The sequence below is a fragment of the Pseudomonas fluorescens genome (assembly GCF_902498065.1).
GTDB classification, from domain to species: Bacteria; Pseudomonadota; Gammaproteobacteria; order Pseudomonadales; family Pseudomonadaceae; genus Aquipseudomonas; species Aquipseudomonas fluorescens_BJ.
The window spans coordinates 1-47901 of the sequence record NZ_CABVIR010000013.1 but is presented as its reverse complement, the minus strand read 5'-3'; the positions used below and the strand labels follow the sequence as shown (position 1 = coordinate 47901).

At 60.3% G+C, this 47901-nt stretch carries 45 protein-coding genes and 2 pseudogenes; 20 read left to right on the top strand and 27 right to left on the bottom strand.

Features of this window, described 5'->3' with window-relative positions; genetic code table 11:
* Positions 1-523: 523 nt before the first annotated feature.
* A pseudogene (locus tag F8N43_RS28930) lies at positions 524-786 on the bottom strand (CPBP family intramembrane glutamate endopeptidase); the annotation flags it as partial.
* A gap of 371 nt (positions 787-1157) precedes the next feature.
* Between F8N43_RS28930 and F8N43_RS29780 the strand changes: the two are divergent.
* The 3 genes from F8N43_RS29780 (at position 1158) to F8N43_RS29650 (ending at position 2566) form a co-directional block, all read left to right on the top strand.
* Positions 1158-1388 carry a DUF6555 family protein gene (locus F8N43_RS29780; RefSeq protein WP_150634800.1) on the top strand — a complete coding sequence of 77 codons (231 nt, stop codon included), beginning with the start codon at positions 1158-1160 and terminating at the stop codon, positions 1386-1388.
* A gap of 68 nt (positions 1389-1456) precedes the next feature.
* The gene (locus F8N43_RS28920) at positions 1457-2077 is read left to right on the top strand and encodes a hypothetical protein (protein ID WP_150634799.1); all 621 of its coding nucleotides are present in this window, start codon (positions 1457-1459) and stop codon (positions 2075-2077) included.
* A 6-nt stretch (positions 2078-2083) separates the two neighbouring features.
* A complete protein-coding gene (locus F8N43_RS29650; RefSeq protein ID WP_224787863.1) occupies positions 2084-2566 on the top strand; it encodes a hypothetical protein in 483 nt (160 codons plus the stop codon).
* Positions 2567-2640: 74 nt separating this feature from the next.
* Here F8N43_RS29650 and F8N43_RS28910 read toward each other — a convergent pair whose 3' ends face one another.
* Positions 2641-2838: a YbdD/YjiX family protein gene (locus tag F8N43_RS28910; protein ID WP_017339263.1), complete on the bottom strand. Its 198-nt coding sequence runs from the start codon at positions 2836-2838 to the stop codon at positions 2641-2643.
* A 14-nt stretch (positions 2839-2852) separates the two neighbouring features.
* Positions 2853-4910 (bottom strand): carbon starvation CstA family protein, encoded by a 2058-nt coding sequence (locus F8N43_RS28905; RefSeq protein ID WP_150637139.1) that lies wholly within the window; start codon positions 4908-4910, stop codon positions 2853-2855.
* A gap of 397 nt (positions 4911-5307) precedes the next feature.
* Here F8N43_RS28905 and F8N43_RS28900 point away from each other — a divergent pair, with 397 nt between their 5' ends.
* The 3 genes from F8N43_RS28900 (at position 5308) to F8N43_RS28890 (ending at position 7706) form a co-directional block, all read left to right on the top strand.
* The gene (locus F8N43_RS28900; RefSeq protein ID WP_150634760.1) at positions 5308-6669 is read left to right on the top strand and encodes a cache domain-containing protein; all 1362 of its coding nucleotides are present in this window, start codon (positions 5308-5310) and stop codon (positions 6667-6669) included.
* A gap of 26 nt (positions 6670-6695) precedes the next feature.
* On the top strand, positions 6696-7328 hold the full coding sequence (locus tag F8N43_RS28895) for a response regulator (protein WP_017339266.1): 633 nt from the start codon (positions 6696-6698) through the stop codon (positions 7326-7328).
* Between the two features lie 69 nt (positions 7329-7397).
* Complete coding sequence (locus tag F8N43_RS28890; RefSeq protein ID WP_150634761.1) at positions 7398-7706, top strand: hypothetical protein; 309 nt, start codon at positions 7398-7400, stop codon at positions 7704-7706.
* On the opposite strand, the gene F8N43_RS28885 is transcribed toward F8N43_RS28890, so the two are convergent.
* Complete coding sequence (locus tag F8N43_RS28885) at positions 7690-8964, bottom strand: glucarate dehydratase family protein (RefSeq protein WP_150634762.1); 1275 nt, start codon at positions 8962-8964, stop codon at positions 7690-7692. The genes F8N43_RS28890 and F8N43_RS28885 overlap by 17 nt on opposite strands.
* Positions 8961-10358 (bottom strand): MFS transporter, encoded by a 1398-nt coding sequence (locus F8N43_RS28880; protein ID WP_150637143.1) that lies wholly within the window; start codon positions 10356-10358, stop codon positions 8961-8963. Before F8N43_RS28880 ends, F8N43_RS28885 begins: the two co-directional genes overlap by 4 nt.
* Before the next feature lie 107 nt (positions 10359-10465).
* Between F8N43_RS28880 and F8N43_RS28875 the strand changes: the two genes are divergently transcribed.
* Complete coding sequence (locus F8N43_RS28875) at positions 10466-11368, top strand: LysR substrate-binding domain-containing protein (protein ID WP_150654703.1); 903 nt, start codon at positions 10466-10468, stop codon at positions 11366-11368.
* A gap of 184 nt (positions 11369-11552) precedes the next feature.
* Positions 11553-12413 carry a CAP domain-containing protein gene (locus tag F8N43_RS28870; RefSeq protein ID WP_150637147.1) on the top strand — a complete coding sequence of 287 codons (861 nt, stop codon included), beginning with the start codon at positions 11553-11555 and terminating at the stop codon, positions 12411-12413.
* A 30-nt stretch (positions 12414-12443) separates the two neighbouring features.
* Here F8N43_RS28870 and F8N43_RS28865 read toward each other — a convergent pair whose 3' ends face one another.
* The 9 genes from F8N43_RS28865 to F8N43_RS28825 all read right to left on the bottom strand — a co-directional run bounded on the left by F8N43_RS28865 (position 12444) and on the right by F8N43_RS28825 (position 21366).
* On the bottom strand, positions 12444-13076 hold the full coding sequence (locus tag F8N43_RS28865) for a glutaminyl-peptide cyclotransferase (protein ID WP_150637149.1): 633 nt from the start codon (positions 13074-13076) through the stop codon (positions 12444-12446).
* Positions 13077-13111: 35 nt separating this feature from the next.
* Positions 13112-14332, bottom strand: a complete 1221-nt coding sequence (locus F8N43_RS28860; RefSeq protein ID WP_150654702.1) for a helix-turn-helix domain-containing protein — start codon at positions 14330-14332, stop codon at positions 13112-13114.
* 114 nt (positions 14333-14446) lie between these two features.
* The gene (locus F8N43_RS28855; protein WP_150654701.1) at positions 14447-14929 is read right to left on the bottom strand and encodes a GNAT family N-acetyltransferase; all 483 of its coding nucleotides are present in this window, start codon (positions 14927-14929) and stop codon (positions 14447-14449) included.
* A gap of 157 nt (positions 14930-15086) precedes the next feature.
* Entirely contained in the window at positions 15087-15287 is a 201-nt protein-coding gene (locus tag F8N43_RS28850) for a YbdD/YjiX family protein (RefSeq protein WP_150637154.1), read from the bottom strand.
* Between the two features lie 124 nt (positions 15288-15411).
* Positions 15412-16656, bottom strand: a complete 1245-nt coding sequence (locus tag F8N43_RS28845) for a dihydrolipoyllysine-residue acetyltransferase (RefSeq protein ID WP_150654700.1) — start codon at positions 16654-16656, stop codon at positions 15412-15414.
* 40 nt (positions 16657-16696) lie between these two features.
* A complete protein-coding gene (gene mdeB / locus F8N43_RS28840) occupies positions 16697-19396 on the bottom strand; it encodes an alpha-ketoglutarate dehydrogenase (protein WP_150654699.1) in 2700 nt (899 codons plus the stop codon).
* Positions 19393-19680 (bottom strand): hypothetical protein, encoded by a 288-nt coding sequence (locus F8N43_RS28835; RefSeq protein WP_150634170.1) that lies wholly within the window; start codon positions 19678-19680, stop codon positions 19393-19395. Before F8N43_RS28835 ends, mdeB begins: the two co-directional genes overlap by 4 nt.
* A gap of 35 nt (positions 19681-19715) precedes the next feature.
* Positions 19716-20180, bottom strand: coding sequence for a transketolase (locus F8N43_RS28830; RefSeq protein WP_150634171.1), 465 nt, complete (start codon positions 20178-20180; stop codon positions 19716-19718).
* Between the two features lie 169 nt (positions 20181-20349).
* Positions 20350-21366 (bottom strand): 1-aminocyclopropane-1-carboxylate deaminase, encoded by a 1017-nt coding sequence (locus F8N43_RS28825; RefSeq protein ID WP_150637162.1) that lies wholly within the window; start codon positions 21364-21366, stop codon positions 20350-20352.
* A gap of 200 nt (positions 21367-21566) precedes the next feature.
* On the opposite strand from F8N43_RS28825, the gene F8N43_RS28820 reads away from it, so the two are divergent.
* Complete coding sequence (locus F8N43_RS28820; RefSeq protein ID WP_017339281.1) at positions 21567-22076, top strand: Lrp/AsnC family transcriptional regulator; 510 nt, start codon at positions 21567-21569, stop codon at positions 22074-22076.
* Positions 22077-22079: 3 nt separating this feature from the next.
* Here F8N43_RS28820 and F8N43_RS28815 read toward each other — a convergent pair whose 3' ends face one another.
* Positions 22080-23516 (bottom strand): HD domain-containing phosphohydrolase, encoded by a 1437-nt coding sequence (locus tag F8N43_RS28815; protein ID WP_150654698.1) that lies wholly within the window; start codon positions 23514-23516, stop codon positions 22080-22082.
* A 110-nt stretch (positions 23517-23626) separates the two neighbouring features.
* Here F8N43_RS28815 and F8N43_RS28810 point away from each other — a divergent pair, with 110 nt between their 5' ends.
* Positions 23627-24457 (top strand): alpha/beta hydrolase, encoded by an 831-nt coding sequence (locus F8N43_RS28810; RefSeq protein WP_150654697.1) that lies wholly within the window; start codon positions 23627-23629, stop codon positions 24455-24457.
* A 154-nt stretch (positions 24458-24611) separates the two neighbouring features.
* On the opposite strand, the gene F8N43_RS28805 is transcribed toward F8N43_RS28810, so the two are convergent.
* Both F8N43_RS28805 and F8N43_RS28800 read right to left on the bottom strand, forming a co-directional pair.
* The gene (locus F8N43_RS28805; RefSeq protein ID WP_150634176.1) at positions 24612-25532 is read right to left on the bottom strand and encodes a LysR family transcriptional regulator; all 921 of its coding nucleotides are present in this window, start codon (positions 25530-25532) and stop codon (positions 24612-24614) included.
* Positions 25533-25564: 32 nt separating this feature from the next.
* Entirely contained in the window at positions 25565-26548 is a 984-nt protein-coding gene (locus F8N43_RS28800) for an MBL fold metallo-hydrolase (protein ID WP_150654696.1), read from the bottom strand.
* Positions 26549-26758: 210 nt separating this feature from the next.
* Between F8N43_RS28800 and F8N43_RS28795 the strand changes: the two genes are divergently transcribed.
* A complete protein-coding gene (locus F8N43_RS28795; RefSeq protein ID WP_150634178.1) occupies positions 26759-27175 on the top strand; it encodes a helix-turn-helix domain-containing protein in 417 nt (138 codons plus the stop codon).
* Between the two features lie 170 nt (positions 27176-27345).
* Here the strand turns inward: F8N43_RS28795 and F8N43_RS28790 are convergent, their stop codons facing one another.
* The 3 genes from F8N43_RS28790 to F8N43_RS28780 all read right to left on the bottom strand — a co-directional run bounded on the left by F8N43_RS28790 (position 27346) and on the right by F8N43_RS28780 (position 30292).
* Positions 27346-28788 carry a catalase gene (locus F8N43_RS28790; RefSeq protein ID WP_318182900.1) on the bottom strand — a complete coding sequence of 481 codons (1443 nt, stop codon included), beginning with the start codon at positions 28786-28788 and terminating at the stop codon, positions 27346-27348.
* Between the two features lie 72 nt (positions 28789-28860).
* Entirely contained in the window at positions 28861-29685 is an 825-nt protein-coding gene (locus F8N43_RS28785) for an alpha/beta fold hydrolase (RefSeq protein ID WP_150634180.1), read from the bottom strand.
* Positions 29686-29716: 31 nt separating this feature from the next.
* Positions 29717-30292: a flavodoxin family protein gene (locus tag F8N43_RS28780; RefSeq protein WP_150634181.1), complete on the bottom strand. Its 576-nt coding sequence runs from the start codon at positions 30290-30292 to the stop codon at positions 29717-29719.
* Between the two features lie 311 nt (positions 30293-30603).
* On the opposite strand from F8N43_RS28780, the gene F8N43_RS28775 reads away from it, so the two are divergent.
* The gene (locus F8N43_RS28775) at positions 30604-33408 is read left to right on the top strand and encodes an ATP-binding protein (RefSeq protein ID WP_150654694.1); all 2805 of its coding nucleotides are present in this window, start codon (positions 30604-30606) and stop codon (positions 33406-33408) included.
* Here F8N43_RS28775 and F8N43_RS28770 read toward each other — a convergent pair.
* Both F8N43_RS28770 and F8N43_RS28765 read right to left on the bottom strand, forming a co-directional pair.
* Complete coding sequence (locus F8N43_RS28770; protein ID WP_150637173.1) at positions 33373-34857, bottom strand: ATP-binding protein; 1485 nt, start codon at positions 34855-34857, stop codon at positions 33373-33375. The genes F8N43_RS28775 and F8N43_RS28770 overlap by 36 nt on opposite strands.
* A gap of 178 nt (positions 34858-35035) precedes the next feature.
* Positions 35036-35986, bottom strand: a complete 951-nt coding sequence (locus F8N43_RS28765) for a GlxA family transcriptional regulator (RefSeq protein WP_150637175.1) — start codon at positions 35984-35986, stop codon at positions 35036-35038.
* A gap of 263 nt (positions 35987-36249) precedes the next feature.
* Between F8N43_RS28765 and F8N43_RS28760 the strand changes: the two genes are divergently transcribed.
* Complete coding sequence (locus tag F8N43_RS28760; RefSeq protein WP_150634185.1) at positions 36250-36972, top strand: pirin family protein; 723 nt, start codon at positions 36250-36252, stop codon at positions 36970-36972.
* Between the two features lie 106 nt (positions 36973-37078).
* On the opposite strand, the gene F8N43_RS28755 is transcribed toward F8N43_RS28760, so the two are convergent.
* Entirely contained in the window at positions 37079-37954 is an 876-nt protein-coding gene (locus F8N43_RS28755) for a LysR family transcriptional regulator (protein ID WP_150637177.1), read from the bottom strand.
* 112 nt (positions 37955-38066) lie between these two features.
* Between F8N43_RS28755 and F8N43_RS28750 the strand changes: the two genes are divergently transcribed.
* From F8N43_RS28750 to F8N43_RS28740, 3 genes are all read left to right on the top strand, one after another.
* Positions 38067-39278, top strand: coding sequence for a YbfB/YjiJ family MFS transporter (locus F8N43_RS28750; protein ID WP_150634187.1), 1212 nt, complete (start codon positions 38067-38069; stop codon positions 39276-39278).
* A gap of 57 nt (positions 39279-39335) precedes the next feature.
* Entirely contained in the window at positions 39336-40334 is a 999-nt protein-coding gene (locus F8N43_RS28745) for an NAD(P)H-quinone oxidoreductase (RefSeq protein ID WP_150637179.1), read from the top strand.
* 142 nt (positions 40335-40476) lie between these two features.
* Positions 40477-41433, top strand: coding sequence for an alpha/beta hydrolase (locus F8N43_RS28740; protein WP_150634189.1), 957 nt, complete (start codon positions 40477-40479; stop codon positions 41431-41433).
* Positions 41434-41436: 3 nt separating this feature from the next.
* Here F8N43_RS28740 and F8N43_RS28735 read toward each other — a convergent pair whose 3' ends face one another.
* The 3 genes from F8N43_RS28735 to F8N43_RS28725 all read right to left on the bottom strand — a co-directional run bounded on the left by F8N43_RS28735 (position 41437) and on the right by F8N43_RS28725 (position 45194).
* Positions 41437-43251: an ABC transporter ATP-binding protein gene (locus tag F8N43_RS28735; protein ID WP_150634190.1), complete on the bottom strand. Its 1815-nt coding sequence runs from the start codon at positions 43249-43251 to the stop codon at positions 41437-41439.
* A gap of 123 nt (positions 43252-43374) precedes the next feature.
* Positions 43375-44007 (bottom strand): DUF6338 family protein, encoded by a 633-nt coding sequence (locus F8N43_RS28730; RefSeq protein WP_150634191.1) that lies wholly within the window; start codon positions 44005-44007, stop codon positions 43375-43377.
* Between the two features lie 179 nt (positions 44008-44186).
* Positions 44187-45194: an AraC family transcriptional regulator gene (locus F8N43_RS28725; RefSeq protein WP_150654693.1), complete on the bottom strand. Its 1008-nt coding sequence runs from the start codon at positions 45192-45194 to the stop codon at positions 44187-44189.
* A 166-nt stretch (positions 45195-45360) separates the two neighbouring features.
* On the opposite strand from F8N43_RS28725, the gene F8N43_RS28720 reads away from it, so the two are divergent.
* The 4 genes and pseudogenes from F8N43_RS28720 to F8N43_RS28705 form a co-directional block, all read left to right on the top strand.
* Positions 45361-46212, top strand: coding sequence for a 3-hydroxybutyryl-CoA dehydrogenase (locus F8N43_RS28720; RefSeq protein WP_150634193.1), 852 nt, complete (start codon positions 45361-45363; stop codon positions 46210-46212).
* A complete protein-coding gene (locus F8N43_RS28715) occupies positions 46199-46801 on the top strand; it encodes a TetR/AcrR family transcriptional regulator (RefSeq protein ID WP_150634194.1) in 603 nt (200 codons plus the stop codon). Before F8N43_RS28720 ends, F8N43_RS28715 begins: the two co-directional genes overlap by 14 nt.
* 163 nt (positions 46802-46964) lie before the next feature.
* Positions 46965-47378: a VOC family protein gene (locus F8N43_RS28710; RefSeq protein ID WP_150634195.1), complete on the top strand. Its 414-nt coding sequence runs from the start codon at positions 46965-46967 to the stop codon at positions 47376-47378.
* Between the two features lie 56 nt (positions 47379-47434).
* Positions 47435-47581 (top strand): annotated as a pseudogene (locus F8N43_RS28705) (LysR family transcriptional regulator); the annotation flags it as partial.
* 8 nt (positions 47582-47589) lie between these two features.
* On the opposite strand, the gene F8N43_RS28700 reads toward F8N43_RS28705, so the two are convergent.
* Positions 47590-47805: a TOBE domain-containing protein gene (locus tag F8N43_RS28700; protein WP_008032823.1), complete on the bottom strand. Its 216-nt coding sequence runs from the start codon at positions 47803-47805 to the stop codon at positions 47590-47592.
* Positions 47806-47901: the final 96 nt, after the last annotated feature.

The following is a 47901-nucleotide window of genomic DNA, read 5'->3' as shown; positions in this document are numbered from 1 at the left end:
CTCTTCAGTTCAAACATCTTTGGGTTTTTAAGAAACCCTAAACTTGGCTCAGCAATCGTTGGTTACATCTTTGATTTCTCGCGGAGTAACTTGTGATGCTGATAATCTTGTTGACTATCAGTCTGACCCCACAAGCACCCACACGAATTGCTTGATTCAGTTGTTAAAGAGCGGTTGGTTAAGATCTTTCGTCTCAACCGAGGCGCGCATTCTACAGCGTCCTCTGTATCTGTCAAGCGGTTATTTTCAGAAGTTTTCAAAGTTTCCTTTGTAACTTCAACCACTTGCGCTTCCGATCTCTCGTTAGCGGGAGGCGAATTCTACAGCGTTACTCGCTGCTGTCAACACCTCTTTTTCTCCGCTTTCGATCGGTAGAGGCTACGTCACTCCCGGCAAGGAGATGCCTGGATTTTTGAATCTCGCCTGCGCGTGAGAACCAAAACGTTTACCGACGTTCAGAGCGCCCCTTAACCAGTGCACCGCAAGTCCATGGCGCGTGACTGGATACGTGTGGCTACCGGCAGATGATCGCCAGCGACAGCGCGCCCAGCACAGCCAGGACAAACGGGTTCGAAACGAAACCGATCTGCACATCGCCACTCAGGGACCATAAGCGCAGGGGGGGGTCATCACATCGCGCATCAGGACGAAGGTCAGCAGCAGGATCACAATCTGCAATCCGGGCTGTGTTTTCGGGGTCAGCCAGAACCAGAGGGCACGGAGGCTAAAACCGGGAAGCAGATAAATGCCGTAATCGATCAGTAGCGAAAGTCCCTCTTCAATCATGTGTCTATCCGTAGGCTTCGAAGCGAATGCCTGGTTATAGCATCCACTTCAGAAGAATGTGAGAGGCAATCCAGGGAGACGCTTGGGCCACGCCCAGCCCGAACACCAGGAAAGCGGACAGATAAAAAGCAAAAAACACAATCAACGCCCGCCTCGACATCACCCGCCTCCAGAAACACTGAAACGCTCAAACCGGCTTCATGGCTTGGACGCTCGGCAATTTGCACAGTTCAATGTTCCGCCAGGTCGGGTATTCAGACGCCGTTGCCCCTCAGGAAGACGCTAAACACCGGATATCTAAAAGAGACATCCGAAAAAAAGGAACTGGCACTACGCCATCAATGTCGTAGCGGCATGACCTGGAGAATCAGATGACCCGCGCTCGGCATTTCCAAATCAACTATTGCTTCAAAAAAAGACGGCAGGTGTTTATCCAGCCGGACTTGCACATGAGTGATGAAGATGCCTGGTACTACGCGTGCCTGCACTCTGGCGTCGGCCTTTTGTATGGCGAACACCATGATCAGCGAAATCACCTGCGGGTGCGCGCGCATGCTGAACAGTCCGGTTTGACCCACGTTACCTGGGAGGAACTGCCATAAAGCGGGCAGAGCGTGGAACCTGACGCTACGCTCCATACAGCGCATCCTCCTCTATAAAGGTAGTCATCATGCCTTTGTCTCTGAGGTTACCCACCGTCCCGGGCGGACTTCTGCTGCTTGTGCTTGCTGCCGGCAACGCTCAAGCGCAAGGCAAAACCTGCGAATGCGAGTTCAGTAGCCACGACTATCAGGCCTACGGCACGAGTGGTGCCTGTGGTGTGTTCATGTACGCGAAGGCCAGTGTCTGCGAGATCTCTTTCGCCGGTATCGGTGCCAATCCCGATGTGCTTGTTAACCCGATGCTGGGCACCAACACGCTGCAGGCCCAGCTAGACATCGCCCCGGACATTTTCAGTCGTTATCTCGAGTTCGTAAAAACGGGCAACATCACGCAACTCAGCGACCGCGCATTCATAGAGCGCAGTTTGCCTGCCATGGCCCGCGCCAGCCTGTTCCGCACAGCCGTGCAAATAGCCGAAGCACCGATCAAGCAACTGGATGCCTTGATTCAGGAGGTGGCACACCAATACAGCGGCGAACTGGAAGCGATTTTCCTTGGCAAAAAAGAACCGCACACGCTCAAGCGGGACGCCGAGAGCGACGTTGAACTGGGTCGCGGTTATGTCCAGATCAATTACAGAAAGGATATTCAACTGCGCATTCTTTACTTCTCGCCAGCACAGAGGTGAAGCCCCATGAACTTCACCTGCCTGGAAGAACTGTCGGACCTTGAGCGGGTGGCTTTGTTTGCGGCCATGGGCTTCGCGGCGATTCTGCTGGTCTTGGGCCTTGGCTTGTCCTTTCGATTGAAGCTCTGGCAAACACTGGCGGAAATCCTCTACGACAACATCCATTTAAAGTTGCCGCCTCCCCTCCTTTGCCTGGCGACTAGCTTTGCGCTGTTGGGCGGTATTTATTGGTACCTGGATCGCCAATACCCGGCCGACAGCCTTGTATTCAGTTCAAAGCCGTGGACCCTTGGGGAGATCAAGCAGCGATTGGAAACGGTGTCGGGGGTGGGTATTCAACTGAAGGGGGACGTGACGGGTTTTGCGATTGATCGGCGGATCAGCGGGGCTTGCGCGAGTGATGTATTGAAAACGATTTGTGACGATTACCGGGATCAATTGGTTTGTCGCAATGAGCCCGGGCGAACGCTTGTTGAACGTAAACCCTGAAGGGTGCCGTACAAAACAAATGTGGGCGCTAGCAGCTAGCGCCCACAGAGATTGCTGTTAACCCGACAACCGGGTCAACAGCACTTCGGCCCGGCCTTGCTTCCGTAACGCGCTTCCTGGCGTTCCCGAAAGAACACCTCGTAACTCATCACCGGTTTGTCCGGGTGTTTGCTCTGCATATGCTCGACGTAGTTGTCGTAGTCGGGCATGCCGACCATCAGGCGTGCAGCCTGCCCGAGGTATTTACCGAGGCGACTCAGGTCATTGAACATGCTGCACTCCTCGATCAAGCATCCGGCAGCGCCTGAAATGGCGCTTCTTTATCCGTGCGCTCTTTGGTTCCCCAGGCGGCGATGCCAACCTTGAGGGCAAAGAACAGGATGCTGAACACCACCAACAGGAACAGCGCGGTCAACGTCGCATTGGTGTAGGCGTTGTAGATCACGTGCTGCATCTGATCGATGCTCTTGGCCGGTGCGAGTACCTGACCATTGGCCAAGGCATCGCTGTACTTCTTGGCCAGCGCGAGGAAACCGATCGCCGGGTTGGCGTCGAACAACTTGATGAAACCGGCGGTGGTGGTGCAGATCAGCAGCCAGACTGCTGGCAGCATCGTGACCCAAACGTAGCGCTGGCGTTTCATTTTGATCAGCACAACCGTCGCCAGCATCAGCGCAATACCGGCCAGCATCTGGTTGGAAATACCGAACAGCGGCCACAAGGTGTTGATGCCACCCAGCGGATCGATCACGCCTTGATAGAGCAAGTAACCCCACATCGCCACACAACCGGCAGTGGCGATCAGGTTGGCGGTCCAGGAGTCAGTGCGTTTCAGCGCCGGCACGAAAGAGCCGAGCAAATCCTGAAGCATGAACCGACCGGCACGGGTACCGGCGTCAACCGCCGTCAGGATGAACAGCGCTTCGAACAGGATCGCAAAGTGGTACCAGAACGCCATGGTGTTTTCACCCGGCAGGACGTGGTGCAGGATCTGCGCGATACCGACCGCCAGGGTTGGCGCACCGCCGGCACGGGCCAGAATGGTGGTTTCACCGATGTCCTTGGCCACCGCTTGCAGGGCTTCAGGGGTAATTGCAAAGCCCCAGCTGCTGACGGTTTGTGCCACCGAAACAGCATCCGCGCCGACAATCGCCGCCGGACTGTTCATGGCGAAATACACACCCGGCTCGATCACCGAAGCGGCAACCATCGCCATGATGGCCACGAACGATTCCATCAGCATGCCGCCGTAACCGATGTAACGGGCATGACCTTCACTGGCCAGCAACTTCGGCGTAGTGCCGGACGCGATCAGCGCGTGGAAACCCGAGACCGCGCCACAAGCAATGGTGATGAACAGGAACGGGAACAGCCCCCCCTTCCACACCGGCCCGGTGCCGTCGATGAACTGGGTCAATGCCGGCATTTTCAAGTCGGGCATGGTGATCAGGATGCCGATCGCCAATGCCACGATGGTGCCGATTTTCAGGAACGTGGAGAGGTAGTCTCGCGGCGCCAGAATCAGCCACACCGGCAATACCGCAGCCACGAAACCGTAGCCGATCAGCATCCAGGTGATTTGAATGCCGGTGAAGGTGAAGGCCTTGGCCCAGACCGGGTCCGCGGCAATCAGCCCGCCGAGCCAGATCGAACCGAGCAGCAGCAACACGCCGACGATGGAGATCTCACCGATGCGGCCCGGGCGGATGTAGCGCATGTAGATGCCCATGAACATCGCGATCGGGATGGTCGCCATCACCGTGAAAATGCCCCACGGGCTCTCGGCCAGGGCTTTGACCACGATCAGCGCCAGCACCGCGAGGATGATGATCATGATCAGGAAGCAGCCGAACAGCGCGATGGTGCCGGGGATGCGGCCCATTTCTTCACGGACCATGTCGCCCAGGGAGCGACCGTTGCGGCGAGTTGACATGAACAGGACCATGAAGTCCTGAACCGCACCGGCCAGAACCACGCCGGCAATCAGCCACAGCGTGCCGGGCAAGTAGCCCATCTGCGCCGCCAACACCGGACCGACCAGCGGACCTGCGCCGGCAATCGCCGCGAAGTGGTGACCGAAGAGTACGTGCTTGTTGGTGGGTACGTAGTCCAGACCGTCGTTGTTAAGTACGGCGGGCGTGGCTCGATTGGGGTCAAGTTGCATCACCTTGTTGGCGATGAACAGGCTGTAGTAGCGGTATGCAACAAGGTAGATAGCGACGGCTGCGACTACGATCCAGAGGGCGTTGATCGCTTCGCCGCGGCGCAGGGCCACGACACTCAGCGCAAACGCTCCCAGAACAGCCACGGCAAACCAGGCGAGGTGTTTAGCCAGACGGGGCATAGCATGTCTCCTGCCGACAGCCTGTGACTGCGGCGGTAATTTTTATAATTGTGTCCGCTGTGCGGAGCTGGCCCAATATCCGCGCATGCCGTCCACAAATAAATCCGCGTTACTACGTACGCGATCTCTACGTAGTTCTACGTAGAAACCGCCGATCTCGCAGCTGAAATGCAACCCCCCTGTGGGAGCCAGCCTTCTGGCGATGACGGACTGACACTCACCATTGATGTTGACTGTGCCACCGCCATCGCCAGCAAGCTGGCTCCCACAAGGGTTTGTATTTCAACTGACTGACATCCCAACCACAGGTCATTCCGTCCAGCAGCGCTACTGGACGCACGTATCTTTGGCATATGATGCCCGCCTTCGCCTTCCCCCGGTCCGGACAGGAGCCCTGATGCAGCTCAAACACAAAATCGTCGCGCTCGGGATTCTGCCGCTGGTGTTGGCGATCGCTGTCATCTGTGGGCTGGTGATTTCCCTGAACCGCCAGGTGGGTGATCAACAGGCGCAACTGATCGAAGACAGCATCCTGGCGAGCAAGCGCGCCGAACTGAAAAACTACGTGGAAATGGCGCAAAGCCTGATCGCGCCGCTGTACGACGACGGCCACGGCGACGAACACGCCCAGCAAAAAGTGCTGGAAGAACTGCGCAAACTCAGCTTTGGCATCAATGGCTACTTCTTCGTCTACGACCGCGAAGGTCGCAGCCTGATGCACGCGCGGCAGTCGGAACTGGTCGGCCAATACCTGTGGGACATGAAGGATCCGCACGGCCTGCCGGTGATTCAGGCCTTGCTCGAAAGTGCACAATCGGGGGAAGGCTTTCAACGCTACGCCTGGAACAAGCCGTCTTCCGGCCAGGTCACCGACAAGCTGGCCTATGTCGTGATGCTGGATCGCTGGGGCTGGATGCTTGGCACCGGCATTTACCTTGAGGACGTCGAACGCGCGACCCAACAGGCGCGTGACGAAGTGGCGATGGGCATCCGCAAGACCATGCTGGCGATTGCCGCCGTGGCCCTCGTGGCGGTGCTGTTCGTGTTTGCCAGCGGCATGACACTGAACGTCAGCGAGCACCGTCTGGCCGACAAAAAACTTCAGCGCCTGACCCAGCGTATCGTCAGCTTGCAGGAAGAAGAACGCTCTCGGGTTTCCCGTGAACTACACGACGGCATCAGTCAGGTCCTGGTCTCGATCAAGTTCCAGTTCGAACTGGCCAGCCATGTGCTGGAGAATGGACAAGACAAGGGTTTGAGCATTTTAAGAGAGGCCACGGAGCGGCTGGGAGACGCCATTGGCGAGGTTCGCAGCCTCTCCCACGACCTGCGCTCATCCTTGCTCGACACCCTGGGGTTGTCGGCGGCCATCGGTCAACTTGCCGAGGAATTCGAGCAGCGCAGCGGCCTCACCGTGACCTACAACGACAATGAATTCGACTGCCATCTGGTCGATGGCGCGGCGGTTTCGTTGTTTCGCATTGTGCAGGAAGGCCTGACCAACATTGAACGCCACGCACAGGCGAAACACGTTTCCATCAACCTGCACGGCTCTGAAGATTCGATCCGGTTGACGGTGATCGATGACGGTATCGGCTTCAACGTCGCCCAGGTCGAACGTGGGCACGCCGGCATCGGCCTGCGTAATATCCGTGAGCGTGTCGAGCATTTTGGCGGCCGGTTCGAGCTGATATCGGTGCCGGGACGAAGTGAGCTGGACGTGCTGCTGCCCATGAAATTGCCCGGCGCAAAGCGCTGATCAGACAAAAAGAGTGAATGCCCGTGATAAACCTGCCCTCCCCGATCCGCGTCGCCCTGGTCGACGATCACTCCCTGGTTCGCGACGGGATCAAGGCGCTGCTGTCTGTCATGGCGCCGCTGGAAGTAGTCGGCGAAGCCGAGAATGGCGCAGACGCCATCGAGATGGTGGGTCGCTGTCAGCCGGATCTGTTGCTGGTCGATATCAGCCTCAAGGACATGAACGGTCTGGAGCTGACGCGATTGCTGCGCAGTCAGTACCCCTCGCTCAAAGTGCTGGTGCTGAGCATGTACGACAATTATGAATACGTGAGCGAATCCGTGCGTTCGGGTGCCAGTGGCTATGTGCTGAAGAACGCGCCGTCACGGGAAATCATCGCCGCCATTGAAGCCATCGCCAGCGGCGGGACGTTCTACAGCGCGGAAATCGCTCAGCGGCTCATCGCCGATAAAAGTACCGACAATGAGCTGACACCGCGTGAAAGTCAGGTCTTGTACAAAATGGCTCAAGGGATGAACAACAAGGAAATGGCCCGTGACCTCGACATCAGCGTGCGCACGGTTGAAACCCATCGACTGAGCATCCGCCGCAAACTCAACATCGACAAACCGGCGGCGCTGGTCAAATACGCCATCGACCACGGGATCATTTCCCCATAAGCCGGCTCCCACAAGGTTTATGTCATCCCGGACTCCTCACACATCCCGACATGCCCACCGGAGACACCTGTGCCAGCGCTGACCGCCCGCGAGATTTCCCAGCTATTGCGCGACGCCGCCCTGGAGGTTCGGCCTCTGCGTTTAGCGGGCGAACCGTCCGTATCCGGCCTGATGCAGGTCGACATCGAGGGTTGGCAGCTAACCCTTGATGTCGACGAAAAACACCTGCGTCACTGCCAACGCTGCCAGAGCCCGGACGGCCGCGAGGGCCTGTTCGACAGTTGGCAACGTTACGGCACTGACCCGGTGAGCCTGCTCAGCACCTGGGAGCTGGCGCAGATAGAACGCTTGCTGACCGAGCTCAAAACCGCGGTTTGACTGCCTTCCAGTCCGGTTTGTAACGTTGCATCTGCTTCACGTCATCGCGCTGACGAATGCCGCAGGTCAGGTATTGATCATGCAGCTTGCCCAGTTGATCGTGATCCAGTTCCAGACCGAGCCCGGGCGCGCGCGTGATTTTCACGCAGCCATCGATGATCGGCAGCTTGCCGCCCTTGATCACTTCTTCATCCGGTTCCTGCCACGGGTAATGCGTGTCGCAGGCGTAATCCAGATTGGGCACCGCAGCGGCGACATGCGCCATCGCCATCAGGCTGATGCCCAGGTGCGAGTTGGAATGCATCGACACGCCGAGACCGAAGGTGTCGCACATTTTCGCCAGCGCCTGCGTGTCGCGCAGCCCGCCCCAGTAATGGTGATCGGCGAGGACGATCTGCACGCTGTTCAACGCCACGCTACGCCGGAACTCGTCGAAATCGGTGACCACCATGTTGGTCGCCAGCGGCAGCCCGGTGCGTTTGTGCAGCTCGGCCATGCCGTCGAGGCCCGGCGTGGGGTCTTCGTAATATTGCAGGTCATCGCCCAGCAACTCAGCCATGCGAATCGAGGTGTCCAATGACCAATTGCCATTCGGGTCGATGCGCAACGGGTAACCGGGGAAGGCCTTTTTCAGCGCCTTGATGCACGACACTTCGTGCTCCGGCGGCAGCGTGCCGGCCTTGAGTTTGATGCTCTTGAAACCGTAGGCCTCGATCATCCGTCGCGCTTGGGCAACGATCTGCTCTTCATTCAGCGCCTCGCCCCAATTGTCCGGTTTGTACGGCGAATCGACATGCTGCGCGTACTTGAAAAACAGGTAGGCGCTGAACGGAATCTCGTCGCGGATCGCGCCGCCCAGCAAGTCCACCAACGGCACGTTCAACGAATGTGCCTGCAAATCCAGGAACGCCACTTCGAACGCCGAATACGCGTTGCTCACCGCTTTGCTGGCGTGCGAGCCCGGTGCCAGTTCCGCGCCGGCAATGCTCGCCGGTTTGTGCGCCGCCACGGTGGCCTGGACGATGCGCCGCAGTTGATTGAGGTTGAACGGATCGAGACCGATCAATTGCGCTTGAAGTTGCTGCTGGATCAACAGCGCTGGCGCATCGCCGTAACTTTCACCGAGACCGATGTAGCCATTGTCGCTCTCGATCTCGATGATCGAGCGCAGCGCGAACGGCTCGTGAATCCCGCTGGCATTGAGCAGCGGCGGATCACGGAACGCGATGGGGGTGACGGTGACTCGTTTGATTTTCAAGAGGCTGCTCCCTTTGGACCTGAGCTCAAGGCTTGATGACTGACTGATCTTTCTGGCGCGGCGACATCGGCAGGTTGGCCGGTCGACGCGCGAACGGGATCGCCACGCGGGGCCGTGCGGGCAAAAAAGATCACCACCGCCGCCACCAGCGAGGTGGCCGCCAACCCGTAGAGACCGCCTTCGATGGAGCCGGTTTTTTGTTCGAGGAAACCAAACGCTGTCGGGGCGACGAAGCCGCCGAGGTTGCCAATGGAGTTGATCAAAGCGATCACTGCCGCGGCGACTCGGGCATCCAGATAGCCTTGCGGAATGGGCCAGAACAACGCTGAGGCGGCCTTGAAACCAATCGCGGCAAAACAGATGGCGACGAAGGCGAAAATCGGCCCGCCAGTGGTGGACATGAACATGCCGAACGCGGCAATCACCAGGGTCAAGGCAACCCAGGCCTGCTGGTGTTTCCATTTGCTGGCCATGGCGGCGAAGCCATACATCGCGACGATGGAAATCAGCCATGGGATCGAGTTGAACAGGCCGACCTGAAAGTCGCCGAGGTTGCCCATTTTCTTGATCATGCTCGGCAGCCAGAACGTCGCGCCGTAGATGGTCAGGGCAATGGAAAAGTAGATGAAACAGAACAGTGCGATCTGCTTGTCGGCGAGCAATTTGAACATCGACGGCTTGACCGTCTGCGTGGCCTCGCGGGCCCGCTGTTCCAGGGCGATGGCGTCAACCAGCGCGTCCTTTTCTTCCGCGCTCAGCCAGTTCGCCTGACGCGGATGAGACTGCAACCAGAACCAGACAAACCCGCAGAGCACGATCGAGGCAAAGCCTTCGATCAGGAACATCCACTGCCAGCCGTGCAGGCTGAAACCGCTGACGTTCAACAGCGCACCGGACACCGGGCCGGAAATCACCGAGGCAATGGCCGAGCCGCTGAGGAAGATCGCCATGGCCTTGCCGCGCTCAGTCGACGGCAACCATTGGGTGAAGTAATAAATGATGCCGGGGAAGAACCCCGCTTCAGCCGCACCGAGAATGAAGCGCAGTACATAGAAACTGGTTTCGCCGCGCACGAACGCCATGGCCATGGCCGCTGCGCCCCAGGTGAACATGATGCGCGTCAGCCAGGCGCGGGCGCCGTAGCGTTGCAGCAGCAGGTTGGAGGGGACTTCGAAGATCGCGTAACCGATGAAGAACAGCCCGGCACCGAGGCCATAGGCAGCGGCGCCAATGCCAAGGTCGGTTTCCAGGTGGCTGCGCACGAAGCCGATGTTGACCCGGTCGATGTAATTGACGATGAACATCACCACGAACAGCGGCAGCACATGGCGCTTGACCTTGGCCGCTGCGCGGGCGAGCACAGTCGGATCGGGCGGACTCTGGAGGGTATTCAAGGGGCGACTCCCGTTCATTGTTTTTTTAGGGACGAGGCCGATCATGGACGCCGACATTGATCCCGTCTAATCTAACTTGACATTCGATTGATACCTGGATTAGATCAATGTTCGAACTGACCCAACTGCGCTGCTTCACCACGGTGGCCACCGAACTGAACTTCCGGCGTGCTGCCGAGCGATTGAACATGACCCAGCCGCCGCTCAGCCGACAGATTCAGCTGCTGGAACATCACCTGGGCGTCGAGCTGTTTACCCGCACCACCCGCAGCGTCGCCCTGACTGCTGCCGGCCGGGCATTTTTCATCGAAGCGCAAAACCTGCTTGAACGCGCACAGCAAGCCGCCACCACCGCCCGGCGTTTTGCCGAGGGCGATATCGGCACGGTCAACATCAGTTTTGTCGGCAGTGCGGTGTATGAATTCCTGCCCAAGGTGATTGCCGAAGCCCGGCTCAAGCAACCGCACGTGAAAATCGACCTGGCGGAAATGAACACCTACCAGCAGCACGAAGCCCTGCGCGCCCGCCGTATCGATCTGGGCATCGTCCGCGCGCCGTTGCTGGAACCGGGTTACGCCACCGAGTGCCTGGTGCGCGAGCCGTTTGTCCTGGCTGTACCCAGCCATCATCGATTGGCCAGCGCCGCAACCGTGTCGGTCAAAGACCTCGATGCGCAACCGTTTCTGATGTACTCCCACGCGGCCTATCCGCCGTTCAACGAACTGCTGACCGGCATGCTGCGCTCGGCCCGCGTCGCCCCGGAATACGTGCAATGGCTCGGCTCGTCGCTGACCATCCTGGCGCTGGTCAACGCCGGCATGGGTCTGGCGCTAGTGCCACGGTGCGCCAGCAGCGTGGTGTTCAAGAACGTGGTGTTTCGCGATATCGATCTGGGGGAAGGTGTGCAGAGCGAGTTGCATTTGATCTGGCGCGAGAACAATGACAACCCGGCGTTTACGATGTTGCTGGAGGGGATTCGCACCGCGGTGCGGGAGGGATGGGGGGTGTAGATGGCGGGCGAGATGTGTGGATGTTGCTTATCGGCAAAACAGCACCGTACGGTACGTCCGTCGGACGCGCGGCGGCGCCGTTAAATATGCCCTCCTGCACCGTGAACCTTGTTTCAGCTCCCCAGTCTTACAGCGGCGCCAATTCCTCCCCTAACCGTTGTCATCTCTTCAGAGCTGTCCTTCCATGCGCCAAACCGCCCACGCCTTGCGCTTGACTTCGCTGTGCCTGTTTACCCTGCTTGCTTTTACCACCAGCCCCGCCCACGCCGGAGCGGAACGGCAACTGGTGGAAGCCATCAACGATTATCGTGCCCACCCGCAGCGCTGCGAACGACGTCCTGCCCAACGTTTGTCACCGCTGACGCTGAAATCCAATCTGGCTTTGCCGATCGGCTACGGTGGCGGCTTACGGGACCGGTTGAAAGCGTCCGGTTATCAGGCAGTGACCGTGCGTACCCTGCGCGTGGTCGGCGCGCAAGATGCCGAAGAGGCCTTCGACCTGCTGCAGAGCGACTACTGCATGGCATTGCTGGATAACCAATACGCCGATATCGGCGTCAGTCGCAGCCGCAGCGAATGGCAAGTGGTGCTGGCGCGGCCGGTACTGGACAGCCAAATGGACGACACCCGAGCCGTCAACCGGTCCTTGCTCGCCCAGGTCAACGCCGCGCGAGCAAAACCGCGCCTCTGCGGGCGCCAGCGCTTCGCCGCCGCCCGACCACTCGCCTGGAATGCCAGCCTCGGGGCCGCAGCACAGGGCCACAGCAAGGCGATGGCCTACGGAAATTACTTCGCACACCGTGATCCCGACGGTGATACGCCGGCCGACCGTGCGAGAGCTGCCGGATTCCGTGGCCGCCAGATCGGAGAAAACATCGCCGCGGGCCAAGGCTCACCGAGCAAGGCAATGGCAGGCTGGCTCGCCAGTCCCGGACACTGTGCCAACCTGATGAGCCCGATGTTCACCCAAGTGGGAGCCGCCTACGCGACGGACTCGCGCAGTGACGAAGGGGTTTACTGGACGATGTTGTTTGGAGCGCCTTGAGGCCGGGAACGCAGCAAATATCATGAGGCGTCACGCAGGCCGGCGCACCGCCCTCACCTTCCCGCTGCCACCGCCGCCGCAAAAGAACTGATCGCCGCCATCGGACTCAAGTCCCGACACGCCGACTCCGGTCGGCATCTTGACGCTATGCAGCACTTCCCCGGTTTCGGAATCCACGCGGCGCAACTCGCTTTCCTCCCCTTCCCACGTTCCATGCCAAAGCTGCCCATCAACCCAGGTCACTCCGGTAACGAAGCGGTTGGACTCGATCGTGCGCAAAATCGCGCCGGTCTCGGGGTCGATCTGGTGAATTTTCCGGTCGCGATAACGGCCGACCCACAACGTACCTTCAGCCCACGTCAGCCCGGAATCATTGCCGCCACCCGGTGCCGGGATGGTGCTGAGCACCTGGCCGGTGTGCGGGTCGATTTTCTGGATGCGGTCGGCGGCGAGCTGGAACAGGTGCTGGCCGTCAAACGCCGTGCCCGCGTCGGCGGTAACCTCGATTGAACGCAAGGTCTTGCCGCTGGCCGGGTCGAGCGCGATGAGCTGTTCGCCACTGGCAAACCAGACACGTTCACCGTCCCAGGTCACACCATGCACGCTGTCGACGCCGGTGAACGGGCCATATTCACGGAGGATTTCTGCGCTTGAGTGTTTCATCTCGATTGCCTCTTCAGGGGTTCGTGGCGTTCATCCTAGTCACTCGGCAGAGGCGCCGGGAGTAACAAGGTCGTCGCGAAACCCGGCACCGGCGGGGTCATCCAGCGCCGGGCCCGGCCACGCCCGAATGGCTGCACTTTGCCGGCCGCCGCCAGCGCGTCGAGTGCGCGCTGCACCGTGCGTTGACTGCTGCCGAGGGCCAACGCCAGCGCTGAACTTGACCAGGATTCGCCGTCGGCGAGCAACGCAAACAGCGCCGCGTATCGTTCTTCCACCGGTTGCGCCAGCACCACCACGTCGGATGAAACCAGCGCCACCAGTGCAAACCCGTGTTGGGTGGCGACGACACCCGCCAAGGGTTTCAGCGCCGAGCGCAGGCGCCCGACTTCAACACGCAAGCGCGCTCGATGGGACTCGTCCGATAGCTTCAGGCGAAACGCCCGGCGAATCAGTGTCTCCCTCGATACGTCCGCCGGCCAGGTTTCGGCCAACGCCCGCACGAGGGCGAACAGCACCGGGCGCCTGGACAGGGAAACCGACATGCCGGCGCCGCGCACGGCATAACGGCAGGCGTCCACCACCAGCGCGGTCGACTCGAGCACGGCTTCAACTTCATCCAGTAACAACGGTCGCTCTTCGCCATGGGCGATCAGGCGCGCTGCCGGGGAGTTCAGGACGAGAAAGGCGTTTTCGACCTCGGCAGTGAGCGCCGGGATACCCGCCTCGCGCGCGGCATGCTCGGCCCTCGTCAGGGCATGTCGGGCTGTTTGCGATTGCAGGCGGCGGATCGCAATACCCGCCGCCACCAATTCATGGGCGGCGCGCAAAACCGGTGGCAGCGTTGCAGGGTCCAGCGCAGCGAGCAGAACGTCAGCCTCGTCGAGGCGCCCGATCAGTAACAATCGCCGAATCTGCAGATACCGCGCGTGAGCGGCGTTCACTCGATCCCCGTGCGCCTCCAGCGTCACCCGTGCAGCTTCGAGCGCCTTCACTGGCCAGCCCAGGTCGCGCGAAGCCAGCGCAATTTCGGCCTCAGCCACCACGCACCGCGCCCGCGCCAACGCCTCTTTCGGGCCGAATGCGCGCGCGGCGCTTTTCATCAGCGCTTTCGCCCGAACCAGATCGCCGAGCTGCGCCATGGCGATACCGCGCAACGCGAGCGCGGGCGCATCGTCACGCAACGCCACCCGGTCCAGCGCTCCGAGCGGGTCGCCCGCCGCCAGTGCCCGCGCTGCGGCGGTGATCAATGAGTCCATAGGAGTAGCGCCACGGTTGTCGCCCCTGTCGTTCGATAACCTTGGTTAGTCTAGTCACGCGGCTGGATGAGGACGGGGCGGGATTGTTTGCGTTTGTAAGGGGATGTCCGAGGGTCAGGCGTGCGTCAGCAACCGCATGTTCAACAGTGCGACCCGACGACCATCCGGCGAGAGCCGGTCCTCAATACCGAACGGTACAAAACCGAGCTGCGGATACAGCAGCAGTCCCGCTGTGTTTTCGTTGAAGCATGAAATCTGCACTTCACTGGCCTGGTGACGATCGACCGCCAGCCCCACCATCGTCTCCACCAGAAATTTCGCCACGCCCTTTCCCCGGGCCCTGGGTGCCACGATCACATTGCCGATCGCGCACACGCCTTCGCGCTCAAACCGGTAAAAGTTCGCAAAACCAATCACACAGCCGTTCTCTTCAACCACCGTTGAGTCAGAACGCTGGGCAATCGATGCAAGTAATTGGGCGTCCGTCAGCGGGTACTGCCCCTTCGGAAACATGAAAAACAGTTCTTCAGGGGTTTGCGGGAAATTACAGATCGCCAGAACATCTTCAGCGCGTACGGGGCGGTGAGTGAGGGGCATGATTCGGCTCCATCCAAATGTCGGTGTGACACATTACTGATTGAAGGCTCCGAATTAAAGTGGCTGCATGCGGACAGTTTGCTAACCATTTAACGCAAAAAGCCTCGCCCTCTCAGAGAGGACGAGGCCTTTTCGGTGACCGCCGATCAACCGGCGTTCAGCAGCACCGCGTCGTGCAACTGCGTTTGCCGTAGCGTGCTTCCTGACGCTCACGAAAAAACGCCGAATAGCTCATGACCGGTTCGTCCGGATGATTGCGCTTCATCTGTGCGACGTAGTTGTCGTAATCCGGAACGCCCACCATCAGGCGCGTGCTCTGGCTGAGAAACCTGGCGGCAAGCTGCAGTTTGCGGAACATGGCAAAAGCCTCTTTGTGGTGTTGGACGGTCCCATGAAACCGCACTTATGTATCTGAATTGTGTCCGCGACCGGGGAAGTTGTCAGTTAAGTGACTAAACGAACCCGGTAAACCGGCAACCGGGTCACAGAACCAACCGGCGGTAATCCGCCAGCACACTGCTCAGATACGCGTTGAAACGCCCCGCCGTCGCGCCATCGATCACGCGATGGTCCCAACTCAGGCTCAACGGCAGAATATTGCGCGCGACAACCTGCCCGCCCTCCAGCACGAGTCGTTCCGTGCTTTTGCCCACCCCGAGAATGGCGACTTCCGGCGCATTGATGATCGGCGTGAAATACGTCCCGCCAATACCGCCCAACGACGAGATCGAAAAGCAGCCGCCACTCATCTCGGCAACGCTCAATTTGCCCCCCCGCGCCTTTTCAGCCAGCGCCGACATTTCCCGGGCAATCGCCAGCACGCCTTTCTGATCGACGTCCTTGATGACGGGGACGACCAACCCTTCGGGCGTATCGACGGCGAAACCGATGTGGCAATAGCGCTTTAACACCAGGTCGTCGCCATTGAGACTGGCATTGAACTCAGGGAATTTTTTCAATGCGCCGGCACAGGCTTTCATCAACAACGCCAGCAACGTCAACTTAACCCCGCTGCCGGCCTTTTCCTTGTTCACCTGCACGCGGAATTGTTCGAGCTGCGTGATATCGGCGTCGTCATGATTGGTCACGTGGGGAATCATGAGCCAATTGCGATGCAGGTTCGCCCCGCTGATTTTGCGGATTCTCGACAGTGTCCGGGTTTCCACCGGCCCGTATTTGGCAAAATCCACCACCGGCCAGGGCAGCAATCCGCCCAATGGCTGAACACCGGTTTCAGTTACCGTCAGTACGCCTTTCACATGGGCCAACACGTCGGCTTTGGTGATGCGGCGACGTAGACCCGTGCCCTGAATGGCCTTGAGCGAAACACCCAGCTCACGAGAGAACTTGCGAACCGATGGCGATGCCAGCGGCAAGTCCGTTGGTGGATTAAACGCTTCGATGAGCAACGCTGGCTCAGCCACCGACAGAGGCGCCGCGACCGTTGCAACGGGCTCTATGCTGGGCGCAGACGTCGCCAATCGCTCTTCATTTTCGATAAAGGCAATCGGCGATCCCTCGCTGACTTTGTCATCCAGCCTGACCACCAACGATTGCAACACGCCCGTCTGCGGCGATGGAATTTCCATGGACGCCTTGTCGGTCTCGACGATGATCAGGGTCTGCCCTTCGACCACCGCATCGCCCACCTTGACCGGTATTTCTATGACACCGACATCCTTGGCATCGCCGATGTCGGGCATTCGCACTTCATGCACATTCTTCATGACCATTTCCTGAAAATTCGACTCGACCTGAAGCCCGGCTTCAAGCTTCCCAAGGCGCGATGGCGTCCACATCAATCGCGTAGCGCGCAATCGCTTCGGCGCACACGCCGACATCGAGGCGTCCTTCCTGAACCAGTGACGTCAGGGCGCTCAAGACGATCTGATGGCGGTCCACTTCAAAAAACGAGCGCAACCTGCCACGGGTATCACTGCGGCCAAATCCGTCGGTGCCAAGTGCCGTGTACCGCGCCGGCACGTAACTGGCGATCAGTTGGGGCAAGGCGCGCACGTAATCGGTACAGGCGATGATCGGCGCTGCGTCGTTGAGCGATTCCTGAACGTGGCTGCGCCGCGTCGGTTGTCCGGGATGCAGGCGATTCCAGCGCTCCACTTCACGGGCCTCGCGGGCCAGTTCGGTGAAGCTGGTGACGCTCCAGACTTCGCTGTCGATGTTCCAGTCGCTGGCCAGCAACTCCGCCGCGGCGATCACTTCAAGCAGGATCGCACCGGAACCCAACAACTGAACGCTGCCGCGGGCATCCTCGATTTCATGTCGGGCGAACAAGTACATGCCTTTGACAATGGCCTGTTCGACACCCTCGGGCAGGTTGGGCTGTGGGTAGTTCTCGTTCATCAAGGTGACGTAGTAAAACTCGTCGACCTGACGCTCCAGCATCTGGCGCATGCCGTGATCCAGAATGACCGCGAACTCGCCGGCGAACGCCGGATCGTAGGCCCGGCAGTTGGGCACCATCGCCGCCATCAGGTGGCTGTTGCCGTCCTGGTGCTGCAAACCCTCGCCGCCCAACGTCGTGCGACCCGCCGTGGCGCCGAGCAGGAACCCACGCGCGCGCTGGTCCGCCGCCGCCCAGATCAGGTCGCCGATGCGCTGGAAGCCGAACATCGAGTAGTAGATATAGAACGGCAACATCGGCAGGCCATGCACCGAATAACTGGTCGCGGCCGCTACCCAGGAACTGATCGCCCCCGCCTCGCTGATGCCTTCTTCGAGAATCTGCCCATCGAGCGCCTCCCGATAACTGAGGATCGAACCGATGTCCTCCGGTTCATAACGCTGGCCCACGCTGGAATAGATACCGATCTGCTTGAACAGGCTGGCCATGCCGAACGTACGCGCCTCATCCGCCACGATCGGCACGATGCGCGGGCCCAGTTGTTTGTCCCGGAGCAAACCGCTGAGCATCCGCACGAAGGCCATGGTAGTGGACATTTCCTTGCCTTCGGCGGCAATGGCGAACCCGGCGTAGCTGTTGACATCTGGCACGGCCAACGACGTCGACGTGGCAGGTCGCGAGGGCATGTAGCCGCCCAATGCCCGGCGACGTTCGTGCAGGTAACGCATTTCTGCGCTGTCGTCGGCAGGTTTGAAGAAGCTCAGCGAGGTCGCCTGTTCATCGGTCAGCGGCAAATTGAAGCGGTTGCGGAAGGCGATCAAGGCGTCATTGTCGAGTTTCTTCTGCTGATGGACAGTCATTTTTCCCTGCCCGGCATCGCCCATGCCGAAACCTTTTTTGGTCTGCGCCAAAATCACCGTGGGTTTTCTGCCCTCGCGCATCGCGCTGTGGTACGCGGCAAAAATCTTCACCACGTCGTGGCCACCGCGTTTGAGGCGGTCGATCTGTTCATCGGTCAGGCCCTGGGCCAGGTGAGCCAGTGCTTCGTTCTGGCCAAAGAACTGTTCGCGGTTGAAACGACCGTCCTTGGCGGCAAAGGTCTGGAACTGGCCATCGACCGTGGTGGACAGGGCCTTGACCAGCGCGCCGTCGTGATCCCGCGCAAACAGTCCGTCCCAGTCGGAGCCCCAGACCAGTTTGATGACGTTCCAGCCCGCGCCACCGAACAGCGCCTCCAGCTCGTCGATGATGCGACCGTTGCCCCGCACCGGACCGTCCAGTCGCTGAAGGTTGCAGTTGACCACCCACACCAGATTATCCAGCCCTTCGCGCGCCGCCAGCGTCAGGGCCGACATGCTTTCCGGCTCATCCATTTCACCGTCGCCGAACACCCCCCAAACCGTGCGCCCGGCGGTGTCTTGCAAGCCGCGGTGTTCCAGGTAACGCATGAACCGCGCCTGGTAGATCGAGCTGATCGGACCGATGCCCATCGAGCCGGTCGGGAACTGCCAGAAGTCCGGCATCAACCACGGGTGAGGATAACTCGACAGGCCACGGGCGCCATTGGCGCGCGCGCCGATCTCTTGCCGGTAATGCTGCAGATCCTTCTCCTCGAGGCGGCCCTCCAGAAAAGCCCGTGCATAGACGCCGGGCGCCGAGTGGGGCTGGTAGAACACCAGATCACCGCCACTGGTTTCAGTGCGCGCCCTGAAGAAGTGGTTGAAGCCCACTTCAAACAAATCGGCGGCGCTCGCGTAACTGGCGATGTGGCCGCCGAGTTCTCCGTAGGCCTGGTTGGCTCTCGCCACCATGACCAACGCGTTCCAGCGCATGATCGAGGCCAGGCGTTCTTCGAGCGCCAGATCCCCGGGAAACACCGGCTGCTGCTCAACGCTGATGGTGTTGATGTAGGGCGTGCCGTGGCGCGGCCGCCAGCGCATTTCGGCAGTGCTGGCCAGCGTCACCAGCATGTCCATGATCTGCCTGGCTTGCCCGGCACCGCCATGGGCGATGACCGATAGCAGGGCGTCCCGCCATTCAGCGATTTCCTGGGCATCTTCAGCGGTCTGGCCCGGCAATTGGGCATGAATGTCGGACGGGTTCATGGGCAACTCCTGCAGGTGTCGGGAAACACTTCAAGGTGGCGCGAATGGCTGGCTCGGGCGAGTCTTTTGACTTGCTCCATCGCCTCGAGGATGGAACGCTCCGCCGAGACGACATTCGCCGTCTCGACATGGATCATCGCAACATTGTCAAAACAGCTGAAGCCCTGGTGGATCAAGTCAATATGATCGCTTTCAAGTCCGGACGCGATGACGACGATACGCGTGCAACTTGAAGGCTCGCGCATCCACTTCATGGCTTTGCGACAGTCGGCAGTTTGGCTCATAGGCTTCGCCTTTCTTGTTTGGGGGGGGCTGATTGCTAAATGCCGCAGCGTTCCTGCAGCACGCTTTTCGCCAGGCTCCGGGTGGCCGATAGAACCGCTTCCACCTGTCGATCCATCGCCGCGCTGGAGGACGCTACTTCTCCCAGTTCGACGACGCGCAACGGGTGACCACAGACAGAGCCCAGCCAAGCCAGGACAGGGGCCGCGCCGACTTCGACGTCCAGTAAAAAGCTGCCTTTGGAAACGTAGCGCAGCAGTTGACCGGCGTCACACGCATCGACTCGCGTCGATTGCCCGGGGTTGAACCCGACCCGCAACCAGTCGAGCATCAGTTCCCTGGATTGCTTGACGGCCAGGTAAGCCACCTGATCCCAGTCATCGATGGCCACGTGCAGCTTGTCGATCATGTATTTGGGCAACGCGGCACTGGTCACGATGACCACTCCGGCATCCGCCGAGGGTTCCTTGATCCAGACGGCGGATTGCGATATCGCATGCATGGCGCTACTCCCGGTAATTTGAACGATCCGGCGCTGTTGCCCCCATCCCTGTAGGCGCCGGCTTGTCGCTGGCGGTGTTCCGACGATAGCGGTGGGTCAGGCAACATCGCTGCTGAAGGCACTGACGCTATCGCCAGCAAGCCGGCTCCTACAGGTGTTCGGCTCTGGATCAGCCGTTACGGAACAGGAAGCTGTAGGCATTCAACGCAGGCACCCCGCCGAGGTGTGCGTAAAGCACTTTCGAGCCGTCGGGGAACTCGCCACGGCGAACCATCTCGATCATCCCGTGCATGGATTTGCCTTCGTACACCGGGTCGGTCAGCACGCCTTCAAGGCTGCCGCATAGACGAATGGCCTCCAGCGTGCCGTCGTTGGGCAACCCGTATTCCGGATAGGCGAACCGTGTGTCGAGCACCACATCCTCCTCGGTGATTTCGCGCCCCAGCTCCACCAGTTCAGCGGTGTGCCGGGCGATACGCAGGATCTGCGCCTTGGTTTTTTCCGGTTTGGCCGAAGCGTCGATACCGATGACGTTTTTCGAACGACCGTCGGCAGCAAACCCGACCACCATGCCCGCCTGGGTGCTGCCGGTCACCGAGCAGACCACGATGTAATCAAACTTGAAGCCGAGCTCTTTTTCCTGCTGGCGGACTTCCTCGGCGAAACCGACGAAACCGAGGCCTCCATACGGATGCTCGGAACACCCCGCCGGGATCGGAAACGGTTTGCCGCCCCGCTCCACCACATCATTCATGGCCTTCTCCCAGCTCGGCCGGATGCCGATGTCGAACCCGGCGGCGTCGAGTCGCACGTCTGCGCCCATGATGCGAGACATCTCGATATTGCCGACGCGGTCATACACGGCATCGGAGTAGTTCACCCAGTTTTCTTGAACCAGCACACACTTCATGCCGAGGTGGGCGGCGACGGCAGCGACCTGGCGGGTCTGGTTCGACTGGATCCCGCCGATGGACACCAGGGTGTCGCAGCCCTGCTCGATGGCTTCGGGAATCAGGTATTCGAGCTTGCGCGTCTTGTTGCCACCGAAGGCCAGACCACTGTTGCAGTCTTCACGTTTGGCATACAGCTCGACCTTGCCGCCCAGGTGTTCGCTGAGGCGTTTCAAGGGCGTGATGGGTGAAGGGCCGAAGGTCAACGGATAACGTTTAAAACGATTCAGGTTCATGGCTTTGCTCCTTGATTATTGGATATCCAAGCGCCAGACCGAAAGGCCAACAGGCTGCATTTCAGGTTCTTTCAGAGGGGCTTCGATGAGTTCAATATTAAGAACAAAGCCAAAAATATGTGTTGCAAGTTTCAATCAATTAAAGAAACATAAATCAACAGCTATTACTTAAAACATACTTTTATTGTGCAGAATTAACTATGAGCGCAACAAATAACCATAAGAAACCCGGCACTCCCGGTGCGGAGCCGCTCACGCTGGACCGGACCGATCGCGCCATTCTCAAGACCCTGCAGCGAGACGCCTCCATCTCCAATGTGGCGCTTGCCGAGAAGGTAAAACTGAGCGCGCCGGCCTGTCTGCGGCGCGTCGAACGCCTCAAACAGGCGGGCCTGATCAAGGGCATTGTCGCGCTGCTGGACAACGACGCGCTGGACGCGGGCATGGTGGTGTTGATCGGCGTAGTGCTGGACCGCTCGACGCCGGAATCCTTCGCCGCTTTCGAGGCCGCGGCACAGAAAGTGTCCGGCTGCATGGAGTGCCATGTGGTGACGGGGGAATTCGACTACTTCATGTTGATCCGCACCAAGGACAGCAACAGCTTCAACCGCCTGCACGCGGAGCAGTTGCTTTACCTGCCGGGGGTTCGCCAGATTCGTTCATTCATGGGGTTGCGCCAGGTGTTGTCGACCACCCACATCCCCATTTGAGGGTTATATCAATCCGAGCGTCAGCGCCTTCAGCGTCGCCGCCGCACGGGTCGTGCATTGCAGTTTGCGGAACACACTCTCGACATGGGTGCGCACCGTGCTCGGGCTGATGCCGAGCTGGCGCGCCACCTCTTTGTTGCTGCCGCCCATGCTGATGCGCTGCAGGATTTGCGTCTCGCGGTCGCTCAGCGGGCTGGCGTTTCCCCTGGGCGCGACGGCGCTCTCGCCGCGAGCCGCCGCGATGACCGCCTGACAGGCCTGAGGGTCGAAACGCCCCAGCGCGGCTTCGTGGAGCAAGAGACGCTCGGCGTCACTGTCACTGAAGGCCGGACGCCACGGCCGGTCGCAACGCAATGCCTGCCAGACCAGCGTGGCCGCCAGCAAACGCTGCTCGGCGGGCAAGGCATCGCCCTCCAGGCCACGGAAGTAGCCACTGCCATCCAGTCGTTCATAAGCATTCGCCGCCAGTCGACCCGGCGCCGACAGTTCAGGGATCTGGCCGCAGGCGCGCGACGTCCAGTAAGGCACCAGCCGAACCTGTTCGAGATCACCGTCCAGCAAAGCGCCCGTCGTGTTCCAGATTCGGTTGGGCACCGCCGCCCGGCCGATGCCATGAATCAACGCGGCTTTCGCGGCCTGGTCAGCCGACTGTTCCGACAAGCCCCACAACCTCGCGGCCTCCCGGACAAGTTCGGCCGACCGGCGTGAGTAGCCCGCCAGCCAAGGCAGCTTGAGGTCGATCACATCCCCGACCAGCGTCAGCGCAACCTGCCCCTTGCTTCCCTGCGGTTGCGAAGGATCGTCTTGCGGCACGCGCAACGATTCCAGCCAGTCTTTGGCATTGAGCGCAAGTTTTGCAGCCAGCGACGCCGGATAGCGACGATCACCCTTGGCCGCGATCCATTCCAGTGCTGCATCCAATCCGTGAACCCGGGAGAGGATTTCCAGATCACCGGCCAGCAGTACTTGATAGACAACCTCAGGCACCTCGGGATGGCGCAAGCCAAAAGGTTTGCCTTCACCGTCGAACTGCTCGAACACACGTCGCAGCCCGTGTTCGACCGGCGTGCTCAGGCCAAGCGTGTGCGCGATATCGCCCGACACCTCGCAATGCACCACGGCTAACGGCGCCGATTTGCGCATCGCGCGCAGGCCTGCCGCACCCAGTGTCTGGCTCAGCATGGCGTTGCGGCCCTCGACGTCATCGCCCAGCAAACGGGTAAAACCCTCGGCATTGGCCGTACACCCCGACCAGCGAAGCAAGGCCACTTGTCGTGCGACTTCGGTGTGTTCGCCGGCACCGTGGCAGGACTGTGCGAGCAACTGCACCAGGCGAGCCGTACGGCGTGACTGGTCGAAGGGCTGGCCCATGCTCAGGTCCCCGACCATGGACAACGCCAGGATCGCACTCTCCAGCTCGATGCCGTCACTCTCGCGCATGACACTCCCCTTTCTTCGCTGATTTTTTTGCCTGCCTCGGATAAACGACCGATACCGGACCGCCCCCGTATTCCCGAAACTGCGTCACACCAACCACAGGAGTTCCAACCATGTTCAAACCCAAGGCTATCGCCCTCGCACTCGCCATGACCTCTTCACTGTTCACCGTCGGCAGCCAGGCCGCCGCCCCGCAACCGTCGGTGGTGATCGTACACGGTGCTTTCGCTGACGGCTCCGACTGGGGCAAGGTTGTTCCACTTCTGCAGGCCGAAGGTATCAAGGTTACCGTGGTGCAAAACCCGCTGACTTCCCTTGCCGATGACGTAGCGGCTACGCAACGCGTGTTGAACAACCAGGACAACGGCGTCGTGCTGGTCGGACACTCCTGGGGCGGTACAGTCATCAGTCAGGTCGGTACAGACCAGAAAGTTCGCGCCCTGGTCTACGTCGCCGCGTTTGCCCCGGATGCGGGTCAGGCGAGTAAGGATCTGGGTAAAGACTACCCGGCACCGCCCGGCGTGAAAGACATCGCCGCTGATAAAAACGATTTTCTCTACATGACCCCCCAAGGCATGGCTACCGGTTTCGCTCAGGATCTTCCCGCCGCGCAGACCGCCGTCATGGCCGCCACGCAGGGACCGATTCGCGCCTCGGCATTCGATGACAAAACCAGCGTCGCTGCCTGGAAGGGCAAACCGACCTGGTACGTCGTCGCCCGCGAAGACCGCATGATCCAACCCGATCTGCAGCGTGCGTTTGCCAAGAAGTTGAAAGCGCAGGTCACCGAAGTCGAAGCCAGCCACGTGCCGCAGCAGTCACGTCCGGCCGACGTGGCCAAGGTCATCATCCAGGCGGTGCATGAGACTCAGGAAAAGACCGCGGAAGTGGCGGATGCAACCCAACAGCCACGCGGACCGCAAAACACCAGGAACGGGGTTTGAGCAGGCCACGTTGACTCACAAAAAAGCCGCGAATATCGCGGCTTTCTCGTTCTCAGCGTGCAGTTTTTTCGAGCGTCCAGCCCAACACATCCAAGGTATTACAAGGCGATCGAGAACATCAAATAAAATGTGTTCGGCCCCAAGGCCGCCACGTTCAAGCCGAGATAGGCAAAGGCCTCGACATGAACTCACTGATTCGCGACCGCAACCACCGCTCGGCCGGATCATTATCATGCACCCCGCTCCACGCCATCGAAAGCTGCGCGGCATCGATGGGAAACGGCGGATCCTCCGCCCGCAACGCACACCCCTCAACCAGGGCACATGCAGCATAATCCGGCACCGTCGCAATCATCTCAGTGCCGGCGAGCAACGCGCGCAAACCGCTGAACTGCGGCACACCCAATACCACACGACGGCTGCGGCCGACCTTGGCCAGATCCAGATCGATATTGCCGCTCAAGTCGCCGGAAAACGACACCATCGCATGGGGACGCTCGCAGTATTCATCCAGCGTCAGCAATCCCGGGCGCTTATCCCCGCGCAGCACCTTGCAGGGAATGTCGCGCAACTTCTTGCACTTGGCATTCGCCGGCAGATCCGTGGTGTAACTCACCCCCACAGAGATCTCTCCCGAGGCCAGCAATGCCGGCATCAGCAGATAGTTGGCCCGGCGCACCACCACCACGATCCCCGGCGCCTCCTCTTGCAGTTGCCGCAATAACGGTGGAAACAAGCCGAACTCGGCATCGTCGGACAGCCCGATGCGAAACACATCGCAGCTGGTCGTCGGATCGAATTCTTTAGCTCGGCTGACCGCTCCGGAAATCACATCCATCGCCGGCTGCAGCTCTTTGAGAATCGCCAGCGCCCGCCCGGTCGGCTCCATGCCGCGGCCATTACGCAACAGCAACGGATCGTCAAACAGATCCCGTAACCGACCCAACGCCGCACTCACCGCCGGTTGGCCCATGAACAATTTCTCAGCCACCCGGGTCAGGTTCTTCTCGAACATCAAGGCCTCGAAAATAACCAACAGGTTCATGTCGACGCGGCGCAGATCGTTACGGTTCATAGGCTCGGTTCCCCTTGTGAATGCGTCGGACTTTACTCGATCAGCGGCACTTTCGCCGCACGTTTATAGGGACCGTATTCGACCGGCACCCATTGGAAATGCTTACCCTCTGCGGCGATGTGGCCGATGCCCGGAAACGGCAAGTGCGCCGCCGTCACCCAGGTTTTGCTGACGGCTGCATCGCTGAACACCTTGGCGCGGCTCTTGATTGCTTGCTGGCTGTTGACGTCAAAGCCGATCGAGACTTCCGGGTGCAAGAACTGCACCGCGAGGTTATGCACCAGATCGCCCATGAACAGGATGCTCTGCCCCTGCGAAGTAAAACGGTACGTGGTGCTGCCCGGTGTGTGTCCAGCTTCCAGCGTGGCTTCGACGCCCGGTACAGGCGACTGACCGGCGTCGAACGTTTTAAAGCGACCTGCCGCGACGTACGGCGCCGTGGAGTCCTGGGCGATTTTGAAATACGGTTTGGCACCCTCGGGAGCCTTGGCGAGGGCCTGAGGATCGAGCCAGTAATCGGCTTCGGCCTTCGCGGCGTAGACCGTGGCGTTGGCGAACACCGGTTTCTGCTGGCCGTCGACCAGCCCGCATACATGGTCCAGGTGCAGGTGGGTCAACAGAATCGTGTCGACTTGCGAAGGTTCGTACCCGGCGGCTTTCATGTTGTCCGAGAGCATGCCCGCCGTCGCCCCGATGCACTGGCCGGCGCCGGTGTCCACCAGAATCAGTTGTTTGCCGGTGTTGATCAGAAAAGCGTTGAACGCAGTCTGCACCCCCGGCGTTTCAATCGAACGACGGGCCAGCAGCGCGCGAATCTGGCTTTGGGTCAGGCCCTTGAGCAGTTTGGGCGACAGGTCGTTGTAACCATCGAACAGTGCGGTCACCTCAAAATCGCCTACGGCCAATCGAAAGTAGCCGGGCACTTGCGAGCCAACTTGTGCCGGTGCCTGAGCCGAGGAACTGCCGGACGCCAGCGCCATCGCGAGGCCCAACGAGCAAACCAGAGAATGTTTCATGCCTTCACCCTTGATCGAATCGCAAAAGCGGCCCTGCACAGATCCGCCAATTGACATCAATCATGCACGGCCCCCCGTCCTGAAAATTGCAGCAATGTGCTGAGTTGGCACGGTTGTCCTTAACTGCGCGCAGAGGAAATTAACAACGTTTAACTCGCCTGCCAGAGCGCTCGCGCCCAAGAATGACGTTCACCGACACGGACATTTGTCATGGCACATTCTCAGCAAAACGTCGCCTGCGCGACCGTCACTGAAACGCCAAAAAAAATCACGGGTGGCCTGACCCCGTGGCGCGAAAGCCTGGCCAAGCAACTGATCCTCGAGCATCTTGGTGAAACCATAGAAGTGACCGAACTGGCCCGCGCCTGCGCGCTCTCGCGAAGTCATTTTTCACGCGCGTTCAAGTGCAGCACCGGCCTCTCGCCCCAGGACTGGATTCGCCACCAGCGCATCGTCCGGGCCAAGCAACTGATCCGGAGCACCGACCTGAGCCTCACGCAGATCAGCCTCGAATGCGGCTTCTGCGATCAGGCGCACTTCTGCCACATCTTCACCCGCAGCGAAGGCATCAACCCGTTCGCCTGGCGCTGCCGCGCCGTGCGCGCTCTTCCACGCACAACCCTGTAGGAGCCCGGTTTGCCGGCGATGGCGATTTCTCGGGCGCCATCGCTGGCAAGCCCGCTCCCACAGGGTTGTGGGGTGTTCGGAATAGTGAATTGACACAAAACCTGCAGGAGCCCGGCTTGCCGGCGATGGCGATTTCTCGGACGCCATCGCTGGCAAGCCAGCCGCCTTTTTTACCTTAGCGGCACCAACCGCTCCAACGCTTCGGCCACGCCAAACCCGTACGCCGGATCGGCCTTGGTGCAGTTGTCGATATGGCGCTGGCGGATCGCCTGCGGCACGCCGTTCATGGCGCGTGCGGTGTTGTCGAACAGCAACTGCTTGCGCACCGGGTCGAGCAAGCGGAACAGGTTGCCCGGCTGTTCGTAATGATCCTCTTCCAACCGATGATCATAGTGCTGTGCAAAGCCTTCCAGCGGCAGCGGCGGCTCGGCCAGTTCCGGCGAGTCCTGCCATTCACCGACGCTGTTAGGGAAGTAACTGGCGGTGCCGCCAAGGTTGCCGTCGGTGCGCATGGCGCCGTCGCGGTGGTAGCTGTGTGCCGGGCAGCGCGGCGCATTGACCGGGATGTGATTGAAGTTCACACCAAGGCGATAGCGCTGGGCATCGCCGTAGGAAAACAGCCGCGCCTGGAGCATGCGGTCCGGCGAGAAGCTCACGCCCGGCACCACATTGGCCGGCGAAAACGCTGCCTGTTCGATTTCGGCGAAGTGGTTTTCGGCGTTGCGATTGAGCTCCATGATGCCCACTTCAATCAGTGGAAACTCGCCGTGCGGCCAGACCTTGGTCAAGTCGAACGGGTTGTGCCGATAGTTCAGCGCCTGCGCTTCTTCCATCACCTGAATGCACAATTTCCAGCGCGGGAAATTGCCCTGCTCGATGACTTCGTAAAGATCGCGCAGATTGCTTTCGCGGTCCTTGCCGACCACCGCTTCGGCTTCGGCGTCCGAGAGGTTTTCGATGCCTTGCTGGCAGACAAAATGAAACTTCACCCACACCCGTTTGTTATCGCGGTCGATCAGGCTGAAGGTGTGACTGCCGAAGCCGTGCATGTGGCGGAAACTGGTGGGGATCCCGCGATCGCTCATCACGATGGTCACCTGGTGCAGCGCCTCGGGCAGCAGGGTCCAGAAATCCCAGTTGCTGGTGGCGTTGCGCAGGCCAGTGCGTGGGTCACGTTTGACCACGTGGTTGAGGTCGGAGAAACGCAGGGGGTCGCGGAAGAAAAACACCGGCGTGTTGTTGCCGACAATGTCCCAGTTGCCTTCATCGGTATAGAACTTCACCGCGAAGCCACGGATATCACGCTCGGCATCCGCCGCACCGCGTTCGCCGGCCACCGAGGAAAAACGCACGAACAGCGGCGTTTCCTTGCCCACCGAGCTGAAGATGCTGGCTTTTGTATAACGAGTGATGTCATGGGTGACCGTGAAGGTGCCATAGGCGCCCGCACCTTTGGCGTGCATGCGCCGTTCCGGGATCAGTTCGCGGTCAAAGTGCGCGAGTTTTTCCAGCAACCAGATGTCTTGTAAAAGCGCCGGCCCACGAGGGCCGGCGGTTTGGATATTGAGGTTGTCGACCACCGGTGCCCCGGTGGCGTTGGTCAGCTTTTTCATGGTCATGTTCTCGAAGAATTCGGCTCATCAGGAGCAAAAACGGCGCGGATCTGCGCCCGCGCCGAGGGCACATCAACCCTTGAGGAACGCCAGCAGGTCAGCGTTGAGCTGATCCTTGTGGGTGTCAGTCAAACCATGGGGCGCGCCGGGGTAGACCTTCAGCGTAGAACCTTTCACCAGTTTTGCCGAAGCAATGCCAGCGGCCTCGATCGGCACCACCTGGTCCGCATCGCCGTGCACTACCAACGTGGGAATGTCGAACTTCTTCAGGTCTTCAGTGAAGTCGGTTTCGGAGAACGCCTTGATGCAGTCATAAGCGTTCTTGTGGCCGGAGGTCATGCCTTGCATCCAGAACCAGTCGATCATGCCTTGTGACGGTTTCGCGTCAGGTTTGTTGAAGCCGAAGAACGGACCGCTGGCGAGGTCGATGTACAGCTGCGAACGGTCGACCAGGGACGCCTGACGAATACCGTCGAACACTTCGATCGGCAGGCCACCGGGATTGGCTTCGGTCTTGAGCATCAGGGGCGGCACCGAGGAAATCAGCCCGGCCTTGGCCACCCGGCCAGTGCCGTGACGACCGATGTAGCGCGCCACTTCGCCACCACCGGTGGAGAAACCGAACAGCACGGCGTCTTTCAGGTCCAGCAACTCGATCAATTGCGCCAGGTCATCGGCGTAGGTGTCCATGTCGTTGCCGGTCCACGGCTGACTGGAGCGGCCGTGGCCACGACGGTCGTGAGCGATCACCCGGTAGCCTTTGGAGGCGAGGAAGATCATCTGCGATTCCCAACTGTCGGCGTTCAGCGGCCAACCGTGGCTGAAAACGATGGGCTGACCGGTGCCCCAGTCTTTGTAGTAGATCTCGGTGCCGTCTCGGGTAGTGAACGTGCTCATGCGATGTCTCCTTAGCGAGGGTTGGGGTGATTCAAACCGGTGAGTGGCTCAGGCGTTCAGCCAGCCGCGCCACGCGTTCGCCCAGGTGCGCGGCGGTGCAGCGGTCTTCGGCGGGCGGTGCGAATTCGGGGGACTGTTCGACATTCGACTGCGCCATGGCGCCCAGCGAACTGCCGAGGCGGTTGAGTTGCCCGTCGAACACGCCGGTGCCGGAACGTGCCGGCAGCAGGTCGAGGCCGACCCAGATCATTGAGTGCTGCGCGGCGAACACCGCCATTTGCAGCAACGTGTTGAGTTTGTCGCCACACAGACAACCGGAATTGGTGAAGCCTGCCGCCAGTTTGTCGCGCCAGGGCTGGGCCAGGTAAAACGCTGCGGTGGCTTCCATGAAGCCTTTGAACGATGCCGAGGCACTGCCCATGTAGGTCGGAGCGCCGAAGATGATCGCGTCGGCATCGTGCAATCGGTCCCAGTGCTGATCCACGTCCTCAACCGAAATCAGCTGGCAAGTACTGCCCAGGTGCCGTTCCACACCTTTAGCCACGGCTTCAGCCATGACCCGGGTGTGCCCGTAGCCACTGTGATAGACCACCACCACGTTGCTCATTGCGGCGTCCTCATGACACATAAATCCCTTTTCAACACTCACACTTTTGGGAGTTGCAGTGTCAGAGTTTTGGGCGTAGACCGGACGCAGGACGAGTTAAACGTTGTTAATTTTCCCTGGTGCACCAAATGCCCCGGCAACGTCTTTGAGAGCGTCGTACCCAATAAATACGCAACTCATGACCTCTCTCGGGAAACCGCCAGTCCAGGCCAACACCCGAAAGTCACCGCGCCACGCATTGCACTGACGAACAAACCTGACGAATATGCTCGGAAACCGCGTTCCAGACGGCTGCAAGCAGGAGTGACCCGTTGACCCTTTCCCCCGTACAGGCCATCCATTTCGGCCCCTACCGGATCTATCCCGGACAACGCCTGGTGATGGAGGCCGACCAGCCCCTGCGCCTGGGTCGTCGGGCCATGGACATTCTGTTGATCCTTCTGGAACACGCCGGAAATGTGGTCAGCAAACAGGAACTGATCGCCGGGGTCTGGCCCAAAAGCGTAGTCGAAGACATCAATCTGCGGGTGCACATGGCGGCATTGCGCAAAGCCCTCGGCGACGGCCAGGCCGGCCAGCGATACATCGTCACCGTGGCCCAACGCGGCTACAGTTTTGTAGCGCCGTATTCGTTGGAGCACATCGAGCAACTTCCAGCGAATGAAGCCCCCACGCCCAGCGGCCACAACCTGCCGGTGCGTCGCACACGCATGATCGGTCGCCAGCCCCTCATCGACAGCCTGGTGCTCCAGTTGTCACGCCAGCGTTTCATCACGCTGGTCGGCTCCGGCGGCATCGGCAAAACCACCGTGGCCCTGCGAGTCGCCGAACAACTGATCGGGCGCTACCGCGATGGCATACGTCTGCTGGACCTGGCGCCGATCAACGATCCATTGATGGTCGCCGCGCATCTGGCGACGCTGCTCGAACTGTCGCTGCACGACGCCGATCCGATGAACGACCTCGCCACTTTTTTGCGCGACCGGCAGATGCTGCTGGTGATCGACAACTGCGAACACCTGCTCGACGCCATTGCCCAGTTGAGCGAAAACATCCTGCGTGCCGCGCCCGACGTGCACATTCTGGCCACCAGCCGCGAGAGCTTGCGGGCCGAGGGCGAATTTGTTCAGCGTCTCGAGTCACTGGACTGCCCGCCGCCCATCGCCGTGCTCGACCGCGCGCAGGCCCTGAGCTTTTCCGCCTTGCAGTTGTTTGTCGAACGGGCGATGGCCAGCCACGACAGTTTTGAATTGAGCGATGACGAGCTGCCGCTGGTGATTGAAATCTGCCGGCGCCTGGACGGTATTCCGCTGGCGATTGAATTGGCGGCGGCGCAAGTCGGCGGCCTCGGCGTGAGCGGATTGCTCACGCAACTGCAAGGCAGTTTTCGCCTGCTCACCCAGGGCTGTCAGACCACCTTGGGTCGCCATCAAACCTTGCGCGCCACGCTGGATTGGAGCTTCGAACTGCTGAGCCCCTGCGAGCAAACCTGCCTGCGTCGACTGGGCGTGTTCAGGGGTGGCTTCACCCTGGAGTCAGCAGCGGCAGTGATCGTCGGCGAACATATCGAACCTTGTGAGGTGTTTGGCTCGATCACACAATTGGTGGCCAAGTCGCTGCTGAATGTCGAGGTCGGCGACGAAGAAGTGTTCTACCGTCTGCTCGACACCACCCGCAGCTATGCCCTGGAAAAACTCGACCAGGCCGCAGACCTGCCGGGCACCCGCGAACGCCACGCCGAGCGTTGCCTGGCCTTGATGCATCAGGCCCAGCAGGACTGGGAGCTGATCGCGACGGCGACGTGGATCGAGCGTTATGCACGCAGCCTCGAAGATCTTCGCGCGGCCCTCGATTGGGGCTTGAACGCTCAAGGGCCGCAGGCATTGGCGATCCGCCTGGTTGCGACGTCGACACCGCTCTGGCAGGAAATGTCGCTGCTCAAGGAGCACGGCGTGTATGTGCGCAAAGCACTGGCCCTGCTGGACGCCGCACCCGAGCCCTGCCCTCGGCTGAAAATGGCCCTCAAACTGGCCCTCGGAAGCTCCTGCTACCACACCCAGGGCGGCACGGCGGAAACGGTCGAGGCCTTCGTCAGCGCCAGAACGCTGGCCAGACAGTGCAACGACCTGGCCGGTCAGTTGCGGGCGGTTTCCGGGCACATGGCGGTCAACCTCAGTTGCGCCAACTATCAAATGGCCCTGGAGCAGAGCCATCAGTTCGACCGGTTGGGGCTGCACGGCGACGCGGTGTTGTCCCTCAGCACGCACCGCTTACGAGTACTGGCGCTGCACTTTGCCGGGGATCAGGGCCAGGCACGGGTGAATGCCGAAGAGGTGCTCCAGCGCATGGCCCAGAGTGGACACCTCAACCGCTTCACCCACGGTTTTGGCGTGCAGTACGACCAGAGCGTCGCCGCCCTGACCATTCTGGCGCGCATCCTCTGGCTGCAGGGCCGGCCGGAACAAGCATGGCGCACCGCCCGGCAGGCGCTGGACATCGCGATTCAGATCAACCACGGCACGTCCATCTGCTACACCCTGGCGCTGGCCGGTTGCCTGATCGCCCACTACAACGGCGACACCCGCACCGCGCGCAAACTCCTGCACCTGCTGCTGGAACAAGCGCAAAAACACTCGGTGCTGCTGTTCTACACCTGGGCCATGCACTATGCACAGGTGATCGACCACACCGAGGTGCGCTCGTCCCTGCTGCCGGGCGTCGGGTTGATCAAAGACATCATGGTGACGCTGGACACCGGTTTCGTCGATGACGCCTTGCTGCTGCGGGCGGACACCGGCACGGCTGGCTGGAGCACGGCGGAAATTCTGCGAGCCAGGGCTGAAACGCTGCTGGCGCAAGAGTGCCCTTTGAACACCGAGGCGGCCGAGGCCGTGTTGATCAGGGCGTTGAACGTGGCCAACCATCAGGGCGCCCTCGCCTGGGAACTGCGCAGCGCCACTTCGCTGGCACAGCTTTGGCAACGTCAGGGCCGGCACCGGCAAGCCCATACGCTGCTCGCGCCGATCTATAACCGGTTCACCGAAGGGTTTGCCACGCCGGACCTGACGAAAGTCCGCCGGTTACTCGACGAGCTGCAGCGTCACCTGCCCGCTTGATACCCAGCGCGCCCGGCTGATGTAGCGGGCGTAACGCATTTCAACAGTGCGCAATTCACCACTGCCCTCGAGTTTCTCCAGAGCGTAGGTGCGGGTGGTGTTGAGGAAACGGTAGCGGGCCAGGCCGCTGCCCTGCTCCAGCGACAGCAATGATTTGAGCGCCAGACTTTCCACCCCTTCAATCAGCCGGGCAGGCAGCAACGCCGCGCAACTGATCACCCCGATCGCGGCGTCCAGCGTAAAAGCCATCTTGAACACCGACAGGCGCTGCAACACGGTTTGCTCCAGCGGACTCAACTGTTCATAGCTCCAGTCCAGCGCCGCTTTCAAGGTTTGATGCCGGGGCACGGCGGTGCGCCGGCCCTGAGTCAGCAGCTGAAAACAGTTATTCAATTGAGCTTGCACGCCCACCAGCGCCAACGCATCAATCTGTGCCGCCGCCAGTTCGATGGCCAGGGGCAAACCATCGAGCCGGCGACAGATTTCGCGCACAACCTTGAGGTCGTGTTCGCGCAGCACAAACCCTTGCTGACGAGCACGGGCTCGGCTGACGAACAACTGCACCGCCGAATAACCCATGGCTTCGGCCACACTGTTCAGCGCCGACGCCGGTGGCACCGCCAGTGGCGGCAAACGCTGGACCGTTTCCCCCTGCGCCTGGAGCGGTTCGCGACTGGTCACCAGGATCGACAGGCGTGGCGCCGCCATCAGCAAGTCCTCGACCAGTGTCCGGCAACGTTCGAGCAGGTGCTCGCAATTGTCGAGCACCAACAACGCATGACGTTGCGCCCATGTTTCCAGGTTGGTTCCGACGTCCAGTTCAAGCTTGCGGGTCAGATGATCGACCACCTGCGCGGGGTCATCGATCATCGCCAGATCCACCAGCCAGACGCCATCCTGATAATGCTGCAAGAGCAATTCGGCCACGCGCAAGGCCACGGTGGTCTTGCCGATGCCGCCGGGGCCGGTCAGGGTCATGAGGCGCCGAACCGGCAACTGGCGAACCAGACTGCCGACCATTGAGTCGCGTCCGGTCACCGGCGTCAGTCGTGCGGGCAGGTTGTGCTGAGTTTTCTGAACGGTTTCAATCGAGGCCAGCGTACTCGCCGGTACCCGCTGCACAGCCGCGATAAAGCTGTAACCGCGCTGGGGAATGTTGACGATGTAGCGCTGTCCGTTCTGCCCGTCGCCCAAGGCGCGACGCAGCGCGGCGATGTGCACGCGCAGGTTGATTTCCTCGACCACCGACGTCGGCCAGACGAGGGCGATGAGCTCGTCCTTGCTGACCACGTTGCCCGCGCGCTGGACCAGCACCTGCAGGATATCCAGGGCCCGCCCGCCCATGCGCAATGGCTGATCCCCGTCGAGGATCAGCCGTTGCCGCAGGTGGAACGCGTAAGGGCCGAATCGCAGCACCGCTTCGCTGTTCAAATCTCTGACGCTGTTCATACACGTCCACGTGCGCAAACCCGGGGCCGCTCAACGGATTGTCATTTCCATTGCGTGCCAGACTTGCGCACCTCCATTGCAAAGAGTTCACGGGTATCTTCGCAGGCCTCGGTAACAGAACAACTGCCACGGAGGGAGCGTCACGGCCATCACGGTGCGCACAACGGACAAAAAGGCTCTAGCTGAACTGTTCGCGGTACTGGGACGGGGTCAACCCGAGTTTTTCACTGAACAGAAACCGCATGTGCCGCACACTGCCAAAGCCACTTTTGAAGGCCACTGTCTTGAGCGGCAAGTCACTGGTTTCCAAAAGGTTTCTCGCACAGTCGATGCGTGCGCTCTGGAGAAACTCCATCGGTGTCATGTTCACTTCCCGGGCGAACACCCTGGCGAAATGACGTGGACTCATGGTGGCCAGGCCGGCCATGCGTTCAATGTTGAAGGCCTCGTCGAGATGCTCAAGCACATAATTCTGTACGCGCGTCACCGGCGTTTCGTGGGGGTCTACAGTCGCCATCAACGGGCTGAATTGCGCTTGCCCGCCCTGACGCTTCATCACCACCAGCAACACTTTGGCCACGTCCTGGGCGACTTTCTTGCCATGGTCTTCGGCAACCACCGCGAGTGCCAGGTCGATGCCGGCGGTGACGCCTCCGGAGGTGATGAGGTTGCGGTCCTGGACGTAAATCTGATCGGTCTCCACTGTCGCCCTCGGGAAGCCCTTGATCAGCCGTTCGGTGTAGTGCCAGTGGGTGGTGACACGGTAGCCGTCAATCAGGCCGGCATGCCCGAGCACGAATGCACCGGTGCAGATCGAGCCATAACGTTCGGCCCGTTTCACCGCACCTTTGAGCCAGCCGAGCAACGGCGGGTGTTTTTCGTTGTAGGCCCCCGGTCCACCCGGCACCAGCAACAGGTCATACGCCTGGTCCGCCTGATCGATGTGCACATCGGCCTGCACGCTGACACCGTTGGAGGCACGCAGCGCGCTGTGCTCGGTGCCGATGGTCGACAACTCGTAACGCTCGGCCGGGTCGAGATAACGATTGGCGATGGAAAACACCTCCATGGGCCCGGCCATGTCGAGCAGGAGAAAGTCAGGGAACAGCACCATTGCCACGGTTTTCATGGGTTCAAAATCACTGAAATCAAAAAAGAATACTGGCCATACACATAACCCTGTAGAAGCCGGCTTGCCGGCTCCTACAAGTTTATGTGCACGGCATGAAGTCTGTGCTTTGCATTATGGCCAAATGCGGCGCTAACAGCCTGCCTATTATTGTCAACCTGAAAGGGACAGTATTTCAATTTCCATCTACTTATTGCACAAAAGGATAAACATTAACCTTCTCCTCACTCGGACGAATCAACGTCCCCACAGGAGATTTCATCATGCTGACCCTTCGCAAAGCTTCCGATCGCGGCGCGGCCAATCACGGTTGGTTGAAGTCGTTCCATACTTTTTCCTTCGCCAACTACCGCAACCCCAAAGAGCAGGGTTTTTCCGACCTGCTGGTGATCAACGATGACCGCGTCGCGGCCGGTAAAGGCTTTGGCCAACACCCGCACCGCGACATGGAGATTTTCTCCTACGTGCTCGAAGGTGCCCTGGAACACAAGGACACCCTGGGCACCGGTTCGGTGATTCGCCCCGGTGACGTGCAACTGATGAGTGCCGGTAGCGGCGTGGCACACAGCGAGTACAACCACTCGGCGACCCGTGGCGTGCACTTCCTGCAAATCTGGATCGTGCCGGATGTCAGCGGCGCCAAACCGCGCTATCAGCAAGAGCATTTCAGCCCGCAGAAAAAACGCGGGCGTCTGCAACTGATCATCTCCCCCGAGGGGAAAAACGGTTCGCTGAAGGTGCGTCAGGATGTACGGGTGTATGCCGGCCTGATCGACGGCAAGGAAAGCGCCACGCTGGAACTGGCCGCCAATCGTTATGCCTACGTGCATGTGGCACGCGGCAGCGTCGAACTCAACGGCCTGCAATTGCAGGAAGGCGATGGCGTGCGGGTTCGCGATGAACAGTTGCTGACCTTGAACAATGGCGCGGAGGCCGAAGTGCTGGTGTTTGACCTGAGGCCTCAGGAACTGCCGGAAATGCCGTAATCTTGTGTGAAGAAATCGCCACCTCGCTTCGCTCGACAGTGTCTACAGGCCCACGCAAATCCTTGCAGGTGCTGTCGAGCGAAGCGAGGCGGTGATCTTTGAGCCGTTACTCGCCAGTCCCCGCAAACCCCGCAACAATCTCATCGATTACTACCCGCACCCTCGCGGTATGCCGCAAGTCCGCGTGCGTCACCAGCCACACGTCATACGGCACCGGTCGCGTGCGCTCCGGCCACAGCCTGACCAGCCCGTCGCGCTCGCCCATGTACACCGGAATCTCCCCCAGCCCGATCCCCGCCGCAATCGCCCAGCGCACCAGCAGCCCCGAACTCAGGCTCGAGACGATGCGCCCGCGCCCCAGCGGTTCCGAGACCAGCGTAATGTCCTTGTTGCCCTGCAAATACGGCTGATACACCACCAGATCATGCCCCTCGAACGCTGAACCCGGCGCCGGTACGCCATGGGCCTCCACATAGTCACGGGACGCGAACAGGCCCACCGGCCAACGCGCGATGCGTCGGGCGATCAGGTCAGGGTTATCCGGCCGGGTGTTGCGCACGGCGATGTCGGCTTCGCGTTTCGACAGGCTCAAAATCTGCGTCGAGGCGTCCAGTTGCACTCGCACATCGGGGTGCTGTGCATGCAAGCGGGCAATCGCCGGAATCAGGAAATCGATGGCCATGGAGTCCGTGGTACTGACCCGAACGATACCGGTCAGTCGATCATCGAGCCCCTGAATCTGGCGCTGCAACTCCAGAGCGGAATGCTCCATTTTTTCCGCGGCTTTCAACGCCGCTTCACCGACGGCTGTCAGCGCGTAACCCTCCGAGGTGCGCAGAAACAGCGTCGCACTCAGGGACTTTTCCAGCGCCGTGATCCGTCGACCGACGGTGGCCTGATCGACCCCCAGCACCCGCGCCGCGCCGCGCAACGTCGACTCCCGGCATACGGCCAAAAACACCCTGGTGTCATCCCAGTTCATACGATCCTCCACTGCTGCATATACGCATCACAATAACGCATAATCGCTGCGTTATTGCATCAATGAATCTGGATAAGCTGGGCACCATAGATAAACCTACAGGATGGCTCCCATGCTCAGCACCTCACCCCCCTCACGCAGCGCGATCTGGCTGCCGATTTTCGCCGGCCTCTGCGCCAGCCTGGTCAGCATCGGCCTGGCGCGGTTCGCCTACACGCCGCTGATTCCCTCGTTGATTCAGGCGCACTGGTTTTCCGCCAGCGACGTGGTGTACCTCGGCGCCGCCAACCTGGTGGGTTACCTGATTGGCGCGTTGATTGGCCATCCGCTGGCCCGCCGAACCTCCAACAAAAGCGCCCTGCGCCTGATGATGGTGGCGGTGACGCTGTCGTTTTTCGCGTGCGGCTTTCCGTTATCGGTAAGCTGGTTCTTCGGCTGGCGCCTGCTGTCGGGCGTCGCCGGCGGCGCGATCATGGTGTTGGTGGCCGCGACCGTGTTGCCGCACGTGCCAGCATCGCGCCGCGGGCTGGCCAGTGGTGCGATTTTTCTGGGCATCGGTTTGGGCATCGCCGGATCGGGAACCATTGTGCCGCCACTGTTGAGCCTGGGCTTGCAGAACACCTGGTTCGGTCTCGGCGCACTGGCATGGGTGCTGACGGCCGCCAGTTGGTTCGGTTGGCCGTCAGCCACGCCAGCGGCCATCGCTGCACCGTCCGCCGTACCATCGACGATGCCGACTGATCCGAACGTTTACCTGTTGTTCGCCCAATACGCGTTCATGGCTGCCGGGCTCGTACCCGCCATGGTGTTTCTGGTGGATTACGTCGCCCGTGGGCTCGGGGCAGGCGCGCATATTGGCGCGCTCATCTGGGTGATGTACGGCCTTGGCGCGATTATCGGGCCGGTGAGTTACGGTTTTCTGGCCGACAAACTGGGCGCACGGTTGAGCATTCGTCTGGTGCTGGCAGTGCAGGCAGTGGCGGTCGGTTTGCTGTCGATTTCCAGTTCCTTCACCGCGCTGGCCTTGCTGGCGGTGATCCTCGGCTCGTTCCCTCCAGGCATCGTGCCACTGGCGCTGGCCCGGGTTCACGAGCTGATCCCGAACCATCATCAGCAGCAGATTGCCTGGAGTCGCGCCACCGTGTCGTTCGCCACGTTCCAGGCGATTGCCGGGTTTGCCTATTCGGCGCTGTTCAATTCCAGCGGCGGGCATCACGCTCTGTTATTCATCATCGCGACGGGGGCCATTGTCGTCGCCCTGCTGTTGGAACAGGGCATGCGCTTGCTCAATCGTCGCAACCGACTGCAACCTGTATTGAGCTGAGTCGCCGACGGCTTGACGCGGTCCCACTTACTGAACATTCCCAGACAGGACACTCAGATGAATCTGCCCCAAACCATGACCCTGATCGAAATCACCGAACCCGGCGGCCCGGAGGTGTTAAAGCCACGTCAGGAACCCGTACCAACCCCGGGGCCGGGCGAGGTGCTGATTCGCGTGCACGCCGCCGGGGTCAATCGCCCCGACGTGATTCAACGGGCCGGCAAGTACCCGATGAAACTCGGCATGAGCCCGATCCCGGGTCTGGAAGTGGCCGGCGAAGTGGTGGTGGTCGGTAAAGGTGTCAGCGAATTTATCGTCGGCGACAACGTTTGCGCGCTGACTAACGGCGGCGGTTACGCACAATACTGCGTCGCGCCGGCCAGCCAGACGCTGCCGATTCCTCAAGGCATGGATTGGGTACACGCGGCGGCGGTCCCGGAAACCTTCTTCACGGTGTGGGCCAACCTGTTTGACATGGGCGGCGCCAGCAAAGGTCAGCGCGCATTGATTCACGGCGGCACCAGCGGCATCGGTACGACCGCCTTGATGCTGTGTCGCGAATTCGGCGTCAAGGCCTTCGCCACGGCGGGCAGCGAGGAGAAGTGCGCGGCGATCCGCACGTTGGGCGCCGAAGCGATCAACTATCGCGATCAGGATTTCGCCCAGGTCATCCAGGAGAAAACCGCCGGCAAAGGCGTCAATGTCATTCTCGACATCATGGGCGGCTCGTACCTGAATTCGAACATCGCGGCGCTGGGCATGGAAGGTCGACTGGTGATGTTGGGCTTTCTTGGCGGCGCCCACGCCAAGGACGTCGATCTGATGGCAATCATGAGTAAACGCGCCATCGTGACAGGCTCGTTGCTGCGCCCACGGACCGTGGAAGAAAAAGCCTCGATCGCCGAGCAGCTACGTGAGTATGTCTGGCCTGTGCTCGCCGCCGGGCGCTGTCTGCCGATGATCGACAAGGTGTATCCATTGGCCGAGGCGGCACAGGCTCATGCGCGGATGGAGGGTGGCGAGCACATTGGAAAAATTGTGTTGCGGGTGGATTGATCTGCAATTGGAGCAACACCGCCCCTTGTAGGAGCAAGCTTGCGCCAACAAGGGGATTTGGTGAACGACTGTCGAATTGTTTCCCGGCGCCAACTCGCTTCTGTTAAAAACCGAACTTCAGTTTTTACCGGTGGATCACCCGATGCCCTCCTCCCTGCTCACACGCCTGCGCCGACGCTGGCTGCCCTTGCTGTGCATGGTCGCGCTGATTGTCGGCCTGCCGGTGAGTTGCGGCGTACTTGAGCACACCGAGCGCGAGCTGCTGTTCCGTATCGAACCGGGCACGGCGGGCTGGTATCGCGGTTTGCCGAAGGACGTTCAAGAGTTCGACATCAAGCCCGTCAACTTCAAAGGCGGGCAGAACCTGCATGCCTGGTGGTGGCCGGCCGTACGCCGGGATGCGCCGTCGATTCTCTATCTGCACGGTGTGCGCTGGAACCTCACCGGCCAGGCGTTTCGCATCGAACAATTGCGTGCCATGGGCTATTCCGTATTGGCCATCGACTACCGCGGGTTTGGCCAGAGCAAAGGCGATCTGCCGTCGGAAGCCAGCGTGTATGAAGACGCGCGAGCCGCCTGGGAACGCTTCACAACGATGCAACCGGACGCCAGCAAGCGCCTGATCTATGGCCACTCCCTCGGAGGCGCGGTAGCCATCGACCTCGCGGCAGACTTGGCCGCACAGGCGAAAAAGGACCATGTTCCCGTCCCCGTGCGCGGCCTGGTGATCGAATCCACGTTCACGTCACTGGGTGATGCCGTGGCGCAAGTGGCCGAAAGCAACCTGCCGGTGAAATGGCTGCCGGTACGCTGGCTGCTGTCGCAGAAATTCGATTCCATCGACAAGATCGTCGACATCGACATGCCGTTGCTGGTGGTGCATGGCCTGGCCGATACATTCATGCCCTCGCGATTCAGCCAGCAATTGTTCAACGCCGCCAGCGAACCCAAGCACCTGTTGTTGGTGCCGGGTGGCACGCACAACAACAGCATGAGCCTTGGCGGCACCCAGTATCGGCAGGCACTTGAAGGTCTGATGAAAGTAAAACCGCCACAAATGGCCGGGCAGGCGCTGTCTCGCGGTTCTCAGGACTCCTGACAATTAGCGATAACCTTGCGCCTGCAAGTTGAACAATTGTGCATAACGCCCGCCCGCGGCCACCAGACTGGCGTGATCGCCGCGCTCAAGGATCGCGCCCTGATCCAGCACGATGATGTGGTCGGCATTGCGCACGCTGGAAAAACGGTGGGAAATCAGCAGCGTCATGCGGCCTTCGGTCTGCTCGCTGAAATGCTCGAACACCGCCGCTTCCGCCGCCGGGTCGAGGGCTGAGGTCGGCTCATCCAGAATCAGAATATCGGCATCACGGCGCATGTAAGCGCGGGACAAGGCGATCTTCTGCCATTGACCGCCGGACAGTTCCTGCCCGCCGGCGAACCAGCGACCCAACTGCGTTGCATAGCCGCGATCCAGACGCTCGATGAAAGGTGCGGCCATGCCCTCTGCGGCGGCCGCCTGCCAACGCTGTTCATCGTTGAACGCCAGGGTGTCACCGACGCCGATGTTCTCGCCCACGGAGAACTGGTAGCGAATATAGTCCTGGAAAATCACGCCGATGCGCCGGCGCAGCGCATCTTCTTCCCACGTCTGCAAATCGCTGCCGTCCAGCAGGATGCGGCCCTGATCGGGACGGTACAGACGGGTCAGCAACTTGATCAGGGTGGTCTTGCCCGAACCGTTCTCCCCCACCAGCGCCACGCTGTGTCCCGGCACGAGATGCAGATCGATACCTTCCAGCGCCGCGCGACTCGCACCCGGATAGCGGAACCCGACGTTCTCGAACCGCAGACCATCGCCGGGCAGCGCCCCCACTTTCAGGCTGCCCGTGTCGGCCGCCACGGGCTCGGCCAGGTATTCGTAGAGGCTCGACAGATATAGCCCGTCTTCGTAAAGACCACTGATGGCGCTCAAGCTGCTGCTCACAGCCGTCTGCCCCTGCTTGAACAGCACCAGGTACATGGTCATCTGGCCGAGGGTGATGCTGCCGTGGACGGTGTCGACCACCACCCACGCATAGGCCAGATAAAACGCCCCCGTGCCCAGCAATCCCAGCACAAAGCCCCAGCCATCGCGGCGCAAGGTCAGCCGACGGTCTTCAGCGTAAAGACGCGCGAACGTGTCGCGATAACGCTTCAGCAGCAGCGGCGCGAAGCCGAACAGTTTGACCTCTTTGATGTAGCCCTCGTGGGACAGCAGCGTCTCGATGTAATTCTGCTGCCGACTCTCCGGTGCACGACGGGTGAACAGCCTGAACGCATCCCCGGAAAAATGCGCTTCGGCAAAAAATACCGGTAGTGCGCCGACCACCAACAGCACCAGCGCCCACGGCGAAAAATGCACCAGCAACACACCGAAACTGATCAGCACGATCAGGTTCTGGATCAGCCCCAGCGACTTCATCACCAGCGCCAATGGCCGGGTGGACGCTTCGCGCCGCACTCGCACCAGCTTGTCGTAGAACTCGGAATTCTCGAATTGCACCAGCGACAACGTCTGGGCCTTCTCCAGAATCATCGTGTTGACCTTCTGCCCCAACTGCACTCGCAACAGCGATTGCTGAACCGACAGCGCTCGTTGAGTCCCGGACAGCAACGCGAGCACACCGGCTTCGAACAGCACGTAACGCACCACCGGCCACAACGGCGCACTGCCCTCTTGTGCATGCAATTGCATGGCGAAAACCACTGCATCGACAATGCGCTGGCCAAGCCAGGCAGCCAATGCCGGGAGTACACCCGCGATCAGGGTCGCCAGCACCAGGCCCAGAAACAACCCGCGAGAAGTGGCCCAGACCAGGAGCAAGGCGCGTCTGGCCTGATCGAGCAATGAGGTGATGCGGGAAAGGGTCGCAGGCATGTTTATCGGTTGCGCCTGCGCGGTTTCTCGGAGGCTCTTCTTGAAGGGGGAGGACCGATTGGAATCACCAATCCGGGGGGGGGAGGACCACCATTATCCCAGTCCTCCATTAACCGCCTTAGCTCAGGCGGCATTACGTTCGGCATTTTGCTCATTTGATCCCCCTATTGTTGTTGCAAATTCGACCCACTGTACTTTTGAAGCATCGATAACAATAACCTTGGCCCTGACAGGCAACGGATTGCCGTGGTTATCAATCCAGCGAGGAAACTCGAGAACAAACTGCCCGTTTGAAGGCTCCGATGGCCATTCGCTTGGCCAGCCAAACAGGCGCTTCCCTCCGATCAAATGCAATATCACGAATCCCTGCCTCGATAAAAAAGCACTGTACCACTCGCACGGAAACGAATTTTGAGTGGTGACTTTCAGCTTCCTGAGTAACGCATGAAGCTTGTCGCTGTTCGCGACGTGACACGAAAGAAATCCCATCACCACCGCAATCACGGCTGACCATAAAGCTTCCGACTTCTTGTCCCACGCGCCGACTGAAAAAAAGTGCTCCCCCGCTAAAAGCAGCAACGATCCTAAACCGACAACCAGCGACTGAATCACAAACGTGAAAATCAGTGCCTGGACTATCTGTCCAAAGGTATCCGGGCGCTTGAATGCCGTGAGCGCGTAGAAAATCCAGGCAGCCAAAAACCCCGGAAGCAAATACTGAAGTAACGGAATTACCTCCTTGACCAAGCCATCCATGCCATTTCCAATCCATTGAAAAGTTCGACCGAGCGCAAATTAATAACTCACATCGACGGCTCATGTCATCCGCTGTTCCTGTGCTGTCGTGACAAGAGATTTCAGGTTAAAAAGCACGGAAAATTCGTACAAACAACCGAGAACAATCAGATAAAAACTCAATCTGACTCCCACGCCATCTACTCCAAAAACCGCGCCCGATACCGTCCCGGACTCTCCCCCGTCCACTTCTTGAACGCCCGGTGAAACGCACTTGGCTCCTGAAACCCCAACTGTTCGGCAATATCGCCAATGCTCGCGTTGCTCAGCCGCAATTGTTCAAACGCAACCCCGCGTCGCACTTCGTCCTTGATCTCCTGATACGAACACCCTTCCCGCTCCAGTTTGCGGCGAAAAGTGCTGGGGCTCAGATGTTGCTCCAGGGCGAAGGCCTGCAAGGTCGGCCATTGGCTGTAATGGCTGTTGCGCAGGCGCTGGTGAACTTGTGACGCGAGCCCATGCTGGTTGCGAAAGCGGATCACCAGCCATTGCGGCGCGGTGCGTAAAAACACTTTCAGCGAGGCCAGGTCCTGAACGACGGGCAGGCGCAGGTAGTGGCTGGCGAACTCGATCTCGGTGCGTTCGGCACCGAAGGTCAGATTGGGACCCCAGAGCAAACGGTCATCGCTGAGGGACACGCGCTCATGGCGGAAGTCCGCACGGTCGATGGGGATGCGTCGCCCGCCCAGCCAGCACAGCAGGCTGATCATCAGCACCAGAAAAGTCTCTTCGCCCAAGCGTGCGACGTCGTTGTTTTGCGCGTGAGTCTCCAGACTGATGACTGCACGCTTGCCGCGCACCGTCAGCGTGCCGCGAAAGTCGCGCAGGAACAGGGAGAAGTTGCTCAGGCACTGACGCATGGCTTTGTGCAGGTCGGGCTCCTGAATCAATGCGCGGCAGATCAGGGCGAAGCTGCCCGGGGGCATGCCGTGCGAGTCGAGCCCGAAGAACTCATCGTCCAGTTCGCGGATCTGGATCAGCCATAACGCAGCGAACGCACTGGCCGGCACCCGCGCCACCGGTTGCTCGATCAACGCGGGGTCGATACCGGCCTGTTCCAGCGCCGCCCTGCGCCGCTGCGAATTGTCCCCCAGCCCATGGATCATCGCCTGTACGAAATAGGCGGCCACCGAGTCCTTTTCCCGCATCTGAACGCTTCGCTCCCCATCACCCGAATGGCAAAAAACACCAGCACCCTTGAACAGTTTCGGCATAGGACAACCGCCCCGCCGGTTCTAGACTCGCGGCCAATAGTACGCCTTCGACCGCTACGACGGCCAAGGTATCGCAGGGTTTGATCGGAAGGACGGGTATATGAATCTGCAAAACATTGGCGTGATCGGCGCAGGCACCATGGGCAACGGTATTGCACAAGTCTGCGCCCAAGCCGGCTTCAACGTGACCTTGATCGATATCTCCGAAAGCGCGCTGCAAAAAGCTGTTGCGACCGTTGGAAAGAACCTCGATCGGCAAGTTGCCAAGGACACGCTGACGGAAGTCGAAAAGTTCGCCGCCCTCGACAGGATCCGCACCAGCACCGATTACAGCAGCCTGCACAACGTGCAACTGGTGATCGAAGCCGCCACCGAAAACCTCGACCTGAAACTGCGCGTGCTGCAACAGATCGCCGCGCAGGTCAGCACTGAATGCGTGATTGCCTCCAATACGTCGTCGCTGTCGATTACCCAACTTGCCGCCAGCGTCAGCCAGCCTGAGCGATTCATCGGCCTGCATTTCTTCAACCCGGTGCCTGTGATGGGCCTGATCGAAGTGATCCGTGGCCTGCAAACCAGCGACGCGACCCACGCGCTGGCGCTGGACATGGCCACCACCCTGGGCAAAACCGCGATCACCGCCGGTAACCGTCCAGGCTTTGTGGTCAACCGGATTCTGGTGCCGATGATCAACGAAGCGATCCTGGTGTTTCAGGAAGGCCTGGCCAGCGCCGAAGACATCGACGCTGGTATGCGCCTGGGTTGCAACCAGCCCATCGGCCCGCTGGCGCTGGCGGATTTGATCGGCCTGGACACCGTGCTGGCGATTCTTGAAGCCTTCTACGACGGTTTCAACGACAGCAAATACCGCCCGGCGCCACTGCTCAAGGAAATGGTCGCCGCCGGCTACCTGGGACGCAAAACGGGGCGTGGCTTCCATGCCTATGCCTGAGCGTTGCTCACGTTTCGCCGAGTACCGCGACAAAGTGCTGGAGCTGTTTGCCAGCAAGGGTTTCGGTCAGGTCGGCATGCGTGAGCTCGCGACGTGCCTGGGGCTCGCCCCGGGCTCGTTGTATCACCATTACCCCAGCAAACAGCACTTGCTGCTCGACCTGATCGAGGAGTTCTACGAAGAGCTGTTGGCAACCCTGGGGCGCATCGAGCAAAAGGCTTCGGCAAAACGCGACAGGTTAAACAGCCTGATCCGCGCGCACCTGAACCTGCATCAGGAAATGCCCTGGCACTTTCGCCTGGTCGAGCGCGACAGCGGCTGCTTGAATGACGAGCAGCAAGCACGCGTTCGGCAGTTGCGCGAGCAGTACGAACGCAAATTGCTGCTGATGCTCGGAACAAAATCCCGTCTCAGCGAACAGGGGCAACATGCCGCCGGGCATGCTATCGCCAACCTGCTCAACAGCGCACCCGGCTGGCTGGCGCAACATGCGTTGGATGAGCACGAGCGTGACGAGCTGCTGGAAAATCTCGTCGGTGGGGCCATTGAGCGTTTACTGCGCCCGTCGGTGACTCGCGTAGCCGCCTGATGCGCCATTGCGGGAAGCCATAAGCCGCACCGCCGCAATAGGAAAAACATCTAAACCAATGTTGCCAATTCCCGCCTCTAACGCTTTGCTATGGAGTCCAACTGCCGCAGAGCCGGAGGTGAAACGCGCCTTCCTCTGCCTCCTTTGTCATCGGGAGTAAAACATGAAAATCAATCCCTACCTGATCTTCAACGGCGACTGCAAAGCCGCCTTCACCTTCTATGCCCAAGCCCTGCAAGGCCAGCTCGACGTCATGATGACCTTCGGTGAAAGCCCGGCGCGTGAGCACTTTCCTGCAGACCTGCACAACTTGATCATCCATACCCGTCTGTCGGTGGGCGACCAGGCGATCATGGGCTCGGATACCACACCTGACCGCCCCACGGATGACATGGCCGGTTGCTCGGTATCGCTGAACGTCGACAGCATTGCCGAGGCGGAACGAGTCTTCAGCGCACTGGCGCAAGACGGCAGCGTGCCAATGCCGCTGGAAGCGACCTTCTGGGCCGCGCGCTTCGGGATGCTGGTCGACCGGTTTGGCGTGTCGTGGATGGTCAATTGCGAAAAGGATCAGTGAACCTGAAGGCATGAAAAAGCCCGACCTGAAAAGGCTGGGCTTGCTGGAAACTCCAGGACCTGCGTGTGCTGGGTGAACATGATGGGTTGCCGCGATTGCCGGACCTCACCTGGTACCGTTGGATCCGGCCTGACACCGCCAACCTGATCGTGCGCAAGGCCTATGACCTGATTCGCGCGAGCCAGGGCTTGTCGTTTTCTTGAAAGTCGATTCAGAGCTTGGCAATCGAGACCTCGGTCGATTTGACGAAGGCGATGACTTCGCTGCCCACCCTCAATTCAAGATCGCGCACCGAACGGGTGGTGATCACCGAGGTGACAATCCCTGAAGCGGTTTGCACATCGATTTCCGAGACCACTTCGCCTTCGACGATTTCCTTGATGACGCCCTTGAACTGGTTGCGAACGTTGATCGCTTTGATGGTCATGATGCAGCTTCCTGTGTGATATCGAACGCATCCGAGCGGATGTGCAGGCACTCAAAGTGCACCTCCCGGAACGACATTAAAAGGAATATATAATTA

Coding starts and splice junctions, on each gene's coding strand:
- F8N43_RS28770 (WP_150637173.1), bottom strand. CDS start 34,857: ATGAACAGCGTCAGAGATTTGAACAGCGAAGCGGTGCTGCGATTCGGC.
- F8N43_RS28795 (WP_150634178.1), top strand. CDS start 26,759: ATGGCACATTCTCAGCAAAACGTCGCCTGCGCGACCGTCACTGAAACG.
- F8N43_RS28735 (WP_150634190.1), bottom strand. CDS start 43,251: ATGCCTGCGACCCTTTCCCGCATCACCTCATTGCTCGATCAGGCCAGA.
- F8N43_RS28720 (WP_150634193.1), top strand. CDS start 45,361: ATGAATCTGCAAAACATTGGCGTGATCGGCGCAGGCACCATGGGCAAC.
- F8N43_RS28785 (WP_150634180.1), bottom strand. CDS start 29,685: ATGAGCACGTTCACTACCCGAGACGGCACCGAGATCTACTACAAAGAC.
- F8N43_RS28765 (WP_150637175.1), bottom strand. CDS start 35,986: ATGAAAACCGTGGCAATGGTGCTGTTCCCTGACTTTCTCCTGCTCGAC.
- F8N43_RS28905 (WP_150637139.1), bottom strand. CDS start 4,910: ATGCCCCGTCTGGCTAAACACCTCGCCTGGTTTGCCGTGGCTGTTCTG.
- F8N43_RS28865 (WP_150637149.1), bottom strand. CDS start 13,076: ATGAAACACTCAAGCGCAGAAATCCTCCGTGAATATGGCCCGTTCACC.
- F8N43_RS28755 (WP_150637177.1), bottom strand. CDS start 37,954: ATGAACTGGGATGACACCAGGGTGTTTTTGGCCGTATGCCGGGAGTCG.
- F8N43_RS29650 (WP_224787863.1), top strand. CDS start 2,084: ATGAACTTCACCTGCCTGGAAGAACTGTCGGACCTTGAGCGGGTGGCT.
- F8N43_RS28820 (WP_017339281.1), top strand. CDS start 21,567: ATGAGCGCAACAAATAACCATAAGAAACCCGGCACTCCCGGTGCGGAG.
- F8N43_RS28910 (WP_017339263.1), bottom strand. CDS start 2,838: ATGTTCAATGACCTGAGTCGCCTCGGTAAATACCTCGGGCAGGCTGCA.
- F8N43_RS28800 (WP_150654696.1), bottom strand. CDS start 26,548: ATGAAACATTCTCTGGTTTGCTCGTTGGGCCTCGCGATGGCGCTGGCG.
- F8N43_RS28825 (WP_150637162.1), bottom strand. CDS start 21,366: ATGAACCTGAATCGTTTTAAACGTTATCCGTTGACCTTCGGCCCTTCA.
- F8N43_RS28740 (WP_150634189.1), top strand. CDS start 40,477: ATGCCCTCCTCCCTGCTCACACGCCTGCGCCGACGCTGGCTGCCCTTG.
- F8N43_RS28850 (WP_150637154.1), bottom strand. CDS start 15,287: ATGTTCCGCAAACTGCAGCTTGCCGCCAGGTTTCTCAGCCAGAGCACG.
- F8N43_RS28810 (WP_150654697.1), top strand. CDS start 23,627: ATGTTCAAACCCAAGGCTATCGCCCTCGCACTCGCCATGACCTCTTCA.
- F8N43_RS28700 (WP_008032823.1), bottom strand. CDS start 47,805: ATGACCATCAAAGCGATCAACGTTCGCAACCAGTTCAAGGGCGTCATC.
- F8N43_RS28860 (WP_150654702.1), bottom strand. CDS start 14,332: ATGGACTCATTGATCACCGCCGCAGCGCGGGCACTGGCGGCGGGCGAC.
- F8N43_RS28710 (WP_150634195.1), top strand. CDS start 46,965: ATGAAAATCAATCCCTACCTGATCTTCAACGGCGACTGCAAAGCCGCC.
- F8N43_RS28760 (WP_150634185.1), top strand. CDS start 36,250: ATGCTGACCCTTCGCAAAGCTTCCGATCGCGGCGCGGCCAATCACGGT.
- F8N43_RS28835 (WP_150634170.1), bottom strand. CDS start 19,680: ATGAGCCAAACTGCCGACTGTCGCAAAGCCATGAAGTGGATGCGCGAG.
- F8N43_RS28715 (WP_150634194.1), top strand. CDS start 46,199: ATGCCTATGCCTGAGCGTTGCTCACGTTTCGCCGAGTACCGCGACAAA.
- F8N43_RS28815 (WP_150654698.1), bottom strand. CDS start 23,516: ATGCGCGAGAGTGACGGCATCGAGCTGGAGAGTGCGATCCTGGCGTTG.
- F8N43_RS28725 (WP_150654693.1), bottom strand. CDS start 45,194: ATGCGGGAAAAGGACTCGGTGGCCGCCTATTTCGTACAGGCGATGATC.
- F8N43_RS28780 (WP_150634181.1), bottom strand. CDS start 30,292: ATGAGCAACGTGGTGGTGGTCTATCACAGTGGCTACGGGCACACCCGG.
- F8N43_RS28920 (WP_150634799.1), top strand. CDS start 1,457: ATGCCTTTGTCTCTGAGGTTACCCACCGTCCCGGGCGGACTTCTGCTG.
- F8N43_RS28875 (WP_150654703.1), top strand. CDS start 10,466: ATGTTCGAACTGACCCAACTGCGCTGCTTCACCACGGTGGCCACCGAA.
- F8N43_RS28845 (WP_150654700.1), bottom strand. CDS start 16,656: ATGAAGAATGTGCATGAAGTGCGAATGCCCGACATCGGCGATGCCAAG.
- F8N43_RS28745 (WP_150637179.1), top strand. CDS start 39,336: ATGAATCTGCCCCAAACCATGACCCTGATCGAAATCACCGAACCCGGC.
- F8N43_RS29780 (WP_150634800.1), top strand. CDS start 1,158: ATGACCCGCGCTCGGCATTTCCAAATCAACTATTGCTTCAAAAAAAGA.
- F8N43_RS28900 (WP_150634760.1), top strand. CDS start 5,308: ATGCAGCTCAAACACAAAATCGTCGCGCTCGGGATTCTGCCGCTGGTG.
- F8N43_RS28830 (WP_150634171.1), bottom strand. CDS start 20,180: ATGCATGCGATATCGCAATCCGCCGTCTGGATCAAGGAACCCTCGGCG.
- F8N43_RS28805 (WP_150634176.1), bottom strand. CDS start 25,532: ATGAACCGTAACGATCTGCGCCGCGTCGACATGAACCTGTTGGTTATT.
- F8N43_RS28790 (WP_318182900.1), bottom strand. CDS start 28,788: ATGAAAAAGCTGACCAACGCCACCGGGGCACCGGTGGTCGACAACCTC.
- F8N43_RS28750 (WP_150634187.1), top strand. CDS start 38,067: ATGCTCAGCACCTCACCCCCCTCACGCAGCGCGATCTGGCTGCCGATT.
- F8N43_RS28870 (WP_150637147.1), top strand. CDS start 11,553: ATGCGCCAAACCGCCCACGCCTTGCGCTTGACTTCGCTGTGCCTGTTT.
- mdeB (WP_150654699.1), bottom strand. CDS start 19,396: ATGAACCCGTCCGACATTCATGCCCAATTGCCGGGCCAGACCGCTGAA.
- F8N43_RS28855 (WP_150654701.1), bottom strand. CDS start 14,929: ATGCCCCTCACTCACCGCCCCGTACGCGCTGAAGATGTTCTGGCGATC.
- F8N43_RS28730 (WP_150634191.1), bottom strand. CDS start 44,007: ATGGATGGCTTGGTCAAGGAGGTAATTCCGTTACTTCAGTATTTGCTT.